The 54,414-nt window shown below is 70.8% G+C and carries 59 protein-coding genes (1 of these 59 cut by a window edge); 14 read left to right on the top strand and 45 right to left on the bottom strand.

The features are described from left to right. Positions 1–359, top strand: partial view of a TSUP family transporter gene (locus ACIRA5_RS17880; protein WP_403691934.1) — the 3' portion only. It extends 349 nt beyond the left edge of the window; 359 of the gene's 708 nt are visible here — the last part of the coding sequence; its start codon lies off the left edge, out of view; the stop codon is at positions 357–359. Positions 360–852: 493 nt separating this feature from the next. On the opposite strand, the gene ACIRA5_RS17875 is transcribed toward ACIRA5_RS17880, so the two are convergent. After that, positions 853–1,368, bottom strand: coding sequence for a MarR family winged helix-turn-helix transcriptional regulator (locus ACIRA5_RS17875; protein ID WP_403691698.1), 516 nt, complete (start codon positions 1,366–1,368; stop codon positions 853–855). Between the two features lie 89 nt (positions 1,369–1,457). Here ACIRA5_RS17875 and ACIRA5_RS17870 point away from each other — a divergent pair, with 89 nt between their 5' ends. Together ACIRA5_RS17870 and ACIRA5_RS17865 are read left to right on the top strand one after the other, a co-directional pair. Next, entirely contained in the window at positions 1,458–1,925 is a 468-nt protein-coding gene (locus ACIRA5_RS17870) for a cupin domain-containing protein (RefSeq protein WP_403691696.1), read from the top strand. A gap of 41 nt (positions 1,926–1,966) precedes the next feature. Then, a complete protein-coding gene (locus tag ACIRA5_RS17865; protein WP_403691694.1) occupies positions 1,967–2,863 on the top strand; it encodes an alpha/beta hydrolase in 897 nt (298 codons plus the stop codon). A gap of 12 nt (positions 2,864–2,875) precedes the next feature. Here ACIRA5_RS17865 and ACIRA5_RS17860 read toward each other — a convergent pair whose 3' ends face one another. The 3 genes from ACIRA5_RS17860 to ACIRA5_RS17850 are packed head-to-tail and all read right to left on the bottom strand — an operon-like array spanning position 2,876 to position 4,526. Continuing rightward, positions 2,876–3,535, bottom strand: a complete 660-nt coding sequence (locus ACIRA5_RS17860) for a DUF5063 domain-containing protein (RefSeq protein WP_403691693.1) — start codon at positions 3,533–3,535, stop codon at positions 2,876–2,878. Continuing rightward, on the bottom strand, positions 3,528–4,127 hold the full coding sequence (recR, locus tag ACIRA5_RS17855) for a recombination mediator RecR (RefSeq protein ID WP_055613476.1): 600 nt from the start codon (positions 4,125–4,127) through the stop codon (positions 3,528–3,530). The genes ACIRA5_RS17860 and recR overlap by 8 nt, the downstream gene beginning before the upstream one ends. 57 nt (positions 4,128–4,184) lie before the next feature. After that, the gene (locus ACIRA5_RS17850; RefSeq protein ID WP_343324714.1) at positions 4,185–4,526 is read right to left on the bottom strand and encodes a YbaB/EbfC family nucleoid-associated protein; all 342 of its coding nucleotides are present in this window, start codon (positions 4,524–4,526) and stop codon (positions 4,185–4,187) included. A 316-nt stretch (positions 4,527–4,842) separates the two neighbouring features. Here ACIRA5_RS17850 and ACIRA5_RS17845 point away from each other — a divergent pair, with 316 nt between their 5' ends. Then, a complete protein-coding gene (locus ACIRA5_RS17845) occupies positions 4,843–5,583 on the top strand; it encodes an SLATT domain-containing protein (RefSeq protein ID WP_403691691.1) in 741 nt (246 codons plus the stop codon). A 288-nt stretch (positions 5,584–5,871) separates the two neighbouring features. Here the strand turns inward: ACIRA5_RS17845 and ACIRA5_RS17840 are convergent, their stop codons facing one another. The 4 genes from ACIRA5_RS17840 to ACIRA5_RS17825 form a co-directional block, all read right to left on the bottom strand. Beyond that, positions 5,872–7,401, bottom strand: coding sequence for a substrate-binding domain-containing protein (locus ACIRA5_RS17840; RefSeq protein ID WP_403691690.1), 1,530 nt, complete (start codon positions 7,399–7,401; stop codon positions 5,872–5,874). Between the two features lie 110 nt (positions 7,402–7,511). Further along, positions 7,512–9,449: a protein kinase gene (locus ACIRA5_RS17835; protein WP_403691689.1), complete on the bottom strand. Its 1,938-nt coding sequence runs from the start codon at positions 9,447–9,449 to the stop codon at positions 7,512–7,514. 84 nt (positions 9,450–9,533) lie between these two features. Further along, positions 9,534–10,022: a MarR family winged helix-turn-helix transcriptional regulator gene (locus ACIRA5_RS17830; RefSeq protein WP_403691687.1), complete on the bottom strand. Its 489-nt coding sequence runs from the start codon at positions 10,020–10,022 to the stop codon at positions 9,534–9,536. After that, positions 10,019–10,666, bottom strand: a complete 648-nt coding sequence (locus tag ACIRA5_RS17825; protein ID WP_403691685.1) for a type 1 glutamine amidotransferase family protein — start codon at positions 10,664–10,666, stop codon at positions 10,019–10,021. The genes ACIRA5_RS17830 and ACIRA5_RS17825 overlap by 4 nt, the downstream gene beginning before the upstream one ends. 200 nt (positions 10,667–10,866) lie before the next feature. Here ACIRA5_RS17825 and ACIRA5_RS17820 point away from each other — a divergent pair, with 200 nt between their 5' ends. From ACIRA5_RS17820 to ACIRA5_RS17810, 3 genes are all read left to right on the top strand, one after another. Continuing rightward, positions 10,867–12,222, top strand: coding sequence for an aspartate aminotransferase family protein (locus ACIRA5_RS17820; RefSeq protein WP_403691684.1), 1,356 nt, complete (start codon positions 10,867–10,869; stop codon positions 12,220–12,222). A 223-nt stretch (positions 12,223–12,445) separates the two neighbouring features. Continuing rightward, entirely contained in the window at positions 12,446–13,141 is a 696-nt protein-coding gene (locus ACIRA5_RS17815) for a GntR family transcriptional regulator (protein ID WP_403691682.1), read from the top strand. Between the two features lie 158 nt (positions 13,142–13,299). Further along, positions 13,300–13,950 carry a hypothetical protein gene (locus ACIRA5_RS17810; protein WP_054231368.1) on the top strand — a complete coding sequence of 217 codons (651 nt, stop codon included), beginning with the start codon at positions 13,300–13,302 and terminating at the stop codon, positions 13,948–13,950. A gap of 143 nt (positions 13,951–14,093) precedes the next feature. Here ACIRA5_RS17810 and ACIRA5_RS17805 read toward each other — a convergent pair whose 3' ends face one another. The 4 genes from ACIRA5_RS17805 to ACIRA5_RS17790 form a co-directional block, all read right to left on the bottom strand. Further along, entirely contained in the window at positions 14,094–15,926 is a 1,833-nt protein-coding gene (locus ACIRA5_RS17805; protein ID WP_403691681.1) for a bifunctional metallophosphatase/5'-nucleotidase, read from the bottom strand. A 288-nt stretch (positions 15,927–16,214) separates the two neighbouring features. Continuing rightward, a complete protein-coding gene (locus ACIRA5_RS17800; RefSeq protein WP_403691679.1) occupies positions 16,215–16,430 on the bottom strand; it encodes a cold-shock protein in 216 nt (71 codons plus the stop codon). Positions 16,431–16,448: 18 nt separating this feature from the next. Beyond that, entirely contained in the window at positions 16,449–16,901 is a 453-nt protein-coding gene (locus ACIRA5_RS17795) for a hypothetical protein (RefSeq protein ID WP_403691677.1), read from the bottom strand. A gap of 249 nt (positions 16,902–17,150) precedes the next feature. Next, positions 17,151–18,434 carry an adenylosuccinate synthase gene (locus ACIRA5_RS17790; RefSeq protein WP_054231366.1) on the bottom strand — a complete coding sequence of 428 codons (1,284 nt, stop codon included), beginning with the start codon at positions 18,432–18,434 and terminating at the stop codon, positions 17,151–17,153. 191 nt (positions 18,435–18,625) lie between these two features. Here ACIRA5_RS17790 and ACIRA5_RS17785 point away from each other — a divergent pair, with 191 nt between their 5' ends. Then, positions 18,626–19,558, top strand: a complete 933-nt coding sequence (locus ACIRA5_RS17785; protein ID WP_403691675.1) for a diacylglycerol kinase — start codon at positions 18,626–18,628, stop codon at positions 19,556–19,558. Between the two features lie 141 nt (positions 19,559–19,699). Here ACIRA5_RS17785 and ACIRA5_RS17780 read toward each other — a convergent pair whose 3' ends face one another. After that, positions 19,700–20,215, bottom strand: coding sequence for a MarR family transcriptional regulator (locus ACIRA5_RS17780; RefSeq protein WP_352051420.1), 516 nt, complete (start codon positions 20,213–20,215; stop codon positions 19,700–19,702). A 74-nt stretch (positions 20,216–20,289) separates the two neighbouring features. On the opposite strand from ACIRA5_RS17780, the gene ACIRA5_RS17775 reads away from it, so the two are divergent. The 3 genes from ACIRA5_RS17775 (at position 20,290) to ACIRA5_RS17765 (ending at position 23,255) form a co-directional block, all read left to right on the top strand. After that, a complete protein-coding gene (locus tag ACIRA5_RS17775; RefSeq protein ID WP_403691673.1) occupies positions 20,290–21,243 on the top strand; it encodes an ATP-binding cassette domain-containing protein in 954 nt (317 codons plus the stop codon). Next, positions 21,240–22,856 carry an ABC transporter permease gene (locus ACIRA5_RS17770; protein ID WP_403691671.1) on the top strand — a complete coding sequence of 539 codons (1,617 nt, stop codon included), beginning with the start codon at positions 21,240–21,242 and terminating at the stop codon, positions 22,854–22,856. The genes ACIRA5_RS17775 and ACIRA5_RS17770 overlap by 4 nt, the downstream gene beginning before the upstream one ends. Before the next feature lie 159 nt (positions 22,857–23,015). Continuing rightward, positions 23,016–23,255 carry a hypothetical protein gene (locus tag ACIRA5_RS17765; RefSeq protein ID WP_403691669.1) on the top strand — a complete coding sequence of 80 codons (240 nt, stop codon included), beginning with the start codon at positions 23,016–23,018 and terminating at the stop codon, positions 23,253–23,255. On the opposite strand, the gene ACIRA5_RS17760 is transcribed toward ACIRA5_RS17765, so the two are convergent. From ACIRA5_RS17760 to ACIRA5_RS17725, 8 genes are all read right to left on the bottom strand, one after another. After that, on the bottom strand, positions 23,239–24,504 hold the full coding sequence (locus tag ACIRA5_RS17760) for a cytochrome P450 (RefSeq protein ID WP_403691667.1): 1,266 nt from the start codon (positions 24,502–24,504) through the stop codon (positions 23,239–23,241). The two genes, ACIRA5_RS17765 and ACIRA5_RS17760, sit on opposite strands and share 17 nt — an antisense overlap. A 127-nt stretch (positions 24,505–24,631) precedes the next feature. After that, positions 24,632–25,306 (bottom strand): response regulator transcription factor, encoded by a 675-nt coding sequence (locus tag ACIRA5_RS17755; protein WP_099942568.1) that lies wholly within the window; start codon positions 25,304–25,306, stop codon positions 24,632–24,634. Further along, positions 25,303–26,652 (bottom strand): sensor histidine kinase, encoded by a 1,350-nt coding sequence (locus tag ACIRA5_RS17750; protein WP_403691665.1) that lies wholly within the window; start codon positions 26,650–26,652, stop codon positions 25,303–25,305. Before ACIRA5_RS17750 ends, ACIRA5_RS17755 begins: the two co-directional genes overlap by 4 nt. Before the next feature lie 94 nt (positions 26,653–26,746). Then, positions 26,747–27,421: a response regulator transcription factor gene (locus ACIRA5_RS17745; RefSeq protein WP_054231356.1), complete on the bottom strand. Its 675-nt coding sequence runs from the start codon at positions 27,419–27,421 to the stop codon at positions 26,747–26,749. After that, entirely contained in the window at positions 27,418–28,830 is a 1,413-nt protein-coding gene (locus ACIRA5_RS17740; RefSeq protein ID WP_403691663.1) for a sensor histidine kinase, read from the bottom strand. The genes ACIRA5_RS17745 and ACIRA5_RS17740 overlap by 4 nt, the downstream gene beginning before the upstream one ends. 9 nt (positions 28,831–28,839) lie before the next feature. Further along, positions 28,840–30,018 (bottom strand): acyltransferase, encoded by a 1,179-nt coding sequence (locus tag ACIRA5_RS17735; RefSeq protein ID WP_403691933.1) that lies wholly within the window; start codon positions 30,016–30,018, stop codon positions 28,840–28,842. Positions 30,019–30,190: 172 nt separating this feature from the next. After that, on the bottom strand, positions 30,191–31,177 hold the full coding sequence (locus ACIRA5_RS17730; protein ID WP_403691931.1) for an alpha/beta hydrolase: 987 nt from the start codon (positions 31,175–31,177) through the stop codon (positions 30,191–30,193). 395 nt (positions 31,178–31,572) lie between these two features. Next, positions 31,573–32,451 carry an alpha/beta hydrolase gene (locus ACIRA5_RS17725; protein ID WP_403691662.1) on the bottom strand — a complete coding sequence of 293 codons (879 nt, stop codon included), beginning with the start codon at positions 32,449–32,451 and terminating at the stop codon, positions 31,573–31,575. 184 nt (positions 32,452–32,635) lie between these two features. Here ACIRA5_RS17725 and ACIRA5_RS17720 point away from each other — a divergent pair, with 184 nt between their 5' ends. Next, a complete protein-coding gene (locus ACIRA5_RS17720) occupies positions 32,636–33,292 on the top strand; it encodes a TetR/AcrR family transcriptional regulator (protein ID WP_403691660.1) in 657 nt (218 codons plus the stop codon). 157 nt (positions 33,293–33,449) lie between these two features. Here ACIRA5_RS17720 and kynU read toward each other — a convergent pair whose 3' ends face one another. From kynU to ACIRA5_RS17600, 24 genes are all read right to left on the bottom strand, one after another. Then, positions 33,450–34,700, bottom strand: a complete 1,251-nt coding sequence (gene kynU, locus ACIRA5_RS17715; protein WP_403691658.1) for a kynureninase — start codon at positions 34,698–34,700, stop codon at positions 33,450–33,452. Next, positions 34,693–35,541 carry a tryptophan 2,3-dioxygenase family protein gene (locus ACIRA5_RS17710; RefSeq protein ID WP_403691657.1) on the bottom strand — a complete coding sequence of 283 codons (849 nt, stop codon included), beginning with the start codon at positions 35,539–35,541 and terminating at the stop codon, positions 34,693–34,695. The genes kynU and ACIRA5_RS17710 overlap by 8 nt, the downstream gene beginning before the upstream one ends. A gap of 170 nt (positions 35,542–35,711) precedes the next feature. Then, positions 35,712–36,125, bottom strand: a complete 414-nt coding sequence (locus tag ACIRA5_RS17705) for a DUF3151 domain-containing protein (RefSeq protein ID WP_352051432.1) — start codon at positions 36,123–36,125, stop codon at positions 35,712–35,714. Between the two features lie 101 nt (positions 36,126–36,226). Beyond that, positions 36,227–37,744, bottom strand: a complete 1,518-nt coding sequence (locus tag ACIRA5_RS17700; RefSeq protein WP_403691655.1) for an MFS transporter — start codon at positions 37,742–37,744, stop codon at positions 36,227–36,229. A 104-nt stretch (positions 37,745–37,848) separates the two neighbouring features. Next, positions 37,849–38,871, bottom strand: coding sequence for a class II fructose-bisphosphate aldolase (gene fbaA, locus ACIRA5_RS17695; protein ID WP_403691654.1), 1,023 nt, complete (start codon positions 38,869–38,871; stop codon positions 37,849–37,851). Positions 38,872–39,055: 184 nt separating this feature from the next. Further along, complete coding sequence (pyrE, locus tag ACIRA5_RS17690; RefSeq protein WP_403691652.1) at positions 39,056–39,604, bottom strand: orotate phosphoribosyltransferase; 549 nt, start codon at positions 39,602–39,604, stop codon at positions 39,056–39,058. A 10-nt stretch (positions 39,605–39,614) separates the two neighbouring features. Then, a complete protein-coding gene (locus tag ACIRA5_RS17685; RefSeq protein WP_403691651.1) occupies positions 39,615–40,403 on the bottom strand; it encodes an aldose 1-epimerase in 789 nt (262 codons plus the stop codon). Positions 40,404–40,508: 105 nt separating this feature from the next. Continuing rightward, entirely contained in the window at positions 40,509–41,333 is an 825-nt protein-coding gene (locus ACIRA5_RS17680; RefSeq protein WP_403691649.1) for an SRPBCC family protein, read from the bottom strand. A gap of 68 nt (positions 41,334–41,401) precedes the next feature. Next, the gene (locus ACIRA5_RS17675) at positions 41,402–43,045 is read right to left on the bottom strand and encodes a polyamine aminopropyltransferase (protein ID WP_403691647.1); all 1,644 of its coding nucleotides are present in this window, start codon (positions 43,043–43,045) and stop codon (positions 41,402–41,404) included. A gap of 157 nt (positions 43,046–43,202) precedes the next feature. After that, positions 43,203–43,724 (bottom strand): DUF2617 family protein, encoded by a 522-nt coding sequence (locus ACIRA5_RS17670; protein ID WP_403691646.1) that lies wholly within the window; start codon positions 43,722–43,724, stop codon positions 43,203–43,205. Positions 43,725–44,593: 869 nt separating this feature from the next. Continuing rightward, positions 44,594–45,856: a tyrosine-type recombinase/integrase gene (locus ACIRA5_RS17665; RefSeq protein ID WP_403691644.1), complete on the bottom strand. Its 1,263-nt coding sequence runs from the start codon at positions 45,854–45,856 to the stop codon at positions 44,594–44,596. Continuing rightward, positions 45,856–46,053: a helix-turn-helix transcriptional regulator gene (locus ACIRA5_RS17660; RefSeq protein WP_403691643.1), complete on the bottom strand. Its 198-nt coding sequence runs from the start codon at positions 46,051–46,053 to the stop codon at positions 45,856–45,858. Before ACIRA5_RS17660 ends, ACIRA5_RS17665 begins: the two co-directional genes overlap by 1 nt. Then, positions 46,050–47,471 (bottom strand): replication initiator protein RepSA, encoded by a 1,422-nt coding sequence (gene repSA, locus ACIRA5_RS17655; protein WP_403691642.1) that lies wholly within the window; start codon positions 47,469–47,471, stop codon positions 46,050–46,052. Before repSA ends, ACIRA5_RS17660 begins: the two co-directional genes overlap by 4 nt. Then, positions 47,468–48,166 carry a DNA methylase gene (locus tag ACIRA5_RS17650; RefSeq protein ID WP_403691930.1) on the bottom strand — a complete coding sequence of 233 codons (699 nt, stop codon included), beginning with the start codon at positions 48,164–48,166 and terminating at the stop codon, positions 47,468–47,470. The genes repSA and ACIRA5_RS17650 overlap by 4 nt, the downstream gene beginning before the upstream one ends. Further along, positions 48,166–48,336: a hypothetical protein gene (locus ACIRA5_RS17645; protein WP_403691641.1), complete on the bottom strand. Its 171-nt coding sequence runs from the start codon at positions 48,334–48,336 to the stop codon at positions 48,166–48,168. The genes ACIRA5_RS17650 and ACIRA5_RS17645 overlap by 1 nt, the downstream gene beginning before the upstream one ends. Positions 48,337–48,341: 5 nt before the next feature. Beyond that, complete coding sequence (locus tag ACIRA5_RS17640) at positions 48,342–48,524, bottom strand: hypothetical protein (RefSeq protein ID WP_403691639.1); 183 nt, start codon at positions 48,522–48,524, stop codon at positions 48,342–48,344. Positions 48,525–48,616: 92 nt separating this feature from the next. Then, positions 48,617–48,907 (bottom strand): SpdD protein, encoded by a 291-nt coding sequence (locus ACIRA5_RS17635; protein ID WP_403691638.1) that lies wholly within the window; start codon positions 48,905–48,907, stop codon positions 48,617–48,619. 23 nt (positions 48,908–48,930) lie between these two features. Next, complete coding sequence (locus ACIRA5_RS17630) at positions 48,931–49,086, bottom strand: hypothetical protein (protein ID WP_403691636.1); 156 nt, start codon at positions 49,084–49,086, stop codon at positions 48,931–48,933. 12 nt (positions 49,087–49,098) lie between these two features. Continuing rightward, on the bottom strand, positions 49,099–49,287 hold the full coding sequence (locus ACIRA5_RS17625; protein WP_403691634.1) for a mobile element transfer protein: 189 nt from the start codon (positions 49,285–49,287) through the stop codon (positions 49,099–49,101). Positions 49,288–49,302: 15 nt separating this feature from the next. Beyond that, entirely contained in the window at positions 49,303–49,968 is a 666-nt protein-coding gene (locus ACIRA5_RS17620) for a DUF2637 domain-containing protein (RefSeq protein WP_403691632.1), read from the bottom strand. A gap of 65 nt (positions 49,969–50,033) precedes the next feature. Next, positions 50,034–50,210, bottom strand: coding sequence for a hypothetical protein (locus ACIRA5_RS17615; RefSeq protein WP_403691631.1), 177 nt, complete (start codon positions 50,208–50,210; stop codon positions 50,034–50,036). Between the two features lie 3 nt (positions 50,211–50,213). Continuing rightward, the gene (locus tag ACIRA5_RS17610; protein ID WP_403691629.1) at positions 50,214–50,417 is read right to left on the bottom strand and encodes a hypothetical protein; all 204 of its coding nucleotides are present in this window, start codon (positions 50,415–50,417) and stop codon (positions 50,214–50,216) included. Between the two features lie 81 nt (positions 50,418–50,498). Beyond that, positions 50,499–51,842, bottom strand: coding sequence for an FtsK/SpoIIIE domain-containing protein (locus ACIRA5_RS17605; RefSeq protein ID WP_403691628.1), 1,344 nt, complete (start codon positions 51,840–51,842; stop codon positions 50,499–50,501). Between the two features lie 2 nt (positions 51,843–51,844). Continuing rightward, a complete protein-coding gene (locus ACIRA5_RS17600; RefSeq protein WP_403691626.1) occupies positions 51,845–52,174 on the bottom strand; it encodes a hypothetical protein in 330 nt (109 codons plus the stop codon). Between the two features lie 189 nt (positions 52,175–52,363). Here ACIRA5_RS17600 and ACIRA5_RS17595 point away from each other — a divergent pair, with 189 nt between their 5' ends. Then, the gene (locus tag ACIRA5_RS17595; RefSeq protein WP_403691624.1) at positions 52,364–53,122 is read left to right on the top strand and encodes a GntR family transcriptional regulator; all 759 of its coding nucleotides are present in this window, start codon (positions 52,364–52,366) and stop codon (positions 53,120–53,122) included. A 115-nt stretch (positions 53,123–53,237) separates the two neighbouring features. Further along, a complete protein-coding gene (locus tag ACIRA5_RS17590) occupies positions 53,238–53,768 on the top strand; it encodes an RICIN domain-containing protein (protein WP_403691623.1) in 531 nt (176 codons plus the stop codon). Positions 53,769–54,414 lie beyond the last annotated feature (646 nt).

Here is a 54,414-nt window from a genome sequence, read left to right as displayed (position 1 = left end):
GCACGCGGGGCGCGGTGGCCGCGGGGGCGGCGGGCGGGTTCATGAACTCCGCGGCGGGGGTGGGGGGTCCGCCGGTCTCTCTGTACGCGCTCAACGCGGGGTGGACGGTACGGGAGTTCGTGCCGAACGCGCTGTTCTACGGGGTGGTGGTGAACGCCTTCTCGGTGGCCTCGAACGGCGTTCCGCATCTTGGGTCGGCGCGGTGGGGGGTCGTGGTGACGGGGATGGTGGTGGGGGCCTCGGTCGGGAGGGTGCTTGCCGAACGGGTGCCGGAGCAGCGGGCGCGGATGCTGGTGCTGTTGCTGGCGTTGATCGGTGGGCTCACCACGTTGGGGAAGGGGGTGTGGGGGCTGGGGTGACCTGTGGTGGGTGCGCTCGGTGCCCGTCGTGGGTGCACCTGGTGCCCGTCGTGGGTGCGCCTGGTGTCGGTGGTGGGTGCGCCTGGTGCCGGTGGGTGGGGCGGGGCCGTGGCGGTACGTCGAGCCCGTCGCCGCTGGATCAGACGTGGGCCGGGCATGGGAGCCGCTGCTCGATCCGGACGTAAGCGACGGGCTTGCGACGTACCGCCACGGCCCCTCGCGTCGCAGGGCGGCCTCGCGTCGCAGGGCGGCCTCGCGTCGCAGGGCGGCCTGGCGTTGCAGGGCGGACTCGGGTTGCAGGGCGGCCTCGCGTCGCGTGGCGGACTCGGGTCGCAGGGCGGACTTGGGTCGCAGGGCGGACTCGGGTCGCAGGGCGGCCTCGCGTCGCGTGGCGGACTCGCGTCGCGTGGCGGACTCGCGTCGCGTGGCGGACTCGGGTCGCGTGGCGGACTCGGGTCGCGTGGCGGACTCGGGTGGTCGGTGGCTGTGGGGGTCAGTGTGTTGGGGGCTTGCGGCGGGGGGCTGCCGAGCGGGGTGGGGTCGTGCGCATGTGGGTGCGGACCCGGCCCAGTACGTCGCTGAGTGTGGTGATGTCGGAGCGGTTCAGGGGTGTGACGAGGAGCCTGTGTACGACCGCCACGTGGCCCGGCATCACTCGGCCCAGGAGCTCCTGGCCCTGCGGGGTGGCGGTGACGTTGACGCTGCGTTCGTCGTCCGCCGAGGGTGCCCTGGTGACCAGTCCCGCCTTGGCCAACTGGGCCACCTGGTAGGTCAGCCCGCTGCGGCTGTGGACCAGGCGGTCGGCGATGTCGGTCATCCGCAGCTGCCCCTCGGGGGCCTGCCCGAGCACGGCGAGGATCTGGAACTGGGTGTAGCTGAGGCCGCCCTCGTCGCGCAGCTGCTGGTCGACGGCGTGCTGGAGCAGGCTGCTGACCTCCATCAGGGCGAAGTAGGCGGCCAGTTGCTCGGGATCCAGTCGCTCGGGATCGGGGGGCGGGGTGTGCGGCATGACCAAGAGTTTACTTGCTGCGAATTCGAAGCAGCCGTAAGGTCGCCATGTGCTTCGAATTCGTAGCATGAGCGAAGAGGAGACTGGTCATGAGCATGGCTTATCTCGCGCAGGCCGATCAGCAGCAGAAGCTCGAGTGGCTCGACGGCGGTGTCTTCGCCGTGTTGCTGGACAGCGCGGCCACCGACGGGCAGCTGGCCGTCGGGCGGTTCAGCGTCAACAAGGGCGAGGCGCCGCCGTACCACATGCACACCCGTGAGGACGAGGTCTTCATGCTGATCAAGGGGACCGCGCTGGTCTGGTCCGACGATCAGGAGATGGAGCTGTCCGAGGGCGGCATCGTCTATCTGCCCAAGAACGTCCCGCACGGCTACCGGATCACCTCCGACACCGCCGACCTGCTGATGATCTGCACCCCGGGCGGCATCGAGGGCATGTTCCGGCACGCCGGACGCGATCTGGCCATGCCTCGGCCCGAGGGCTTCCAGATCGATCCGGAGCTGCTCGCCGAGGCCACCGACACGTACGGACAGATCGTTCTGGGACCGCCCCGCTGACCGACGCCCGCCCCGCCCCGCTCACCGATGAGAGGTCCCTCATGACTCAGCAGCAACGCCAGGCTCTTGATGAGCTCCTGCGGCACGCCCCGTTCGACATCGGCGGTGAACTCGGCGAACAGCGCGCCCTCTTCCACGAGATGATCGCGTCCGTGCCGCTGCCCGAAGACGTCACGGCCACCCCGGGGCGGCTCGGTGGCATACCGGTCGTCACCGTGAAGACTCCGGGTGATGATTCTTCGGCCGTGGTGCTCTACTTCCACGGCGGCGCCTACGCACTCGGCTCGGCCGGCGACTCCGTGGGCCTGGCCGCCGACGTGGCCCGGCGGGTCGGGGTCCGTGCCGTGTCGGTGGACTACCGGCTGGCCCCGGAGCATCCGTTCCCCGCGGCCGTCGACGACGCCGTGGCCGCCTATCGCGCCCTGCTCGCGGACGGGACACCCAGCTCCGAGGTCGCGTTCGTCGGTGAGTCCGCGGGCGGCGGGCTGGTGATGGCCACGCTCGTCGCGCTCAAGGACGCGGGGCTGCCGCAGCCGTCGTCGGCCGTGGTCTTCTCCCCCTGGGCCGATCTGACCCTGTCCGGGGACAGCCTGACCGGCAAGGCCGACGTCGATCCCGCGCTGACCGCCAAGGGACTGCAGATCCGCGCCCGCGACTATCTGGGCGAGACCGACCCCGCCACGCCCCTGGCCAGCCCGGTCTTCGCCGACCTGACGGGGCTCGCGCCCCTGCTCATCCAGGTCGGTTCGCACGAGATCCTGCTGGACGACGCCGTACGACTGGCCGCCCGCGCCGCCGAGCACGACGTGGCGGTCGAGCTGCAGGTCTGGCCCCAGGTCCCGCACGTCTTCCAGGGGTTCGCCGCGCTGCTCGACGACGCCGACGCCGCGCTGACCTCCGCCGCCGCCTTCACCCGGGCGCACTGGCCCGCCGTTTGACCCCGGCCGGGGCTACTTGGACGACCTGATGCCGAGCGGTCCGCCGATCTCCTCGGCCATGACCCGGCCCGCCTCCTCCGCGAGGACCTCCTCGCCGAGGTCCTGGTCGGTGTCGAGGCCGTTGAGGTCGTCCAGGGGCTGGTTCAGGCGGACGTGGGCCACCAGGGACTGGAGGGCGCGCAGAGCCGCCGAGGTGGTGGACCCCCAGTTGGAGAAGTAGGAGAACTGCCACCACCACAGGGCCTCGGTGGTGCGGCCCGCGCGGTAGTGGGCCATGCCGTGGCGCAGATCGGTGATGACGTCCGCGAGGTCGTCCGAGATGCGGCAGGCCACCGGGGCCCTGCGCGGTTCGTACGGGTCGAACACCTCGGAGTAGACGTCGATCGGGTCCAGCATGACCGCGAGGCGCTCACGCAGGTCGTCGACGTCCGGCTCCGGACCGAGGTCCGGCTCGTAGCGCTCGTCGGGGACGATGTCCTCGTGCGCGCCGAGACGGCCGCCGGCCAGCAGCAGCTGGGACACCTCCAGGAGGAGGAAGGGCACGGCGGAGTCCGGCTCGTCGCCCTTCGCCACTTCGGTGACGGCGACGATGAAGCTCTCGACCTGGTCCGCGATCTGGACCACGAAGTCGTCGGGGTCCTGGCTGGTCGCGTGCAGCGTGGCGTCAGACATCTAGGAGTCGTCTCCCCTCGAAGGCGCGGCCGAGTGTGACCTCGTCCGCGTATTCCAGGTCGCCACCCACCGGGAGGCCGCTGGCCAGGCGGGTGACCCTGAGGCCCATGGGCTTGATCATGCGGGCGAGGTACGTGGCCGTCGCCTCGCCCTCCAGGTTCGGGTCCGTGGCGAGGATGAGCTCCGTGACCGTGCCGTCGGCGAGACGGGCGAGGAGTTCCCTTATCCGGAGGTCGTCGGGGCCGACACCCTCGATCGGGCTGATCGCGCCGCCCAGCACGTGGTACTTGCCCCGGAACTCGCGCGTGCGCTCGATCGCGACGACGTCCTTGGGCTCCTCGACCACACAGATGACGGTCAGATCCCGACGCGGGTCGCGGCAGATGTTGCACAGTTCCTCCTGCGCCACATTGCCGCAGGTCGCGCAGAAGCGGACCTTCGCCTTGACCTCCATGAGGCACTGCGCGAGCCGGCGGACGTCCGTCGGCTCGGCCTGCAGGATGTGGAAGGCGATCCGCTGCGCGCTCTTGGGACCGACGCCGGGCAGCCGCCCCAACTCGTCGATGAGGTCCTGGACCACGCCTTCGTACACGGACTGCCGCCCTTCCTGGAATCTTTCAGTACGTACGGTAGTTGGCCGCCGCCGGTCTTAGAAAGGCAGGCCGGGGATGCCACTGCCGCCGAGGCCCTGGGCGAGCGGGCCGAGCTTCTGCTGCTGGAGCGCCTGGGCGTTCTCGTTGGCCGCCTGGACCGCCGCGACGACGAGGTCGGCGAGGGTCTCGGTGTCCTCGGGGTCCACGGCCTTCGGGTCGATGACCAGGGCGCGCAGCTCACCCGAGCCCGTCACCGTCGCCGTCACCAGACCGCCACCCGCCTGGCCTTCGACCTCGGTGCGCGCGAGTTCCTCCTGCGCGTCGGCGAGGTCCTGCTGCATCTTCTGGGCCTGCTGGAGCAGCTGCTGCATATTGGGCTGGCCACCACCGGGAATCACGATCAGCTCCTGGTTCGTACGGCTGTCTGGACGGGGTTTTCCCGTTCAGCATGAGCCTACGTGGTTGGCGGGGCCGTCGCCCAAGCACTCTTTCGAGTGAGGCGATCTCGAAGCCTATACCTGAGCAAGACCCTCTTCCGGGCGGAAAAGAGGCGAAACCCGGGCCATCGCCACCCATTGGGCGGTAGGAAGGGAGCGGCGCTTCGGCACCACGCGTCACTTGACATCACACAACGTCACCAGACACAACGTCACCAGCGCCATCCAACATCACCAGCTTCGTCCTTCGTCGTCCTTCGCCAGTAGGGAGTGCCGGGTGAGCCAGCCGGAGATGCAGCCCGAGGGGCCGCCCCAGGACGGACGGGACGACGGGGCAGCGAGGACCCGGCCGGGTGATCTGACCGGCCGCGCGTTTCCGCTCGGGGACTGGGGGGAGCCCGCCGAGCGGCTCCATGAGCTGTACCGGTGGGTGGAGCGGGGGGCGCTCGACACGGCGTCCTGGTATCTCGCGGACCGGGTGTGGAAGCGGCGGGGGGCGCGGGTGCTGCGGGGTGGGGCGGCGGCGGGGGCGGTGGCCGGGGCCGCGCTTCCCCTGCTGGATCTCACCGGAGTGGTCGGCGGGGTCGCCCCCTGGGGGTATCTCGCGCTGCTGCTCGGGGTCGCGTGCGTGGCCGGGGACCGGTTCTTCGGGGTGACCTCCGGATGGATAAGGGACGTGGCGACCGCGCAGGCCGTGCAGCGGCGGTTGCAGGTGTTGCAGTTCGACTGGGCGTCGGAGAGTGTGCGGGAGGTTTTGGGGCCGACGGACGGGACCGCCAGCGAGGCGGCGGATCGGTGCCTGGGGGTGTTGCGCCGGTTTTCGGAGGACATGACGGAGTTGGTGCGGGTGGAGACGACGGACTGGATGGTGGAGTTCCGGACCGGGCCCGCGCCGCTGGGGATCCAGTCGTCGTTGGCCGGGGTTCCCCGGGCGGAGGGTGCGTCGGCTGGGCGGCTGCCGTTGCCTCCGGGGACCCGGCCGAACATGCCTCGCCAGCGCCCGCCGGAGCCGCGCTAGCGTTCCCTCGGTCCCTCGCCCCCGCCGCCCCTACCCGTCCCATCCCAGGGGCTCCGCCCCTTCAACCCCGCCGGGCCCCCGCGGGGCTCCGCCCCTGCACCCCGCCAGGGGCTCCGCCCCCTGGACCCCCGCATCGGCCTGAACGGCCTCGTCCTCAAACGCCGGACGGGCTGAAAGATGCGCGTCGGCGCCCTCAAGGGGCGCGGGGAACTGCGCGCCCAGCCCCCACCGGCCGCCAGCCGAACGAATTCGGGCGGGCGGGGGGTGTAGGTCTGTAGGTCGAAGGAGTCAGTTGGTGCCGCAGATTTTCAGGCCCACCGGGGTGCCGCACGGTAGGTGGCCGTGGGTGCGGATGACGTCCTGGCCGTTGCCGCGGCTGATGTAGGTGAGGAAGCTGGAGGCGAGGGAGTCGGCGGGCGGCTGGCCGTAGGTGTAGGCGTACTCGATCTCCCGGTACGGGTAGGAGGACGTGCCGTGTTCCAGGTCCTCCACGGACGCGGTGTGTCCGTCGAGGGTGAGCTGGTGCAGGCCCCTGTATCCGGTGGCGAGGTTCAGTTCGCTGTAGCCGATCGCCCCGGGCAACCCGGCCACGGTGCTCAGCACCTGCCCGGTGGAGTCGAGCTCGCACCGCACCACAGGCGCCGTCGCGTCGTCCTTGTGGACGCAGTCCAGGGAGGAGTTGGCGATTTCGCCCCGGCCCAGGACCCGGCGCTGAAAGACCTGGCGGGTTCCGGAGTTGGCGTCCCGGCTGACGAGGAGCACGGGGCGGTCGGGACCGCCGAGCTGCTTCCAGTTCTTGATCTCGCCGAGGTAGAGGCGGCGTACGTCGGCGAGGGACAGGTTCCGCACGGGCAGGTCGTCGTTCACGACCAGGACGAAGACCGAGACCGCGACCCGGCTCTCGCGCAGTTGCGGGAACCCGCTCGGCTTCGGCCCGTCCGAGAGGGCGATGACGGGCGGCGCGCCCTTCGAGGACTTGCCGGCTTCGCCGAGTTCGCGCACCCCCGCCGTGCTCCCGTGCGCGTCGACCACGATGTCGGCGCCCTCGCAGTCCTGCTCGTACTTCTTCGCCAGCTCGCTCATCACGGGCGCGAAGGCGGTCGAGCCGGTGACGGTGAGCGTGCCCTTCTCGCAGCCCATCGGCGACGGTGAGTCGTCCCGCAGCACGACGATCAGCGCGAGCGTGACGACACACACCGTCAGCAGCACGGTGATCAGCCGGGCCGCACGGCTGAAGAGGGGCGGCTGGTCGTCCGGTGTCGTACTGCGGTTGGGGCTGACCTCGCCGTCCCGCAGCCCGCCGATCAGCCGTATCTCGCGCCCCACGTCCCCGCCCGACAGCAGCACGAGGAGCTTGAAGTGCTCGCCCCGGTTGAGCGGGACGCGCGGGATGCGCAGGACGCCGTCCTCGTAACTGAGCCCCGCGGCGGGGGTGAAGTGGTCCATGAGGTGTTCGGTGCCGGGCGGCTGGGTGACCGACACACCGCGGATCGTGCGGTCGGTGAACACCGCCGTCAGACCGTGACGTTCACGGCTCGTGTAGTCGTCACCGGCGATGCTCTGCGAACCGTCGTTCTCGATCCGCAGCAGCACGAGGGTGGCGTCCGTCATGCCCGGCGTCTCGTCGAACAGCCCGAGCCGTACGTTGGCGCGCCCCGAACGCACGTCGTCGCCTATCGGGTTGTCCATCTGCACCCGGTAGCCGATCCGCTTGCGCCGCGGCACCCGGCGTTCGTACCAGACCATCACCGCGGAGACGACGACACCGATCACGGCGGTCCCCACGGCCACAATGTTCTCTGCGCTCAGCCACTCCATCGCGAGCCACTCCCCCGACCCCAAGGTGCGGTCACCGTACGGCTCGAGGCGGGAACACACGGCGTACGCCGGGTGAAGTTCAGCGGCCGTTCAACCGAACTGACGCTTCGTCAGCCGCTCTTCGTGTAAGTCAGCGACTCGCCCGAGCCCGTGTTCACCCGGCGCAGCCGGCCGTCGGACAGAAGGGTGATCTCGGAGGCGGCGCCCGGGGAGCAGGAGGAGATCGGTGCGCCACCGGTGACTTCGGAGGGGCCGATCACCAGGGGGCCGCCGGCGCCGGGGGCGGCGGTCAGTTCGGCCTGGAAGACGCAGTGGTAGGTGCTGCTGCCGGACGGACCGTCCGCGACGAGCGAGAGGACCTTGTCGCCCACCGCGCCCTGCTGGATGGTCAGTCGGCGGGTGTTGTGGCCCGTCGCGTTGACGATGGAGGCGTCCCAGGTGCCGAGGAACCCCTCCGGGATCGTGCCGCCCTGGGATGCCTGGGGCGAGGGGGAATCGGAAGGGAAGGAGGGAGTGGAGGAGGGCGGGGGCGAGTCGGAGGAGGTCGGGCTCGTGGACGCGGCCGAGGACGCCTTCGCGTCGTCGGTGCTCTTGGCCGTGCCGCCCTGCATCAGCGCGTAGACGGAACCGCCCGCGCCGAGCGCGACGACCAGCGCCACGACGATCAGGGCGGCGGTGGAGCGGCCGCTTCTGCGCGGCGGCTCGGGCTCGGGGACGCCCGCGGGGCCGTACGGCGTGGTGGGCATGCCCGGTCCGTACGACGGCGTGGGGCCGTACGAGCCGGGCGCGCCCCAGCTGCCCTGCGGATGGCCGTACGCGGGCGGGCCCGTGGGGCTGGGGTGCTGCTGGGGATGGCCGTACGCCGGGTGCGCGGCGGGCGGCGCGGCCGGTGGGGGCGTCTGGTCGGCGCCCGCGATCAGCTTCGGGAGGTGGTCCGTCGAGGCCGGTCCTCCCGGCGGGGGCGGGGTGGCGGCGTGCTCCGGGGCGACCTCGGGAGCGGGGGTGGCGGTGGGTGCGGCCGAGGGCTTGGACAGGTCCAGGGCCGCCGGGGCGGATCCCGGGGCCGGTTCCTGAGCCGGGGCGGTGGCCTGACGCGTGGGCGGCGCCGGAGCCGGTGCGGGGCGCTCGTCCGGGTTCTCCGTGTCCAGCAACCGCACGGCGTGCCGCCCGAGTTGGGCCACCAGCGCGCTGGGCAGCCACGGGTCGCGGGAGCGTCCTTCCACGACGGTGTCCTCCGCGCCGATGCGCTCCAGGATCTCGTCGAGGCCGGGGCGGGCGGCGGGGTCCTTGCGCAGACAGTGCCGTACGAGGTCGGCGAGACCCTCCGGTACGCCGTCCAGGTCGGGATCCTCCTGCGCGATGCGGAACATCGTCGCGTGCACCCCGCTGTTCGCCGACCCGAAGGGCAGGGCGCCGGTGGCGGCGTACGAGAGGACCGAGCCCAGGCAGAAGACGTCGCACGCGGGCGTGAGGCGGTCGCCGCGGACCTGCTCGGGCGCCATGAACCCGGGCGAGCCGACGAGGGCGCCGGTGCGGGTGAGGCCGCCGTCGGTGACGGTCTCCAGGGCGCGCGCGATCCCGAAGTCGATGACGCGCGGGCCGTCGATGGTCACGAGGACGTTGGAGGGCTTGAGGTCGCGGTGGATGAGTCCGGCGGCGTGGATGTCCTTGAGGGCGTGGGCGAGTCCGGCCGCGAGGATGCGGACGGAACGTTCCGGTAGCGCTCCGTGGTCGTGGCCCACGACCGTCTGGAGGGAGGGTCCGGCGACATATCCGGTCGCGACCCACGGAACGGCGGCCTCGGTGTCCGCGTCGAGAACCGGGGCGGTCCAGAGGCCGCCGACCCGGCGCGCGGCCTGCACCTCCTGGCGGAAGCGGGCCCGGAACTCCTCCTGCGCGGCGAGTTCCTCGCGCACCAGCTTCACGGCGACGGTACGGCCCCGGTCGGAGCGGGCCAGATAGACGCGTCCCATGCCGCCGGCACCGAGCCGCGCGAGCAGTCGGTAGGCCCCGATCCGCTGCGGCTCCCCCGCCCCCAGCTTCTCCATCGTCGTGCCGCCCTCCCCCGCGCCTGTGCAACCGCCCGAGGCCGAGGATAGTGCGGCCCTACCGGGAGGTGGGTGGGGCGGTGTCTACGGTTCAGTAACAGCACCTGGCGTTTTCGTGACGTCCGTCGCGGCCCGGTCGATCTCGTCGAGAACCGCCGACAGCCGCTCCAGGATCCGTACGGTCTCGGCGAAGCCGTCCTCCCCGAGCGCCCGCGCCAGCCGGTCGGCAAGGCTCGCGTGGCCGGGGCCGATCGCGGCGACGGCGGTGCGGCCGGCGGCGGTCGGGGACAGCAGTTTGGCGCGGCGGTGGGCGGGGTTGGGCAGGTACTCGGCGAGGCCCTTGCCGACCAGCAGATCGGCGACGCGCTGCACGCTCTGCCGGGTGATGCCCATGACGCGGGCGATCCCGGCGACGGGAAGCGGCTCGGGGAGCACCGCGCCCAGCACCTGCCACCAGGCGGCGGTCAGCCCCGCGGGGCGGGCCAGTTCGTCCGCCACGGAGAGGAACTGGCCGTTGAGCCGGAAGACACCGAGGGCGGCGCGGCTGAGGAGGTTCTGCCGTTCCCGGCTCATCGGGCGGCCTCCTCGGCGGCCCCCGAGGCCTTCTCCAGTACGGCGTACGCGGACGCGTCGGAGTCGTGGAACAGGCGGTACCAGGCGTCCAGGACCTCCCCCTCGTACACCCCGAGAAGCCGCAGGACCTCCCGGGCGAAGGCGACGGGCTCGGTCGGTCCGGCGGTGACGAGGTTGCCGTCGGTGACGGCGTCGGTGTCGACGTACCGCCCGCCGCCCCGGTAGCCGGTGGCGGCGAGGTAGAAGGACGCGGCACTGGTGTGGTCCCGGTCGTCGAGGAGCCCCTCGCGGGCGAGCCCGGCCGTCGCCCCGCAGATCGCGGCCACCGGCACGCCCGCGTCGAGGAAGGCACGGGCCTTGCGGGCGAAGGGGGCGAGGCCGTCGCACGTGTCCCAGAAGTCGGCGCCGGTGAGGATCAGCAGGGAACTGTCCTCGGGGCGGAGTTCGTCGAGCGCGAGGTCGGGCTGGATCCGGAGACCGCCGATCGTCGTCACGGGCTCCCGGGTGGGGCCGACGGTCCGGATCTCGCGGCCGGCGCGGGCGAGATACGCGGTGGTGTGACCGGTCTCCCAGTCGGCGTAGGTGTCGTAGACGGCGAGGTGGACGGGACTGCCGTGGTCGTTCATCGCGCTCGTCGCGTTCATCGCTCTCTCCTCGCACGGGTCATGAGGGCGGCTGTGCGGTGGTGGCGGTCATGCACCATGTCAGCATGCTGTCATTTCGACAGTATGCTGTCAATGACCTGTTGTCGGCGGCCAAGCCCGACAGACTGTCGTGGAAAGCCCCCGGTCACAGACAGGACGCCGATGTCGCGCCCCCTCCGGGGACATTTACGCTTCGGCGCATGACCCCTCAGCCCAACCCCCAGGTCGGCGCCGCCGTGAAGGCCGCGGACCGCGCGCACGTGTTCCACTCCTGGTCCGCTCAGGAGCTCATCGACCCGCTCGCCGTCGCCGGCGCGGAGGGGTCGTACTTCTGGGACTACGAAGGCAAGCGGTATCTGGACTTCACCAGCGGGCTCGTCTTCACCAACATCGGCTACCAGCACCCGAAGGTCGTCGCCGCGATCCAGGAACAGGCCGCGACCCTGTCCACGTTCGCGCCCGCCTTCGCCGTGGAGGCCCGTTCGGAGGCGGCCCGGCTGATCGCCGAGCGGACCCCGGGCGACCTGGACAAGATCTTCTTCACCAACGGTGGCGCGGAGGCCGTCGAGAACGCCACGCGGATGGCCCGGCTGCACACCGGCCGTCCGAAGGTGCTCTCCGCGTACCGCTCGTACCACGGGGCCACCTCCACCGCGATCAACCTCACCGGTGACCCGCGGCGTTGGCCGAACGACAGCGGCACGGCGGGCGTCGTCCGCTTCTGGGCGCCGTTCCTCTACCGCTCCCCCTTCCACTCCGACAGTGAGCAGCAGGAGTGCGAGCGGGCGCTTCAGCACCTGGAGGACACGATCGCCTTCGAGGGGCCGGGGACCGTCGCGGCCATCATCCTCGAGACGATTCCGGGGACCGCGGGAATCATGACGCCGCCTCCGGGCTATCTCGCCGGGGTGCGGGCGCTCTGCGACCAGTACGGGATCGTCTTCATCCTGGACGAGGTCATGGCGGGGTTCGGGCGTACCGGGAAGTGGTTCGCGGCGGACCACTACGACGTGACGCCGGACCTCATGACCTTCGCGAAGGGCGTGAACTCGGGCTACGTTCCGCTCGGCGGTGTCGCGATCTCCTCCGCGATCGCGGAGACCTTCGCCCGGCGGCCCTACCCCGGGGGGCTCACGTACTCCGGGCATCCGCTGGCCTGTGCCGCCGCCGTCGCCACCATCAACGTGATGGAGGATGAGGGCATCGTCGAGCAGGCCGCGCGGATCGGGGAGACGGTGCTCGAGCCCGGGCTGCGGGAGCTGGCCGCGCGGCATCCCAGTGTGGGTGAGGTGCGCGGTACGGGGGTGTTCTGGGCGCTGGAGCTGGTCAAGGACCGCGAGACCCGGGAGCCGCTGGTGCCGTACAACGCCGCCGGTGAGGCCAATGGGCCGATGGCCGCGTTCGGGGCCGCGGCGAAGGCGCGGGGGCTGTGGCCGTTCATCAACATGAACCGGACTCACGTGGTGCCGCCGTGCAATGTCTCCGAGGGAGAAGCGAAGGAGGGGCTCGCGGCGTTGGACGAGGCGTTGTCGGTGGCGGACGAACACACCGTGTGACGCGCGGGGCGGCGTGCGGGCCGGCTGCGGGTGAGCGGGGGGCCGGGCGCGCGGTTCCCCGCGCCCCTGAGAGCGGGGCTGCGCCCCGCATGTGCCGGGTGGCGGGGGCGGGGCCGGGACCCGCCTCCTGCAGCCCCTGAGCGGCTCGCGTCCGCGTAAGGTGACCGTGCTTGCAGACAAGCGCACGCACGTGCACCCGTATGCGACGAGGGAGCGAGAGACCATGCCCGGCACCGGCGGCAACGGCGCCGTAACCCGTAGCACCCTGCGGCAGCAGATCGCGGACGCGCTCCGCGACGAGGTGTTGGCAGGCCGGCTCCGGCCCGGGCAGGCGTTCACGGTGAAGGAGATCGCCGAGCAGTACGGCGTCTCCGCGACCCCCGTCCGCGAGGCCCTCGTCGATCTGTCGGCCCAGGGCCTCCTGGAGGCGGACCAGCACCGCGGCTTCCGCGTGCACGAGTACTCACTGGACGACTACCGCGGCATGATCGAGGCCCGGAGCCTCGTCACCGACGGGATGTTCAAGAGTCTCCTCGTCTCAGGCATGGCGCAGGCCGACGATCCGCGCGCCCTCGTCGCCCTCACCGGGGTCCGCCGCCGCGGCGAGGAGGCCCAGCGCGCCGCGACCGCCGGCGACCTGAACATCCTCATCGGCTACGACCTGCGCTTCTGGCGCGAACTGAGCGCCCTGTTCGGCAACGCCTACCTCGCCGACTTCCTGCACCGGCTGCGCGTCCAGTCCTGGGTGTGCACGGTGCAGCACCTGCGCCGGGTGGAGGATCTGAAGGGCCACCTGTGGGCGGGCCACACGGAGCTCGTGGACGCGCTGGCCCGCCGCGACCCGGGCGCGGCGCACGCGATCGTCGCCGCGTACAACGAGCACTCCCTCGCCCTCATCGAGCGACTGGCCGACGGATGAGCGCGACGTGAGGTCGTGGCGGGAGGCGTGTGCGCCGGTGCGACAGGTGGGCGCTCGGGGTGTGGGTACGGGATCCGCACGAGGGGGACTGAGGACGGGTCCCACCCATTACGCTTCCCTGACCACCGTGCTTCCCAAGGAGCTAGAGGAGCCGTCTGTTGGCATGTGACCTGTGGCTGGTCCCGCTCGTCGACGTGTTGTGCCACACCCCCGACAATCCCTTCGCCGAGGAGCTTGCGCTCTACGACAAAGCGCTGGGCGAGGCCGGACTTCCGCCGGTCCCGGTGTACGCGTACATGCCGGGGCTTTCCGGCGACGTGGCCCCGGTCGCCGGTTTCGACTACGACGCGCTGCACTTCCTGCGCCGGGCGTATCTGCTCCAGATGTGCGGCCTCGCGGTGACCCCGGTGGACGAACTGGGCGGCGACTACGAGCAGTTGCTGGAGATGTTCGAGACGAACGCCCAGCAGTCGCACCTCGTGTGGCACTACGACCACGCGGGCGCGTACGTCCCGGTCGACTTCCCGCACCCGCTCGCCAATGACGAACTCCTCGCCGGGGGCGGCCCCCTGGGCTCCTCCCAGACGCTGCTGCGCGAGCTGGAGTTCGTGGCCCCGTCGATCGGAATCGACCCGGCGAACCCGCCGGCCGCCCCGCAGCCGCCCATGGCTCCCACGGAGCTGGAGGAACCGGCCGCACCCGCCCCGTACGACGCGAGTCCGTTCGCGCGCGAGCGGCATGTGTGGCTCGGCCTGCACGCGGCGGCGACCCGCAGCCTCGCCCAAGGGTCGATGATCATCTTCAGCTGAGGCACCCGGGACCCGAAGGAAGGCCCAGGCCCCACCGGAGTCGGTGGGACCTGGGCCGCCTTCATGTGCCGGTCGCCGGGCGACGAGCGGCGAGCGGGGACCGCCAGGTACCGGTTACCAGGCGGTGGGGCTCTCATGGACCGTCAGCTGGCTGTGAACACCGGCGTCCCGTCCTGTGTCAGCTTCCAGTTGGTGACCGCGAAGTCGGCCGGGTCGAGGGTGCCCTTGGACGTGACGTAGTCGATCATCAGCTGGCGGATCTCGTTGGTGGAGCTGTACGCGATGTCGGCGGCCGCGATGTGCGGGTAGCCGCTGCCGCCGTTGGCGCGGTAGTTGTTGACGGCGACGACGAAGACCTGGTCGTCGGCGACCGCCACGCCCTTGTAGGTGAGGTTCTTGATGCGGGAGCCCTCGGCCTGCGCGATGTCGATGTCGTACTCGACCCCGGCGGCGGTGTCGTACATGTAGTCCCAGAAGCTGTTGGCGTTGGTGAGGGTGGCAGTGTCCACCTTCGTGCCGGACGGAACCTTGTAGTAGTACTTCGCCGCGTACTCGAGGTAGTCCTTGAGCTGGGCGCCCGTGAGCTTCTTGCCGTACAGGGTGTTGTCGTAGATGTAGAGCCCGGCCACGTCGCGGATGGTGACATTGCCCGCCGGGATGTCGGCGGTGCGGCTGAAGGGCGCCGCGACGGAGATCAGGGGGAGGGCGGCGTCGGCGGTGGACAGGCCGGAGGCCACCGTCGCCATCTGGACCTGATGGATGAAGTCCATCACCGGGACGTCCTTCCAGCAGGCCTCGGCCGCGGAGAGATCCGCGGTGCAGGTGCCCACCGGAGTGTTGACGTACTTCACGACCAGGTCGTGGTCCGCCTTGAGGAGCCTGGTGATCTCCGGGTCCTCCTCGACGGTGTTGCTGTTGAGGGTCTGCGCCGTGGTGCTCGTCACCTTCCACTGGCCGTGGTGGAGTTCGAGCTCGAAGTCGAAGACGGTCAGGCGCATGCCCCAGCAGTACGGCTCGGAGAGGACGACGTCCTTGCCGGTCTCCTCGTTCTTCACCGTGTACGACGAGACCTCGACGTGCGTGTGACCGACGAGGATCGCGTCGATGCCGGGTACCTGCTGGGCGACGAGGTTCGAGGCGTTCTCGACGTACGGCAGCTCACTGCCGTACGACGAACTGCCGTCCAGGCCCGAGTGATCGGTGAGGAACACGACGTCGCAGCCGAGGGCGCGCATCCGCGGGACGTACTTCTTCGCCTGCTCGACGAGCCCGGTGAACGCCATCTTCCCGGAGACGTTGTCCTTGTCCCACAGGGCGATGCCCGGGTTGGTGAGGCCGAGGATGCCGACCTTGATGTCCGGGGCGCCGGGGACACAGATGCGCTTCACGGTGTACGGCTGGAAGGCCGGGCGCAGGGTCTTGGCGTCCAGCGCGTTGGCGCCGAGCAGCGGGAAGTGACACTGCTTCTCGAACTTGCGCAGGGTCTCGATGCCGTAGTTGAACTCGTGGTTGCCGAGGGCGGCGGCGTCGTAGCGCATGTGGTTCATGGCGACGGCCATGGGGTGCACGGGGGCGCGCTTGCCCTTGGCGGCGACGATGGGGTCCACGCGGGCGTAGTAGTACGCCAGCGAGGTGCCCTGGATGATGTCGCCGGCGTCGACGAGCAGGACGTGCTTCTCGCCCTTGGCGGCGCGCTGCTGCTTGATGAGGGTGGCGACGCGGGCGACGCCCACGGAGTTGCCCTTGCTGTCCTTGTACGCCGCGTCCGTGTAGTAGTCCCAGTCGAAGACGTGACTGTGCAGGTCGGTGGTGCCCAGGATGGAGAACGACCAGGTACGGGGCGCCTGTTCGGGCTTGTGGTCCGCGGTCTGGGCCTGGGCCGGGGTCGCGGCGACAGCCCCCGCGACCGTGACGGCCGCCCCGGTGACGGCCGACTTCTTCACGAACTCCCGGCGGTTCATGGGATTGACGGGCATACGTGTCTCCTGGGACTGGCTGGGACTTGGCTGACGGGAGCAACTGCGCGAGTCGTGCGGGGACTTCGGGCACTGCGGATGCGCTGGGTGCATGACGTGCGCTGCGCGCACTCAGTGCACTACACGCGTAGATCGTCGTCGGGTCCCGGTCGGTCGGGAACCAGGAACAGACCATGTCCAGGTCAATTAACGGTCAGCTCGCCCTGCCTGACGGTCACTCCGCGCCATGACGGCGCCCCCGGTTCGGCCGAAGCCGCGCCGGGGGCGCTCTCGTCGGGGGACCGCGTACTAATCGACGGCGACAATCCGGGTGGCCCGGTATTGATAACCGTCCTGCTCGCCCTCTTCCCACTCCATGGTGACTTTCCGACCCGGAGTGAGAGAGCGGAATCCTGCCATCTCGATCACGGAGAAGTGCGCCCAGCAACCGCCGGGCGTCTCATCGGAATCGAGGACTCCCCAGCCCTCTTCGTCGTCCCATTCACGAACCGTCGCCAGCGTCATGCGGAGATCCTACTTCCGCTATACGAGGGTGACGATGAACGGGAAGTCGAGGTCGACCGTCCGCGTTCCGCGCGCAATGGGGAAGGTCTCGTGAATCTTCAGATCCCATGTGCAGGACGTCATGTGGCTGCCCAGCGCCGCGGAGGCATGGACGAAGTACCGCGGAGAGACGCCGGGGTGGCTGTCGTGAGCGACCCTGCGGCCGTTGCAGGTGAGGTCGGCGGTCTCGTTCATGAGACCGGTGGCGGGTGCCGCGGTGGCGGCGCTGAGCTGCCACCCCCACTGGAGCTTGCCGTTGCTGTATTTTATTTGAGCGCTGAAATTCCCCCGGGGGTCATTGCCGTTGTAGGACGGGTGCTGCGGAGTGAAGACGTGCTCCCCCGCGGCGGACGACGGCGCGGAGCCGAGCCCCACGGCGAGTGCCGATGTAGCGGCCAGAATCGCCGCCCGCTTCACAAAGCGCGAAAACATGGTGAACCTCTTTCAGGTCAGTGGGTTCGCCTGCGAAGCTAATCGGTCAAGAACGGCACTCACAACGCACCTCGGGCAAAGAACACGCCAACTGACACAGTGTGATGAGACACGGGTCGGCGACACATTCCCCGGTGAACGCGAAGGCCGCCGCCCCCGGTTGGGGACGACGGCCTCTCACTGCATCCGAACGATCCGAACGATCCGAACGGTCTGAACGGTCTGAACGGTCTGAACGATCCGGACGGATCAGATGAACGAGTTGATCTCGATCGTCTCGTCGCGGCCCGGGCCGACGCCGATCGCGGAGATCTGGGCGCCGGACATGTCCTCCAGCGCCTTGACGTACGCCTGGGCGTTCTTCGGGAGGTCGGAGAAGGACTTCGCCTTGGTGATGTCCTCGGACCAGCCCGGGAGGTTCTCGTAGATCGGCTTCGCGTGGTGGAAGTCGGTCTGGGAGTACGGGAGTTCCTCGACGCGCTTGCCGTCGATCTCGTACGCCACGCAGACCGGGATCTCCTCCCAGCCGGTCAGCACGTCGAGCTTGGTGAGGAAGAAGTCGGTCAGACCGTTCACCCGGGTCGCGTAGCGGGCGATGACCGCGTCGAACCAGCCGCAGCGGCGGTCGCGGCCGGTGGTGACACCGCGCTCGCCACCGATGCGGCGCAGCGCCTCGCCGTCCTCGTCGAGGAGCTCGGTCGGGAACGGGCCCGAGCCGACACGGGTCGTGTACGCCTTGAGGATGCCGATGACCCGGCTGATCTTCGTCGGGCCGACGCCCGAACCGGTGCAGGCACCGCCGGCCGTCGGGTTCGACGACGTCACGAAGGGGTACGTGCCGTGGTCGATGTCGAGGAGCGTGCCCTGGCCGCCCTCGAAGAGCACGACCTTGTCCTGCTCCAGCGCCTGGTTCAGGATCAGGACCGTGTCCGCGACGTACGGCTTGAGCCGGTCCGCGTAGCCCAGCAGCTCCTCGACGACCTGCCCGGCCTCGATGGCACGGCGGTTGTAGAGCTTGGTCAGCAGCTGGTTCTTGACCTCGAGGGCCGCCTCGACCTTCTGGGTCAGGATCGACTCGTCGTAGAGGTCCTGGATACGGATGCCGACGCGGTTGATCTTGTCCGCGTAGGTGGGCCCGATGCCACGCCCGGTCGTACCAATCTTCCGCTTCCCGAGGAAGCGTTCCGTCACCTTGTCGACGGTGACGTTGTACGGCGTGATGATGTGAGCGTTTCCGCTGATCAGAAGCTTGGAGGTGTCGACGCCGCGCTCGTTCAGTCCGTTCAGCTCGGAGAACAGGACCGACGGGTCGACGACGACTCCGTTTCCGATCACCGGAGTGCACTCCGGTGTGAGGATTCCGGAAGGGAGGAGGTGGAGGGCGTACTTCTGATCGCCCACGACTACCGTGTGGCCGGCGTTGTTGCCGCCCTGGTAGCGCACCACATAGTCCACGGATCCACCGAGCAGGTCGGTGGCCTTTCCCTTGCCTTCGTCACCCCACTGAGCACCGAGCAGCACAAGTGCGGGCACAGGCGTACACCCCTTCCGGGCGGGGCATGTCCAAGGTCGGGGACGTACGCGGCTGGTTTTCGATACGGCTGCGTACGCCGGCGACCTCCTTTGGCCGCGACCGTCGGACCGGATGCCCCGGAATAGACGAAGCCCCTGGCGCAATAGCGCAAGGGGCTCTTGCACAAAGATGCTACCCGAGGAAGCGAGGCATGACCGAGGTGGCGGCTTCCGACCAGCTCTTGGTGGTCATCGACCCGGTCGCCCGTCGGACGGACGGCGAGTCTGTACGGATCGCAAAAGACGTGCTCAGCGCGGGTGCGGCGACGAAAGTATGCCTGCCGGAAGGGCCCGAGGAATTTGCCCGGGCGCTGGCCCGGAGAGGTTCCCGGCGACCGGTCGTGGTGGGCGACGACCGTGCCCTCTTGCGCGCTGTGTCCCTTTTGCACCGACAGCGGGAGCTGGCCGGATGTGGGGTGTCGTTGGTGCCGGTGGGGGGTGTACTGGCGCTGGCCCGGGCGCTCGGGGTGCCCGTCGGGGCCGTCGCGGCGGCCCGGGCCGTGCTCGAAGGGGTCGAGCGGCGGCTCGATCTGCTGGTCGACGAGAGTGACGGGGTGGTGTTGGGGACGTTGCGGATTCCGCCGGTGGGGGCGGGTGGGGGGATGAGGGATGCCGAGGAGGTCGACATGGGGGATGTCGGCGGTGTCGGCGGTTTCGGGGAATCTGGGGGTTCCGGGGCTTTCGGGGGTTTCGGGGGTGGCGCTTCCGGGCTTGGAGGGCATGCGTGGCTGCGGACCTGTCAGTCTCTGGTCCGTACGCTCGCGGCGCGGCCCACGCGTGTGGCGTCCGTGCCGGGGCCAGGGCCTTCGCGGCTGCGGGTCGAGGTCGACGGGGTCACCCTGGTCGATCTGGATCAGCCAGTCGAGGCGGTGTCCGTGACGCCCGGCGTTGCCGGAGGTGCGGAGGTGGAGGTTCGGCCGGTTTCCGTGGGGGCGGAGACTTCGCCGTTGCGGTTGGTGGGGCGGCGGGTGACGGTGTCCGGGGCGGACTTCCGGTACCGGGCGGATTCTTTGGTGTCCGGGCCTGTGCGGACACGGACGTGGACGGTTCGGGAAGGGGGGTGGGGGCTTACGCTGCCGAGCTGAGCCCCCAGGGGCTCCGCCCTTCGCCCCCCTGCTCGGGCGGACGGTCCTGGAGGAGACCAGGGAGCGGTAGGAACCGTGGAGCGGTAGCCGCTACGGGCGCGGTCGGAGCGCCGCTCGACCCCATTCCTTCGGCGAGGGCTCTCAGCCCTCGCCGAAGTGCTGCTCCCGGTGGACCCGCCAGCGGTCCATCATCGACTCCAGCTCGCCCTCCATGAACTCGAAGAAGGCAAGGGTCTCCGCGAGCCGACCGCCCGCCGGGGTGTCCGCGCCCAGGCTGGCGACGCCTTCGCGCAGCGCGTCCTCCCAGCGCTTGATGATCGCCTCACGATTGGTGAGCGCCTCGTACCACTGGTCGCTGTGCACGCGGTACCGCTCCCGGCGCGAACCGGGTTCCCGCTCGCGCGACACCATGTGCACCTGCGCCAGATAGCGCACCGCACCGGAAACCGCCGCGGGACTGATCCGCAGTTGCTCGCCCAGCTCGACCGAGGTCAGAGCGCCGGTGTCCGAGGCGAGCAGCGCCCCGAAGACCCGGGACGGCATCCGGGGCATCCCGGCCTCCACGAGTTGCGCCGCGAAGTGCTCGACGAACCGCGAGACCGCCTCCGCGTCCCGACCCACCGCGCCTACCGCTCCCACCGCCTCCGGCTCCGCCATCCCTCGATTGTATCCGAGCGTTTATACAATTCGTTAACTTCACAAATTTCTGAAAGAAGCGTACGTTCTGAAGCATGACGAAGGGCAGGGCCAAGGGAATGACGAAGGCCACGACGAAGGCGATCACCGTCTCCGGGCTGCACAAGTCGTTCGGCGGGACACACGCGCTGGACGGTCTCGACCTGGACGTCGAGGCCGGCGAGGTGCACGGCTTCCTCGGTCCGAACGGCTCCGGGAAGTCCACCACGATCCGGGTCCTGCTGGGCCTGCTGCGCGCCGACGCGGGCGCGGCGCAGCTGCTCGGCCGGGACCCCTGGGCGGACGCGGTGGAGCTGCACCGCCGGGTCGCCTACGTTCCCGGTGACGTCACCCTGTGGCGCAACCTCTCCGGCGGTGAGGTCATCGACCTGTACGGGCGGCTGCGCGGGGGGCTCGACCCGGCGCGCCGGGCGGAACTGATCGAACGCTTCGAACTCGACCCCACCAAGAAGGGACGCACCTACTCCAAGGGCAACCGTCAGAAGGTCGCCCTCGTCGCCGCCTTCGCCTCGGACGTCGACCTGCTGATCCTCGACGAGCCCACGTCGGGCCTCGACCCGCTGATGGAGGAGGTCTTCCAGCGGTGCGTCGAGGAGGAACGCGACCGTGGCCGGACCGTCCTGCTCTCCTCGCACATCCTCAGCGAGGTGGAGGAGCTGTGCGACCGCGTCAGCATCATCCGCAAGGGCCGCACCGTCGAGAGCGGCACCCTCGCCGACCTGCGCCATCTGACCCGTACCAGCGTCACCGCCGAACTCGCGGGACCGCCCAACGGGCTGGCGCACCTGCCCGGCGTGCACGACCTGGACATCCAGGGCCACCGGGTCAGGCTCCAGGTCGAGACGGACAAGCTCGACGCCGTACTGCGCTCGCTCACCGGCTCGGGCGTACGGTCGCTGACCTCGACGCCGCCGACCCTGGAGGAACTGTTCCTGCGGCACTACCAGGACGACGTCCGGGTGAACGGCGAAGGGACGATGGCGCGATGACCACCGCGACCGCTGCCGTACGGGGTGCGGTACGGGCCCGGAGTTCCCGCCAACTCGCCGGGACCGGCACGCTGTTGAGGTTCTCCCTGCGCCGCGACCGGCTGATGATGCCGCTGTGGGTCGGCGTGATCGGCCTGCTGGTGCTGTCCATGCCGAACTCCCTGAAGTCCGTCTACGGCACCGCCGCCGAACGCGCCGAGCTCGCCCGCCAGATGCTCACCAACAGCTCCCTGCGCGCCACGTACGGGCCGGTGTTCGACGACTCGCTCGGCGGACTCACCGCCTGGCGCATCGGCGGCTATGCCGGTCTGTTCGCCGGGATCATGAGCCTGCTCGTCGTTGTACGGCACACCCGCGAGGAGGAGGAGAGCGGGCGCCAGGAACTCCTCTCGTCGGCGATGGTGGGGCGCCGGGCCCCGCTGACGGCGGCACTGCTGGCCGCCCTCGTCGCCAACGGCGTGCTCGCGCTGCTCATCGCGGGCGGGCTGGCCGGGCAGGGCGGTGCCGGGGCGCTGGCCCTCGGGCTCGGCGTCGGGGGCGTCGGCATGGTCTTCGCCACCATGGCCGCGATCGTCGCCCAGCTCACCGAGAGCGCGCGGCTCGCCAAGGGGCTGACGGGCGGGCTGCTGGGCGCGGCGTTCGTGCTGCGGGCGGCGGGCGACTCGTCGACGAGCGACGGTTCCTCCGTGCTGACCTGGGTGTCGCCGCTGGGGTGGCTGGAGAACGAACGCCCCTTCGCTCACGAGCGGTGGTGGGTGCCGGCGCTGTTCGTCGCGGCCGTGGTGATCCAGGGCGCGGTCGCCTACGAACTCGCCGGGCGGCGCGACGTCGGGATGAGCTTCCTGCCGACCCGGCCGGGGCCCGCGCAGGGGCGGCTCGGGTCGGCCGGGGCGCTGGCCTGGCGGCTGCAGCGGGGTGCCGTGCTCGGGTGGAGCCTCGGGTTCCTCGCCGCGGGAGCCGCGTTCGGCGGGATCACGAAGGGGGCCGCCGATCTCGTCGGGAGCAACGACAAGACCCGGCAGATCATCGAACGGATGGGCGGGCAGTCCGGGATCACGGACGCGTTCCTCGCGGCCATGGTCGGCATGCTCGGGATGGTGGCCGCGCTGTACATCGTCTCTTCGGTGCTGCGGCTGCACGGTGAGGAGACCTCGCAGCGGGCGGAACCGGTGCTGGCGAACGCGGTGGGGCGGCTGCGGTGGGCCTGCGGCCATCTGGTCGTCGCCTTCGGCGGCGCGGCGCTCATCATGGCGCTGGGCGGGCTCGGCCTCGGACTCGGCTACGGCCATGAGCTCCGGCCCGTGCTCGGCGCCTGCCTCGTCCAGGTCGCGGCGGTCTGGACGCTGGGCGGGCTTGCGGTCCTGCTCTACGGGGTCTCGCCCCAGCTGGCCCCCGGCGCCTGGGGCGCGGCCGGGGTAGCCCTCCTGCTGGGCTGGATCGGCCCCGCCCTGAACGTCCCCCAGGCCGCCATGGACCTCTCCCCCTTCGGCCACCTCCCCAAGCTGCCGGGCGGGGAGATGGCATGGACACCGGTACTGATCCTGACGGCGATCGCGCTGGCCCTGACCGCCACGGGTCTGGCGGCGTTGCGGCGAAGGGACATGAGCACCTGAGGCCGCCGGTACTGATCCTGACGGCGATCGCGCTGGCCCTGACCGCCACGGGTCTGGCGGCGTTGCGGCGAAGGGACATGAGCACCTGAGGCCGGGCGCACGCCTGCCTGGTGCGGGGGCCCGGGAACCCCGGGCCCCCGCACCACGTCCATGAGGGGCATGGGGCAGAGGATGCAGGCTGCGGGCGGCTGTCTGATCGCTGTCGTCGGCGCGGGCGCGGGGCTGGCGGTCTGGGCCGCCCACAGCCGCGGCCGGTTCCAGCGGTTCGAGCAGGGGCCCGACTGGAGCGTGCTCTACGCCGAGCTGCCCCTGATGGTCCTCGGCGGGACAGCCGCCGGGCTGGGACTCTGGGCCCTGGGATGGTGGGCCCTCGGCCGATGGGTCAGAGCACGACGCTGAGCCCCTCCAGCCCGCGGATCACGAAGTTCGGCTTGCGCTCCGGCTCCGCGGCGAGGGCGAGCGTCGGCGCCTTCTCCAGCAGAGCACCCAAGGACGCCGCCAGTTCGAGGCGGGCCAGCGGGGCGCCGATGCAGTAGTGGATGCCGGCGCTGAAGGAGATGTGGGGGTTGTCGGTGCGGGAGAGATCCAGACTCTCCGGGGACGCGAAGACCTCCGGGTCGTGGTTGGCGGAGCCGAAGAGCAGGGCGATCTCCGCGCCCCGGGGAACGGTCGTGCCGTCGATCTCGATGTCCTCCAGAACCCACCGTTCGAAGAGCTGGAGCGGGGTGTCATAACGCATCAGCTCCTCCACCGCCGTGGGGATCAGCGAACGGTCACCGCGCAGGGCCGCCAACTGGTCGGGGTTGCGGAACAGCGCCCACCACCCGTTCACCGTGGCGTTCACCGTCGCCTCGTGTCCCGCGTTGAGCAGCAGGACACAGGTGGAGATCATCTCCTGTTCGGTCAGGCGGTCGCCCTCGTCGTGCGCGGCGATGAGGCCCGAGATCAGGTCGCCGCCCGGCTCCTTGCGGCGCTCGGCGATCAGCTCCCGGAGGTACTCGGTGAACTCCACCGACGCCCGGACCGCCTTCTCCGCCGTCTCCTCGGAAGGGTTCAGCTCGTACATCCCGCAGATGTCCGCCGACCACGGCCTGAGCGGCGCCCGGTCCGACTCCGGGATGCCCAGCATCTCGGCGATCACGGCCACCGGGAGCGGCTCGGCGACATCGGTGAGCAGATCACCGCCACCGGCCGCCACCAGGCCGGCGACCAGCTCGTTCGCCAGCCGGTCCACATACGGCCTGAGCTGCTCGACCGTGCGCGGTGTGAACGCCTTGGAGACCAACCGTCGGATCCGCGTGTGGTCCGGCGGCTCCAGGTCCAGCATTCCGTGGTCGTTGAGAACGTGGAACGGCTCGTGCTCGGGCGGAGGTGCCGTCCGCCCGAAGTCCTCGTGCGTGTAACGGTGCTGGTAGGTCCGGCCCAGCCGCCGCTCCCGCAGCAGCGCCGACACGTCCGCGTGGTGCGGGACCAGCCACTGGTCGGTGGGCTCGTAGTAGTGCACCCGGCCGCGCTCCCGCAGCTCCGCGTACGCGGGGTACGGGTTCGCCACGAACTCCGGGCTCCAAGGATCGAAGGCCGACGGTGTCTGCGGAGACTGCGGAGACTGCGCGGACTGCGAGGGCTGCGGGGTGTGCGAGGCTGCCATGGGCGGACGCTAGCCCGACTCGGCCCCGCTGAACAGGGGTGTCCCGGCGGCCGAGCCGCCGGCGGGGACCCCCGTACCCCGCCCTCGGCCCGGCCGCCGCGCTCCCCCGGTCAGCCGGCCACCCGGGTCACCTGGGGGTGATCAGCCTCGCCTCGTACGCGAACACCGCCGCCTGTGTGCGGTCCCGCAGGCCCAGCTTCACCAGGATCCGGCTCACATGGGTCTTGATCGTGGACTCTGCGACGAACAGCCGCGAGGCGATCTCCGCGTTCGACAGACCCTGGGCGATCAGGACCAGCACTTCCGTCTCCCGCTCGGTCAGCTCGCCGTAGGCCGCCTGGGCCGTGGCCGAGAGCCTCGGAGCGTCCGAGAGCCTGGAGAACTCGGTGATCAGCCGCTTGGTCACGGACGGGGCGAGCAACGCCTCCCCGGCCGCCACCACCCGCACCCCGTCGGCGAGTTGACGCGCCGAGGCGTCCTTGAGCAGAAAGCCCGAGGCTCCCGCGCGCAGCGCCTGATACACGTACTCGTCGAGGTCGAAGGTGGTCAGCACCAGCACCTTCGCGGCGCTGTCCGCGGCGACGATCTCCCGGGTCGCCTCGATGCCGTTCATCTCCGGCATGCGGATGTCCATCAGCACGACGTCCGGCCCGAGCTCACGGACCCGCTCGACCGCGTCCCGGCCGTTGACCGCCTCGCCCACCACCTCGATGTCCGGCATCGCGCCGAGCAGCACCGAGAAGCCCTCGCGGACCATCACCTGGTCGTCGGCTATCAGGACGCGGATGGTGCCGTTCGTCATCCGGATTCCTCCGCCGCCCGCAGCGGCACCGGCAGGAAGACCGTCACCTCGTAGCCCCCGTCGTCCGTCTCGCCCGTCGTCATCTCGCCGTCCAGCATCGTGACCCGCTCGCGCATGCCGGTGATGCCGTGCCCCGCGCCGTGGGTGGACTTCACCAGGGTCGTGGTCTGCGCGGGACCGTTGACTATGCGCAGGCCGAGCCCGCCGAGAACGTAGCCGATCTCGACGCGGGCCGTCGCGCCCGGCGCGTGCCGCAGGGTGTTGCTCAGCGCCTCCTGGACTATGCGATACGCCGACAGCTCCACGCCCTGCGGGAGTTCGCGCACCGCGCCCGTGACCGTCTTCTCCACGCTCAGACCCGCCTCCCGCACATTGGCGAGGAGCCCGCCGAGGTCGGCGAGGGTGGGCTGCGGGGCGTCCGGAGCCTCGTAGTCCGCGGCCCGCACGACACCGAGGACACGGCGCAGCTCGGTGAGCGCCGCCACCGCGTTCTCCCGGATCGTGACGAAGGCCTGCTCCAGCTCGGGCGGTGGGTTCTCCACCCGGTAGGGCGCGGCCTCCGCCTGGATGGCGACCACCGACATGTGGTGGGCGACCACGTCGTGCAGCTCGCGGGCGATCGTGGTGCGCTCCTCCAGGAGGGTGCGCCTGGAGCGCTCCTGCGCCGTCTCCGACTGGTGGGCGGTGACCTCCTGCTCGGCCGCGCGGCGTACATGCAGGACGGTGACGACCAGGAGGGCGAGGGCGGAGAGGAACAGCAGCGGAGCCGCGTTGCTCCCCATGTGCCCGGCGCCGAAGAGGGACTCGGACATGAATCCGTACCACGCGGTCACCCCCCACATCCAGGCGGCGGTGCGCGGCCGCGTCCGCAGCGCCACGACCGTCAGCACCACCAGGTGGGTGATGAAGGCACCCGGCGGCCAAGGCCAGTCGCCCCACCTGCCGCTGAACACGGCCGCGAACGGTGTCGCCGCCATGGAGAACCAGAAGGCTCCGACCGGCCGGACGAGCGTCAGCAGGACCGGGAGCAGCGCGAGGAGGCTGGGCACCAGGCTCTCGATGCCGGGGCCGCCCTGGTGCGTGGTGCTCGCGACGGCCATCGCGAGCAGTCCGCACGCCGTGACCACGGCGTGCGGAGTCCAGGCCGCGTACTCCCTGACGCGCTCGGGGAGGCGTCGGGCGAGCGGACCGTCCACCCGCATCCGCGGCAGCGGGTGGTAGGCGAAGGCGTCGTGGAACAGGTCCTGCCGCAGCCCGCGCAGGGCGTCCGCGGCCAGCCGGAACTCCGGGCTGCGGGGCTTGGCCCCGCCCGGCGGCTTCATCTGCGTCTGGGTCGTCTCGGTCACGTTCAAAACGGTAGGCCGCCTGCGGGGTCGCGGTCGTCACCAGTGAGAAGGGTCCTGCGGGATCCGTCTCAGGTACTACGGGTATCCCCCGGGCTCAGTAGCCGGACGGGCGCACCAGGCCCGACTCGTAGGCGAAGACCGCGGCCTGGGTGCGGTCGCGCAGGCCCAGCTTCACCAGGATGCGGCCCACATGGGTCTTCACGGTCTGCTCGGCGACGACCAGGCGCTCGGCGATCTCCGCGTTCGACAGGCCCTGCGCGATGAGGGCCAGCACCTCCGTCTCCCGCTCGGTCAACTCGCCCACGCGCTGCTTGAGCGGGGCGCGGGGTGTGGAGTCCAGGCGGGAGAACTCGGCGATGAGACGGCGCGTGATCCCGGGGGCGAGCAGCGCGTCGCCCGCCGCCACCACCCGTACCGCCTCGGCCAGCTGGTCGGCGGACGCGTCCTTGAGCAGGAACCCTGAGGCGCCGGCCCGCAGCGCCTCGTACACGTACTCGTCGAGGTCGAAGGTGGTGAGCACCAGCACCTTGATGTGCGGGGTCTCGCCGGTGATGCGTCGGGTCGCGTCGATGCCGCCGAGCTCGGGCATGCGGATGTCCATCAGCACGACGTCCGGGGCGAGTTCGGCGACCTTGGCGATCGCGTCCAGCCCGTCGACCGCCTGGCCGACCACCTCGATGTCGGGCTGGGTGTTGAGCAGCACGGTGAAACCCTGGCGGACCATCTGCTGGTCATCGGCGATCAGTACGCGGATGGTGCTGCTCGTCATGGGCTCTCGTCTCCTGTGCGGCCTGAACGATCGACGTCGGTGGAAGGGGAAGGGGAAGGTGAAAGGTCGGTGGAAGGGGCGTTGCCCGTGACCGCGCCGTCGCGGGGCAGGAAGGCCGCCACCACGAATCCGCCGTGCGAGGTCTCGGAGGTCACGAGGGTGCCGCCCAGCATCGCGGCGCGCTCCCGCATGCCGAGCAGCCCGTGCCCCGCGCCCGGGGACGGCGGGGCGGGACGCTCGGGTCTGGAGTTGATCACCCGCACCTGAAGCCCGCGCGGGAAGTGCCACAGCTCGACGCGGACCGCCGAACCGGGCGCGTGCCGCAGGGCGTTGCTCAGCGCCTCCTGGATGATCCGGTACGCCGACAGCTCCACGCCGGGCGGCAGTGGGAGCTGCTCGCCGGTGATCTCCGTGGTGACCTGGAGACCGGCGGCGCGGGTGTTCTCGACGAGGGCGTCGAGGCGGTCGAGCGTGGGCTGCGGGGAGTTGGGGGCGGCACCGGTGCCCGCACCGAGGCCGTAGGGGTCCTCGGGGTTCTCGGAGCGCAGCACGCCGAGGACGCGGCGCAGTTCGGTGAGCGCCTCCAGGGCGTTGTGCCGGATGCCCTCGAGGTTCTCCTTCAGCTCGTCGGAGGGGTTCTCGACCAGGTGCGGGGCGACCTGGGCCTGGATGGAGATGACCGACATGTGGTGGGCGACCACGTCGTGCAGCTCGCGCGCGATCCGGCTGCGCTCCTCGAGGAGCGTGCGGCGGGCGCGCTCCTCCTCGGTCTGCGAGGCCTGTGCGACGAGTTGGGTGCGGGCCTCGCGGCGGCCGCGCAGGGCGATGCCCAGGAGGACCACCGCGGCGAAGACGACGACCGCCAGGAACCCCGTCGAGTGGTACAGCTGCCCGCCGACCAGGCCCTGCATGACGTACGTCAGCAGGGCGGTCACGGACAGCGCGCCGATGGCCACTCGTGCGGGCAGCCGCAGTGCCAGCAGGAAGAGCACCAAGGCCTGCGCGATCAGCGCGGGTGAACTCCACGGCCAGTCGGGGCGCGACGCCGGGATGTCCGCCATCATGTGCGACCTGGCCCCGGCGGCGGCCAGGAGCGTGGCGCCCAGCGACAGCCACCACGCCGGCACGGGCCGCCGCAGGGCGAGGGCGAGCGCCACGCCCTGTGCGGCCCCGGTCGCCTCACCCAGCGGGACCCCGAGTCGATAGGTTTCGTCGAGCTCGGCCACGCCCTCGAGTGCGAGCACGAACGCGATCAGGCACAGCACCACGTGCGGCAGCCAGCGCAGCCAACGGGGCCGGGACAGCGGGGGCAGTGGGGCCGCCGAGGGTGACGCGAGGTCGGTGAGGACCTCGCGCAGGAGGACGCGGATCGGCTGGCTGTCCGGGGGCCTCGGCTCGGCGCTGGTCACGTGATCACCCTAGGCACGGCGGACCGTTCGCGACCCCGCCGGACCACCACGACGGTGGACGCGGACGACCCGGGAGGGACGGCCGGACCGGCGGCGCGGGCCCTGCTCGTAGGAGCGAAAGGCGACCCAGCAGACGCCGAGCGCGAAGGCGAAGACCGGAAGCCAGGCGAGGCGGGCCACCACCCAGCCCCAACCGTCGGGAACCATGTGCAGACCGGGCAGCCTTCCCACCAGCAGGCCCACGGCGGTGACCGCCATCATGGACGTCTGGTGCCAGAGGAATATCGTCATCGCCGACAGATTGACCAGGGCCACCGCAGCCCACGCCAGGGGGCGCCGCAACCACCGGCGCAACGGCTCGCGCAGCAGAAGAGCGAGGCCGCACTGGGCCATGCCGAAGGTGACCGCGGCCAGCGTCGGCGGGTTCAGGTTCGAGACCGCCGCACCCGGGACGCCGACCATCGACGCCGGGTAGCCGGCCCACGTCACCAGCACCACGGTCGCCGCCGCGCCGCACAGGAGCAGCACCCAGCCCGCACGCCGGCGGTCCAACTCGCCGCGCGTCCAGGCCGCGCCCAGCGTGTACGGGACCATCCAGCCCGCCGCCACGTTCACCCAGCCGAGCCAGGGCGGGCCGCCCAGTCCGAAGCGCATCAGGTCCACGTGGAGAACGACGGCCAGCGGCCACAGCGGGTTGAGCCGGGTGAGCAGGGGCGTCGCGGCGGTCAGTCCCGCGAAGACCAGGAGGAACCACAGCGGGGACAGGGCGAGTTTGACGAGGGTGTGGACCGTGCCGACTCCCGTGCCCGACGCGAGGAGGCCGACGGCGGCCACCGTCCAGAGAGTCAGTACCGCGGCCACGGGTGTGAAGAGCCGCGTGAGGCGGGCGCGCAGCCACTGTCCGTACGTCGTGCCGCGCGCCCGCGCCGACGCGTAGCCCTTCGTCGCCACATGGCCGCCGACCAGGAAGAACACCGCGAGCGTCTGGAAGACCCAGGACATGGGGGCCAGCCACGGCATGTGCTGCAACGGGCTCGCCGTGTGCAGCGCGCCGCCGTCCGCGACCAGGGCCGTCACCAGCCAGTGGCCCAGGACCACGCCGAGGATCGCGAAGGCGCGCAGGGCGTCAACCGCGCGGTCCCGCTCCGCGGGGGTGGCGGCGTCGATACGGCGGGCGCCGTCTCCGATGGCGTGGGTGGCGGTGCGCAGGGCGGCGGCCGTGTGCGTGGGGGTGGAGGGGGGTGTGGGGGTAGAGGAGGGTGTGGGGGTGGAGGGGGGTGTGCGTCGCTTCGGTGCGCTCTGTGAGGGCGCCTCTGGATGGGTCGTTCGGCGGGTGGCTGCCTCTTCATGAACCGTCGACTTACGCACGGGTTACCTCCGAGGTGTCTCCGAGGACGATCCGGGCGAGGTTGTCCAAGGACACGGAGCCCGGTTTGAAGTAGTCGCTGTGGCCGCCGGTGCCCGCCGCGAAGACGCGGGCGCCGAAGGCCGGGGACACCGGGTCGGCGCCGAAGCCGACGGTGGTGCCGAAGAGATCGGCGTGGACGTGCGGCACGCTCACGATCCAGTCGTCGGCGCCTCGGGCTGCCCAGATCCGGGCGGAGGTGCGCAGTGCCGACACGGAGTCCGCGCCGGTGCCCGGGCTGCCGATGAGGGCGATGTCGTCCACGTCCAGCCCGCGTGCCGCGCGGCCGCAGACGACCGTTCCGTACGAGTGGCACAGCAGGGAGACGTGCGCCTTCTCGCCGACGACGCCCCGCAGTTCGCGTATGAACCGCTTCAGCGGCGGGCCCGCGTCGTCGGCGCGGCCGGTCGTCAGGACCGTGGTGCTGACCGTGCCCGGTGTCTCGTAGCCGAGCCAGGCGATGACTGCCGTATGCGGACGTGAGGTGGATCCGAGGGCTCCGTGGGTTTCGTGGCGACCGTCGAGGCTGTTGAAGCTGTTGAGGCGATCTTGGAGGGCTGCCGCTCCTGCTCGGAAGCGGCCGTAGGTCTCCAAGGTCGTGTCGGAACCCGGGACCAGGACCGCGACGCGGTCGGCGTGGGCGAGGTCGCCGAGGACCTCGACGGCCAGTCCCTGGCCGCGGCCGTCGAAGGTGAGGAAGCGGCGGGAGGGGGCGGCCAGGGCATGGTCCGCGGCGGCGCGGGTGTGGTCGCCGTGGGCGGCGGCCATGCGGGACGCCTCCGCGGCGTTCGCCCGGTTCGCCGTGTATGCCTTGTCCAGCGTCGCTGTCGTCGGCGGGGCGAGGGCGGCGGGGGCCGGGGCGGGGATCCGGGGGCGGGCCGCTGCGGAGACGGGGACGACCACGGCGGCCGTGACCAGGGCGGCGAGCAGGGTGCGGCTCAGGCGCCGGAGGACTTGGGCACGGGGGGTGGGGGGCGGGGACTCTCCCGGTTGAGCCGAGTGGGTCGAGTGGGTCGAGTGCGCCGACGGGGTCGAAAGGGCCGACTCGAGTGGCCTGGGTGGCCTGGGTGGCTTGGACGGCTGAGGTGGGCCGGGCCGCTCAAGAGCCGGATCAGGTGGTGTTGTTCGGTTGGCTTTCGCCCTTCCCGCCGCGGTCGGCTTCCCCCGGAGCTCCATGGCGTCCTTCCCACCGGTCCGCCCGCTCATCGGGCGCCTCTGGATGGGAAGTTACGGATCATGACGTGTCGTTCGCGTCCCGCCAGGGAGCTCATCTTGGAGGTAGCTCTCAGGTACTACGGGTATGACCGGGGGACCCTGACCCTGAGCGACTCCGACTGCTACCAGGCCAGTTGGGCGATCTCCTCGGCCACCACCGCGCACGCGTCCGCCGCCGGGTCGATCAGCGGGAAGTGGCCCACTTCTTCCAGGAGCGTCAGGCCGACCACCTCGCCCGCCCTGGCCGCCGCCTCCGCGTACGACTCGGCGACCGCCTCCGGAACGATGACGTCGGTGCGACCCTGCACGAGGGTCGTGGCGATGCCGGTGGGGAGCAGGAACGCCGGGTCGGCGTACGGCAGCCGCTCCGCGAACCTGGCCTCGCCGCCGAGGAGTTGGCGGGAGGCGCCGGAGCAGACGTTCAGTTTCTCGGCGACCGTGAAGTCCGCGATCGGAGCGAGGGCCACGACACCACGCAGCGGGGCGGGTCGATCGGTGCGCCAAGGAGCGTCGGCGGGCAGGACGTGACGCGCGGCGGCCCACAGGGCGAGGTGGCCGCCGGCCGAGTGGCCGGTGATCACCGTGCGGCGGAGGTCCGCCCTCGGCAGGTGCTCGCGGGCGAGCGCCGGCAGCGCGTCGAGTGCGGCCGCGATGTCGTCGAAGGTGTCCGGCCAGCGGCCCGCGACCGGGCCCTCGCCGCCCTGCGCGGGGATCGCGGCGCCCCGGCGGTACTCCACGTTGGCCACGGCGAAGCCCCGGCGGGCCAGGAAGTCCGCGAACGGGGTGATGTGGCGGCGATCGTACGGGGCGCGCCAGGCGCCGCCGTGCAGGACGATCACCAGCGGGGCGGGAACCTCGGGGTCGGGCTCGCGCGGGGTGTAGAAGTCGATCACCTGGTCGGGATGGTCGCCGTACGTGGCGGTGACGTCGGGGTCGACCGGCGGGTGGGAGAAGGCCGAGGCCTCCTCGGCGGCGTCCCGTGCTGCGGCGTCGTCCGGCATGCTCCAACCTCTCAGCGGTGAAACGGATTTGGCGGACCAGGAGTGAATTCGGCCGTTGGCGGGGACGGTATCAGGCCCGTGACGTGCGTCTACACCCGGATGTCACGCTCGGTGAGGGGTAAACGGATCTGGTGTTTCGTTACGCTGGGTGGGTTACTTGAACGGCATTGCTAAGGAGTCCGTCATGTCCGCCGAGTCCGGCACCGTGGGTCGTGGCGAGTCCGGCACCGTAGGTCCTGGTGTACCCGGCACCGTACGTCCTGGCGGGCGTACCGCCCGGGTTCGTGCGGCCGTGTTGCGTGCCGCGGGGGACGTACTCGCCGAGGAGGGGTTCGCGCATCTCGATCTCGCCGATGTGGCGCGGCGGGCGGAGGTCGGGAAGACGACGGTGTACCGGCGGTGGGGGTCGGTGACGGGGCTCGTCGCCGATCTGCTGAGCGACATGGCGGAGCAGTCGTCGCCGCGTACGGAGACCGGGTCCGTACGCGGTGATCTGCGGGCCAACGCCGCGTTGGTGCGGCGGACGCTGGCCGATCCTCGGCAGGGGGCGTTGTTTCGGGCCGTGATCGCCGCGGCGACGTGCGATGTGCGTACGGCGGAGGCGTTGCGGCGGTTCTATGACGTGCGGGTGAGTGAGTGGGTGCCGTGTGTCGAGGAGGGGGTGGCTCGGGGGGAGTTGCCCGTGGGGACCGATGCGGCGATGGTCGTACGGGCGGTGTCGGCGCCGTTGTACTACTCGTTGCTGACTGTTGGGGTGGTGCCGGACGAGGGGGCTGCTGAGCGGGCGGCGGAGGGGGCGTTCGCTGCGGCGGTGGCGGGGGTGTACGTCGTCGGGGGGTGAACCGGCGTGGGGGTCGGCCGGGGGTTGATCGCCCCCGCCGCCCCTACCCGTCCCATCCCAGGGGCTCCGCCCCTTCAACCCCGAACCCACGCGGGGCTGCCGCCCCCGAACCCCCCGCGGGGCTCCGCCTCCGCACCGTGCGGGGAACCGCTCGTCGTCAGGTCACCGTTTCCCCCAGCACCCGTGCCGCCCGTTCCACGTCCCCGAAGCCCACGTACAGGGGGGTGAAGCCGAAGCGGAGGACGTCGGGGTGGCGGAAGTCGCCCACGACGCCCCCTTCGATCAGGCGCTTCATCACCTCGCCCGCGTCCGCGCAGCGCAGGGCGACCTGGCTGCCGCGTTCGGCGTGGTGGGATGGGGTCAGGGACTCGACGCGCCCCCGGGGGACGTACGCCTCGACGCATTCCAGGAAGAAGTCGGTCAGGGCGAGGGACTTGGCACGGACGGAGTCGATCGAGACGCCCTCCCACACCTCCAGCGCGGCCTCCAGGGCCAGCATGGAGAGGATGTCCGGAGTGCCGACGCGGCCCCGCAGGGCGCCGGGGGCCGGTTCGTAGGCGGGGCTCATGCCGAAGGGGTCGGCGTGGGAGTTCCAGCCGGGGAGCGGAGAGTCGAAACGGGGCTGGAGGTCGGCGCGGACGTAGAGGTACGCCGGTGAGCCCGGGCCTCCGTTCAGGTACTTGTATGTGCAGCCGACGGCCAGGTCGACCCCGTGGGTGTCGAGGTCCACCGGCAGTGCCCCGGCACTGTGGCACAGGTCCCAGACCGCCAGGGCGCCCGCGTCGTGGATCGCGGAGGTGAGGGCCGGGAGGTCGTGCAGACGGCCGGTGCGGTAGTCGACGTGGTTCAGGAGGACCGCCGCTGTGCGGGGGCCCAGTGCGGAGGGGACGTCCGCCGGATCCAGGGGGCGCAGTTCGCAGCCTGTCAGGCGGGCCGCGGACGCCGCGATGTAGCCGTCCGTCGGGAACGTCGTCGCGTCGACGATGATCTCGTCACGCCCGTCGGAGGTCAGGGCGGCCAGGCGGACCGCTCCCACCAGGGCCTTGAAGACGTTCACGCTCGTGGAGTCGCCCACCACGATCTGGCCGGGGGCCGCTCCGACCAGCGGCGCGATGCGGTCGCCGATCCGTTCCGGTGCCGTCCACCAGCCGCTCTCCTCCCAGGAGCGGATGCGCATTTCGCCCCACTGGCGGCGTACGACGTCGTCGACCCGGCCGGGGACCGACGCCGGGAGCGCGCCGAGCGAGTTCCCGTCGAGGTACACCACGTCGTCCAGGACGAACTGTGCGCGCGTTTTGGCGAGTTCGTCGGACGCGTCCAGCTCGGCGGCCCTGACACCCAGGTCGGACCGCTCGGAGATACCCAGTTCAGACCGCGGTTCAGACCGCAGTTCAGACCGCTCAGACATGAGACCTCGCCGTCCACAGCTCGGGGAACACGTTCTTCTGCGCCCGCTTCTCCAGCCACGCCACCCCGGCGGAGCCACCCGTGCCCGTCTTCGCGCCCATCGCGCGGCGCGTCGCGACGAGATGGTCGTTGCGCCATCGCCACACCAGTTCGGCGACGTCCGTCAACGCCTCACCGAGGCGGGCGAGTTCGTCGTGCTCGTCGCCCGCGTACAGGGCCGTCCACACCGCCTCCACCTCCGCCGAGGACTCGTAACGCCGGGACACGTCCCGGACGAGCACGGACTCGGGGACCGCGTGCCCGCGGCGCGCCAGCAGCCTCAGGACCTCGTCGTAGAGGCTCGGTTCGTGCAGTGCCTTCTCCAGTTCCGCATGCACGCGCGGCGCGCCCCGGTGCGGGACCAGCATGGACGCGGACTTCTCGCCGAGCAGGAACTCCATCCGGCGGTACATCGCGGACTGGAAGCCGGATCCCTCGCCGAGGGCCGAGCGGTACGAGTTGAACTGGGCGGGGGTGAGCTGGGCGAGGGGCCGCCAGGAGGCGTTCAGCGCCTCCAGCTCCCGTACGGACCGCTTCAGCGCGGCCACCGCGACCGGCACCCGGTCCTCGCGGAGCGCGTTCGCCGCGGTCTCCCACTCGTGGACGATGACCGTGAACCACAGCTCCATGACCTGGGTGGTGACCAGGAAGACCATCTCTCCGGGGTCGTCGGAGAGGGTGTGCTGGAGGTGGGTCAGAACGTCCGCCTGGACGTAGTCCTCGTACGGGGTCGTTCCTTGGAAGTCGAGATGCGGGGTCTCGGGCTCCTGAGCCTCGACGGGCTGAGCCTGCTGGGACGACATCGCTGTCTCCTGATGCGTACTCCGGGTAGCGGTCCGCCCCTGCCGTTTTCGACACGGGGGCCCCGGTCCCCACCGGGCATCCTCCACAATGGTCACCCGAAACCGCAAGGTCCGCCCGGTCACATCGACCGGGCGGACCCATATGACCTGCGAGTACATCCTGGGAGGACTCAGCCCAGCGTCTGCGCCGCCGTCGGCGAGGAGTCCTTCAGGAACTGGCTGCAGCGCTCGTACTCCTCCTGCTCGCCGATCGTCTGCGCGGCGCGGGCGAGGGCGTGCAGGGCGCGCAGGAAGCCGCGGTTGGGCTCGTGCTCCCAGGGCACCGGGCCGTGGCCCTTCCAGCCGCCCCGGCGCAGGGAGTCCAGGCCGCGGTGGTAGCCCGTACGGGCGTATGCGTACGACTCGACGACACTGCCTCGCTCGAACGCGTCGTCGGCCAGCTGGGCCCAGGCGAGCGAGGAGGTGGGGTACTTGGCGGCGACGTCCGCGGGCGCCGTGCCGTTCGCGAGGAGCTCGCGCGGCTGCGGGTCGTCGGGGAGGTGAGTCGGGGGCGGGCCCCCGAGGAGGTTCTCGTGAATCGTCATACGTTCCAGTCTGCGGCACCCTCCGGGGGTTGTGCCGTACGGGGTACCCGGTGCCCGAGCAGCCGCCCCGCAGCCACGGCGGGCGGCCCCGCCTCCCGGTCTCACTCGGGCTGGGGCGGGCGCGGGCGCGAAGGCTCCAGTGGCGGGGACGTCACACAGCCGTGCGTACGGCACTGGGGGTGCCGGCAGTCGGGGGCCGGGCGGCGCACGGTGGTGAAGGCCAGCACCGCCCCGACGACCAGCACCCCGGCGCACAGGGGCATCGCACGCCGGAAGGCGGCGTTGAAGGCGTCCGCCGAGCGGTACGCCTCCGGGCCCATCCCGGTCAGCAGGGGCAGCGCGGCCACCGCGATCAGTCCGGCCGCGCGGGCCGCCGCGTTGTTGATCCCGCTGGCCAGGCCCGCCCGCCCGGCGTCCACGGAGGCGAGGACGGTCGCGGTCAGGGGCGCGACCAGGGTCACCATGCCCGCGCCCATCACCACCAGCGCGGGAAGCACATCGCCGAGGTACGAGGCGTGCGGGCCCACCCGCAGCATGAGCAGCATGCCCGTCGCACACAGCAGCGGGCCGACGGTGAGCGGGATGCGCGGGCCGATGCGCTGGGCGAGCTCGCCGGAGCGGGCGGAGAAGAGCAGCATCAGGACGGTCGTGGGCAGCAGTGCCGTACCGGCGCCCAGGGCCGAATAGCCCGCCACGACCTGGAGCTGGAGCGCGGTCAGGAAGAAGAAGCCGCCGAAGGCCGCGTACACGCACAGCGTGACGAGGTTGACGGCCGTGAACTGCCGCGACGAGAAGATGTCCGGCGGCATCATCGGGTCGGGCCGGCGCCGCTCGACGTACACGAAGGCCACACCGGCCGCCACGCCCCCGACCGCCGACACCCAGACCAGTACGGAACCGCTCGTGGCCTCGATCAGGGCGTACGTCACCAGGGCGAGCGCCAGGGCGCCGAGGACGGCGCCCAGGACGTCGAAGCCCCGGCCGTGCGCACGGCCGTCGGACGACTCGGGGACGTGGCGCACGGCGATGGGGGCGCAGATCAGCGCCACCGGAACGTTGAGCAGGAAGACCCAGCGCCAGCCGGGACCGTCCACCAGCCAGCCGCCCAGGAACGGGCCGACCGCCGCGCCGACGCCACCGAAGCCCGACCACAGGCCGACGGCCCTGGCACGGTCGTCCGGGTGGAAGGACGCCTGGATGATCGCGAGCGAACCGGGGGTGAGCAGGGCTCCGCCGATGCCCTGCAGGGCGCGGGCCGCGATCAGTACGCCGCCGGTGGGCGCGAGGCCGCACAGCAGCGAGGCGGAGGCGAACCACACCACGCCGAGCACGAAGATCTTGCGCCGTCCGAAGCGGTCGCCGAGTGACCCGCCGAGCAGGATCAGGCCCGCGAGGGTCAGCATGTACGCGTTCACGGTCCACTGGAGTGCCGCGAGGCCCGTGCCCAGGTCACGGCCGATCGTGGGCAGCGCGACGTTGACGACCGTCGAGTCCAGCATGGCCATGCTGGAGCCGAGGACGGTGGTCAGCAGGATCCACTTGCCGGTGGGACTGGAGATCCGCACATCGGGACCCGGCCCCGCTCCCTCGCCCGATGTTTTCCGCAGAGGCACAGCCATACTTCGGAGCATACGGAAGGGCCCGGCACCGTGGGGGTGCCGAGCCCTTACTCGTACGGTCCTGACCGGGGCAACCCGGGTAGCGACCGGGGGAACCCGGGTGACTACTTGAGCTTGTTGCCCGCGGAGCGCAGCATCTCGCACGCCTCGGTGACCCGCCCCGCCATGCCCGCCTCGGCGAGCTTGCCCCAGGTGCGCGGGTCGTAGGTCTTCTTGGAGCCGACCTCGCCGTCGACCTTCAGGACACCGTCGTAGTTCTTGAACATGTGGTCCGCGACGGGGCGCGTGAAGGCGTACTGGGTGTCGGTGTCGAGGTTCATCTTCACGACGCCGTTCTCCAGCGCGGTGGCGATCTCCTCGGCCGTGGAGCCGGAGCCGCCGTGGAAGACGAAGTCGAACGGGGACGGCTTGCCGTACTTGGCGGCGACGCCGTCGTTCAGCTCCTTCAGGAGGTCGGGGCGCAGGACGACGTTGCCCGGCTTGTAGACGCCGTGCACGTTGCCGAAGGACGCGGCCAGCAGGTAGCGGCCCTTCTCGCCCAGGCCGAGCGCCTCGGCAGTGCGCAGCGCGTCGTCGACGGTGGTGTAGAGGGAGTCGTTGATCTCGTGGCTGACGCCGTCCTCCTCACCGCCGGTCGGGGTGATCTCGACCTCGAGGATGATCTTCGCGGCGGCGGCCTTGGCGAGCAGCTCCTGGGCGATGGCCAGGTTGTCGGCGAGGGTCTCGGCGGAGCCGTCCCACATGTGCGACTGGAACAGCGGGTTCTTGCCCTTGGCGACGCGCTCGGCGGAGATGTCGAGCAGCGGACGTACGTACGTGTCCAGCTTGTCCTTGGGGCAGTGGTCCGTGTGCAGCGCGACGGTGATGTCGTACTTGGCGGCGACGATGTGCGCGAACTCGGCGAGCGCGACGGCGCCGGTCACCATGTCCTTCTTGTGCTGGCCGCCGAGGAACTCCGCACCACCGGTGGACATCTGGATGATGCCGTCGCTCTCCGCCTCCGCGAAGCCGCGCAGAGCAGCGTGCAGGGTCTGGGAGGAGGTCACGTTGATGGCCGGGTAGGCGAACTTGCCTGCCTTCGCCCGGTCGAGCATCTCGTTGTAGACCTCGGGGGTTGCGATGGGCATCTGTCCGCTCCTTGTATGTGCGGGTCTGCGTACCGCTGCTGCGGCACGACGGGACTGGTGCTTACGGCCCTGACCTAGGGGGGCGACGTCATCGTCGGCCCCATCTTTCCAGACTTGGCCGGATGCTCCAGACACCCTGTCCGGGATACGGGACCCCGAGTTCCGCGGGGTCCCGTGCCGGGCCCTAGTCCAGGCCGAGATCCGTCTTGGAGTAGGCGAAGAGGTACGGCACTCCGGCCTGCTCGGCGACCGCCTCGGCGGCACCGGTGTCCCGGTCCACGATCGTGGCCACGGCGACGACCTCGGCACCGGCTTCGCGCAGCGCCTCCACCGCGGTCAGCACCGAGCCACCGGTGGTGGAGGTGTCCTCGACCGCCAGGACACGGCGTCCCTTGACCTCGGCACCCTCGATGCGACGCTGGAGGCCGTGGGCCTTGCCGACCTTGCGCACGACGAAGGCGTCCAGCGTCTTCCCGCGCGCGGCGGAGGCGTGCAGCATCGAGGTCGCGACCGGGTCCGCTCCGAGGGTCAGGCCGCCGACGGCCTCGTAGTCGAGTTCGTCGGTCAGGTCGAGCATGACCTGACCGACCAGCGGCGCGGCCACACCGTCGAGCGTGATCCGGCGAAGGTCGATGTAGTAGTCGGCTTCCTTGCCCGACGAAAGGGTCACCTTGCCGTGCACCACGGCCTTGTCCTTGATCTGCTGCAGCAGCGCGCCGCGTACGTCACTCATGTCCGCCAGCTTAGAGGCGCCGCCAGCTCCAGGTCATGGTCGCCTCGAGCGGGTCGATGGGGGTGACCAGGCGCGGGTGGGTGTTCAGCCCGTTGGGCGGGCCGGTCTGCGGCTCGACGCAGACGGCGGCCTCCTGCTCGTCGTACACCACCACCCACTCCTGCCTGCTGGCGACCTTCAGCTCCAACTGCCCCGGCCAGGTGAGCGTGACGTCGACGCCGCCGGGCATGCCGAAGCAGTCGTCCCAGGGGCTGGGCTTCGGCTCGATGCGGTGGCCGGTCGGCAGGTGGTCCTCGCCGCGTTCCTCCTGCCAGGCCGGGGTGAAGTCGACCTGGACGTCTTCTTGGCCGAGGTTCCTGTTGAACCACGGGTGCCAGCCGACCTGCGCGGGGAACGAGTCCTCGTACGTCTCCACGGACATGGTGACCGTGAAGGCGTCCTCGGTCAGGGTGAAGAGCTGGGTGACGCGGCCGGGGTGGGGCCAGGGGGCCACGAGGTCGTACGTGATCACAGCCTCGGACTTGCCGGTGCGGGCGGTGCGCCAGGCGCTGTCCCGGGCGGTGCCGTGGATGGCGTGCGGTGGGGCGTTGAGCGGCATCTGCTGGATGGTGGCGCCGTCCAGGAAGCGGCCGTCGCGGATTCTTCCGCACCACGGGACCATCGGGAAGCAGCCGAACTTCTGGCCCTGCCGCAGTAGTTCGGCGTCGCCGATTCGTAGACTGCCGATCCGTCCGCCGTTGCCGGGTGTGACGGTCACTTCCGCGTCGCCCGCGGTCAGCGTGATGTCTTCGTTACTCACGCAGTTGACCCTACTGGGCCGGATTCTCTGTTCGCCCCCGCCGCCCCTGTCCGTCCCCTCCCGACCCCCGGGCTCCGCCCCCGGGTCGCCCCCAGGAGTGGAGCTTCAGCGGCGTTTGCGCAGGGCTCGGGTGACGGCAATGGCCGAGGCCAGGGCGACGGCCGCGGCGGGGGCCGCCCAGCGGAGCGTGGCGCGGGCGTCGGCGGTCTCCGGCGCCGGGACGGGGGCGTAGCGGCCACGCGGCGGGGCGTGGTCCACCTCCTCCGCGCTGCGGCCGATCATCGTCCGCCGCGCATGCGCCGCCTCGGCCACGGCATCCTCCCTGTTCACACGGCTCGGGGCGGGCGGGGCCGGTTCCTCTTCCTCGAAGAGGTGGGCGGAGGGCTCGGCCTCCGGGGCGGGCTCGACCTCCGCTTCCGGCTCGGCCTCGGCCTGCGGCTCCGGCTCAGCCTCCGGCTCCCGTCCCTGCTCCCGTTCCGGCTCGGGTTCCGCCGCGGCCTGTGGCGTCTCCGTCACCTCCGCCAAGTTTTCGACGAACCGGTTCAGCAGGCGGCCCGTGGTCGCGGCGACCGCGTCGGGGGGAAGATCCGCCACGCGGCCGTCCGCGGTGGTGGTCCCGGTGATGGTGACGGTCGTGCCGCCGTCGGAGGGGGCGAGGGTGAGGGTGAGGGTGAGTTTCACGGTGCCGCGGCCGCGCGCCTCGGTGGCGTCGCCCTCGACGGCGTACGAACCGTCGTCCCTTGCGGTGACCCGGACGGCCCCCCGGTAGGTGATGGTGTGGCCGCCGACGCGGACTTTCAGGCGCCCGGAGACGGGCGGCGTCCCGGCGTCCTGCTGGAGTCCGGGGACCGCCCGGGCCACCCGTACGGGATCGGCCAGCGCCTCCCTCAGCCGTTCGGCCTGAACCGGAACGAACACCTCATGCTCCATGTCGGCCGAGCCTACCCAGGACGGCCCGCGCCGCACCCTCGTATCCGGGGATTCGTCCGTCCGCCGTCTCAGTCGGCGTAGCGCGGATGGACCAGTGTGGAGGGCGCCAGGCCGGGTACGCGGGTACGCCACGCGGCGTAAGCGTCGGCGGTGAGGGACGGCTGTGTGAGCGTACGCAGGCGTGGGTCGTGCGGGTCGAGGCGCAGGGGCGTGCCCGTGACGGAGGCCAGGATGAAGCCCCAGTCGCGGGGTGCGCTCGACGCGCCCGCCGTGCGGTCGGGGCCGGCCGCGAAACCGGAGTCCCGGCCGCCGACGCGGTAGGGGGCGGTGCGCAGGCCGGCCGCCCGGAGTGTGGACTCGACCGTCCAGAAGACGCGGGGGCGGGAGGATACGGGGCCGGCGTGGACGGCCAGGCGGCCACCGGGGGCGAGGACGCGGCGCGCCAGGCCGTAGAACTCCTGCGAGTACAGCTTGGTGCTCGCCGTGATCCCGGGGTCGGGCAGATCCGAGATGACCACGTCGTACGTCGACACGGCCCCGCGCAGCCAGCCGAAGGCATCGGCGGTGAACACGTGCACGCGCCGGTCGCCGAACGCGTGCGCGTTGAGCGCCGACAGGGCGGGGTCGGTGCGCGCCAGCCTCACCACCCCCGGGTCGAGTTCGACCACGTCGACGCGGCGCACGCCCGGGTCGCGCAGTACCTCGCGGGTGGCGAGTCCGTCGCCGCCGCCGAGGACGAGCACGCGCGCGTGGGGGCCGTTCATCGCGGGGTGGACCAGCGCCTCGTGGTAGCGGTGCTCGTCGCGGCCGCTGACCCGCAGGCGTCCGTCGAGGAAGAGGTCGAGCGGGCGGCCGTGCGTGCCGCCGGTGAGCACGACCTCCTGGACGCCGGTCTGCAGGGCGACCCGTACGTCCTTGCCGTAGACGGCGCGCCGGGCCGCGCGTTCGAAGTCGTCGACATGGGCGGCGGCCGCGGCGAGCAGCGCGAGGACCAGGACGTTGGCGATGAACAGGAACCAGCGTCCGCGCCGGCTCAAGTCCCCGCGGAACAGGCCCAGTACGAGGGCTCCGCCGGCCAGCGCGTTCACGGTCCCGGTGAGCAGCGCGCCCTCCAGTTGCCCGAGGAGGGGGAGCAGGAGGAAGGGGAAGGCGAGGCCGCCGACGAGGGCGCCGACGTAGTCCGCCGCGAAGAGGTCCGCTACCGCACCGCCCGGGTCCTGGCGGCGGATGCGCTGTATCAGCTCCATGAGGAGGGGGACTTCGGCGCCGATGAGGAGGCCGATGGCGAGGGAGAAGGCCGCCAGGAGATAGCGCGAGCCGCTCGTCCACACTCCGCCCCAGTCGCCGGTCCACGCGAAGACCGCGTACAGGGCCATCGCGCTGCAGCCGCCGACCAGGGCGAGTGCCGCCTCGACGGCGCCGAAGCCGGCCGCGGCGCGGGGGCGCAGGCGTTTCGCGGCAAGCGAGCCGATGCCCATGGCGAAGACCATCACGGAGAGGACCACGGAGGCCTGGGTGACCGAGTCGCCGATCAGATACGAGGCGAGGGCGACGAGTTCGAGTTCGTACACGAGTCCACAGGCCGCGCAGACGAACACGCCCGCGAGGACCAGGAACCGTCCGATGCCCGGGCGGACGGGCAGCCGCGCCTGGCCCTGGACGCGCCAGGGCGGCGGCGCGCCGGGGGGAGCAGGCGCGTGCGGTTCGATCACGCGTGGAACGCTACGTCACGCCACCACGACGCTTCGTCACCCACACGTGTGGAAGTGTCGTCCCGGTGTGTGGCGTCCGGCGCCGATGACGAGTTCGTCGGCAGCCGAAACGGCAGGCAAAACCGCAGGCGAGACGGCGGCCGAAGCATCGCCCCCCTCACAGCACCCCCGCCGTCACCCGTACCCCCACCCTCGTGCGTGTCGCCACCAGTTGGCCGTCCTGCGGGTAGGCGTGCCACGTGCGCCAGTGGACCTGCCCCTCGTGGCGCTGGGCGAGCAGCGCGGTGAAGGCGTGCGGGCTGCCGGGGAAGACGCCGGCGAGTCCGTTGGGGTGGTCGGAGACGAGGGCCAGTAACTCCTGCGCCCGCCCCGCGAAGGACCCGCGGGAGAGTGTCTCGACGCGCGCCGCGAACTCGTACTCCCAGTCGTCGACCCGCTTGGCCACCCCGAGGGGAAGCGGCGTGCTGCTGCCGGCGATGCACGCGACGGTTTCCGAACAGCTGCCCCGCTCCTCCTCCAAGAGGACCTGGTGGGACGCGCCCAGGAGCCGCAACTGCAGTCTCGCCCCGTCGAGTTCGAGGTCGAGGGTGGCGAGCGCGGGGAGCGGCTCGCGCCCCAGCGCCCAAGCCAGGTCGGCCGCGCGCGTGTCGGTGTACGAGGTGTTCAGGGTCGTGAGCATGGGTCGGCTCCGCTAGCACGCAAAAAGGGAGGTGGGGATCCGGCGCACCCGGTCGGTACCTCAGTACCGGGGGATCGGCCCGGTCAGCCCGGTCTGCCCTGTGAGGAAGGGACGATCCGAGGGCTGCTTTGGTGGTTTAGAGGGAATCATGAACTGTGGCGCCGTCACAGCATTTTTACCCAACTTCGTAGGGTTTCCATCCCCCCGAGGGCTCCACAGTTCAACTGTTCAACCACAGCGTGCGCCCGGCGCGCGCCGTAGGGGCGCGGGACGGTGACATCCGCGGCTCCGCCGCGCGGGCGCGACCAGCCCCACCGGCCCGCGGCAGAGGCCCCTCCCCTCGCCCCGCGCCCCACACCCCCGGCGAGGCTCAGCTGCCTCCGCCGCACCCCCCGCCGCACGACGACCCGCCTCCGCAGGACGAGCCGCCCCCGCACGACGAGTGCCCGCCGCACGAGTGACCCCCGTGGTGCCCGCCGGACGAACCGCTGCCGCAGGACGACGCGGCTCCCCCGGCCCCGCCGGCCCACCAACTGCCGGAGCTGTCCGAGGACCCGCCCCGCGAGCGGCGGCCCCGCGCCGAACCCGACGAGCTCTTCGAGAGCCCGACCTTCTTCCGGCCGCGGGCGGCGGCACGCAACGACACGACGAACAGGATGAAGACGACCGCCAGGATGAAGCCGATGAACATGGCGTCACCCTCCTTTCGTTCCCCCGAAGCGACCCCCCGTGGGCGCCTCGCTTCTTGCGTGCCTGGGGGATGCCCTCGCGTCTCACCGGCCAAAGCAGAGTTGAGGAACTTCAGAGGGTTCTTTCGGAGCAACGGCCCCTGACCTGCATAGAAGAGCAGATCAGGGGCCGTCCGAGACTCACTGGGCCGTCTGTGGGCCGTGATCTTCCTGAGAGGCACGCTGAAACACGGTGTCGATGACACGCCGGGCACGCTCGCGGCTGTCGGGCATCAGATGGGCGTACACCCGCAGCGTCAGCGCCGGATCGGCATGCCCCATGTACTCACTGACGGCCTTGATGTTCTCGCCCGCGTCCAAGAGCGCGGAGGCGTAGAAGTGCCTCAGGGCGTGCATGCCGTGCTCGCGCGCCGACTCGTACTTGCCGTTCTCATCCGCTTCCGGAATGAGGCCCGCGACCGCGAGAGCGGGCTTCCACTCCTTGCCGTTGAAGTTGCTGCGCCACACCAAGCCCCCTTGCTCAGCCGTGAAGATCAGTCGGGCGGTCACCTTCGGCCCCTCCGGCACGTCCCACGGCAACGTGATCTCTACGGGCTTGAAGGCGTCCATGTGGGCCCGGAGGGCGTCCGCCACAGCGTCAGGCAGCGGCACGTCCCGCTTCTTACCGCCCTTGGGGAGGGCGAACACCGGGTGCCCTTCCACGTGCTTGATCTGCCGGACCACATGGAGCGTGCGCCCGTCAGCGTCGATGGCGTCCTCAGCCAGCCCGAACACCTCGCCCTGGCGCAGACCGCATCCGGCGCCAACATCGACCATCGCTTGGTACCGATCCAGAAGGGCCGCTCGAACGGCGAACACCTGAGCGGGACCCCACGGAACTACGGGATGCGCGTCAGCCTTGGGCCGCCGGACGCTCCGTGCACCACACGGGTTGCGCGACAACAGCGTGTCGTCAACAGCGGCAGACAGGACCGACTGAACATCCGCGAAGATATTCCGGATGTAGGAAGAGCCCACGCCGGGCTTTGCTTCCAGCACGGCGAGAAGCTCCCTGATGTGCTCCGGCCGGAAGGTCCCGATCGGCCGAGAGCCAAGCACCGGGTAGACGTGCAGCCGCAGGCGCCGGCCGAGTTCCCTCCTAGCGATCGGGCTGGATGTCTTGCTGTCCAACCACTTCTCGGCGTACTCCCGGAACGTGATCCGAACGGACTTGGGGCCGGTGTACTGACCGCGCGTCATGTCCGTCTCGATGGCGCTGAGCCACTTCTCGGCAACTCGCTTCTTGCCGTCGGGGAAGCTCTTGGACTTCTCGGAGCCGTCGGGGCCGACGTACCGAGCCCGGTAACGCATACCCGTGCTGTAGCGGTCGGACTTGACCTTGACCGGCTTGCCGTTCGGGCCAATCTCAGTCTTGTACCAGCGGTCTTGGATGTGCCCGGCCATCAGGCGGCCCCTTCCATCAGGGACTCAACCCAGGCCCGTACGTCCTCAGGGTCGAAGCGGAGGTATCGACCAACCCGGAAGCCTCGCGGTCCGATGCCCTTCCGTCGCCACTGGTAGACGGTCTCAACACTGGGCAGGCGCAGCAGCGTCACGACGTCTTCCGGGGTCAGGTACTGCTCAGGAAGAGCCGTCTTCATGCGCGCACCTCCCAGTCGTCCAGGTCGGCCAGGGCTTCGCGTGCTGTCTCGCGGTTGAGTTGGATGTCCCGGCGGATGTTGGCGGCGAGCCAGGATTCGCCGGGGGTGTGGCCGTGGCCGGCGTAGCTCCAGTGGGAGAGCACGAGGGTGGTGGCCTCCGGGTTGTCGTCGGGGTCGGGCAGGCCGAGGGCGGCGCGTTGCTGGGCGGCGCGGTAGTCGGCGCGGACCCGGCGCAGCGCGCCGAGGGTGGTGGAGTAGCGGCGGGACTTGGTCGAGAAGTGGCCGCGGAAGCCGAGCATGTGAGCCCAGTCCCGCAGCTTCCGGTCCGGGTAGAGCGCGTGGAGGTCGAGGCAGGCCTCCATCAACCGGCGGGGGTGGTCGGGCACGTCGAGCAGCACGAGGGCTTCTTTGTTGCCGATCCGGCGGTCCACGGCACCGGTGGTCTCGGCTGCCTTGGTGGCGTACTTGGCGACGTAGGAGGCGACGGCCTGTTCGGTGAGTTCTTCGCCGTCGCCGAAGGCTTTGATCCGCTGGACGTCGAGCTGTGTGCCCCATCGCAGCGTGCGCGCCGGCTGTGTACGAGCCGGTTGGTCAGGGTCCGGCCGGTACTGGGCCGGGGGTACGTCGACCGCGACGCGGGCAGCGGCGGCACGGATCGCTTCGGTGAGCAGGTCGAGGGTGGCCCAGTGTGGGGGCGGGGTGTCGGGTCCTTCGGGTCCGTCGAAGCGGATCACGGTGTGGAAGTGGACGGCCCCGCGTTTCTGGTATTCGGCAACCTTGCCGAAGGAGACGCGGGACTGTTCGCGGGCGTCTTTCTGGGTGAGGCCGGCACGCTTTGCGATCTCGCGGCGCAGGTAGATCGTGAAGTAGCGCCACAGGTCGGAGGCGTGGTTGTTCCACAGCACGGCGCCCGCGTAGTCGTAGGTCGTCGGGTCGAGCGGGGTGCCGAGTTCGGGCGCGTCCTCGGGGTGCCGTTGGCCGCAGCGGCAGGGCCGGTTGCCGGGGCGGTTGTGGACGGGCCCGAACGAGGGGGCGGTGAGGGTGGCGAAGACGCGGGGGTGATCGCGCACGGTGTGCGGGGTGCCCTTGTCCGGGTCTCCGGTCAGTCCGGCACGGATGAGGTGGTAGGTGTCGCCGGCGTAGGTCCAGGCGCAGGCCGGGCAGCGGGAGGCACGGCGGTTGCCGCAGGCCACCCGGAGCATGCCGCCCGGCTCGTGCTCGGTGCTGTAGGAGTGGAGAACGGTCTTGGTGGTCGGGTCGATCGTCTTCGTCGCGCCGGACAGTCGGATCGGGTCGGAGCAGCCCCCGGTACGGCGGATCTGGTCCTGCCAGCGGTCGAAGTCGGCCGAGCCGGCCACCCTCAGCACATCACCGAGGGTGGCCGGGTCGAGACCCGCCAGGGTGGCGGTGTCGGTCACACGATCACCTCTTGCCGGGCGGTCAGGAAGGCGGTGCCGATCCATTTCGTGTAGGCAGGCGGGATGGCTTCGGTGAGTTTTTCGTGGACGTCGGTCCAGGTGATGCCCATGGCCTGCTGCATCTCGATCACGTCGCCCTTGCCGCCGCCCTTGCCGTAAGCGGCGATGTACGGGCCGTCGCGGTAGACGCCGTGGCGCCAGCCGCGCACGTAGCCCCGGTGCCGCGGATGGGCCGGTTGCACGGTGGACCAGCGGCCGAGTTCGAAGTTCCGATGGCGCAGCACGCCGAGGCTGAACATCTCGCCGCACAGGGAGAGGTCCTTTCGGATCTCCGCGCGGCCGTTGGGCTGCTCGATCACGTAGGGCAGGCCGGTCCTGTCGAGGAGTTCGCGGGTCGGGGCCACGAGGTCTTCGTGCGTGCCGCCCCAGCCGCGCGCGTGGTTCGTGCCCACGGTCAAGGTGTTCTTGGCCTGGCACGGGGGCGAGGCGTGCACCAGGGCGTACCGCTCGATGTTCCCCGTGACGATCAGGTGGACGAGGTATTCGAGCGCGTCGCCCCGGTGGTACGGGAAGGGGTATCGCGGCCGATCGGCGATGTCGCAGCCGTCGACCTGAAACCCGGCATCCTCGTAGCCCTTGCCGGCGGCACCGGCGCGGGAGAACAGGTCCAGCACGCGTGATCGCGGCGTTGTGATCACTGGTTGTCCTCCTTCGGAGGGTGGCGGTCGATCCAGTCCTCGGCACAGACCTTGTGGACGGGCTTGCCCCGGTCGGAGCGCAGCGGGGTGGGTTTGGTGCAGATCACGCACGGCTTGTCGCCGGTGGGGTCGAAGTGCTCGGGGGAGCGCCAGTCGAGGAGAGCCACTGCCGTCACCTCCCGGCGCGGGCGAGGACGGCGACCGGGGCCGTGCGGCCGGTGCCCTTGCAGGCCGGGCAGGTGACGCGGAGGGTGGCGCGGGAATCGTCGCCGTTGCGGGTACCGGTGGTGATCGCGGCGGTGGCGAAGCCGTTGCAGTCACGGCAGACGGGCGTGTTCTGGGCGCGCTGAGGCATGATGAGGCTTCCCTTTCGGGTCCGTTGGATCAGGAAGAGGTCAGGCGCCCGGAGCGGCGGAAGTTTGGCGACCTAGGCCGCTCCGGGGGCCGCTAGCGCTGTTTGTTGACGTCGCTCAGGAGCGAGCGGAGGACGACCGCGCACAGGGCCACCGACATGGCCGTGATGGCGACCGCGAGGAGCATCGAGACCAGGACCGCGCCGACGACGAGGACCACCGCGGTACCGCCACCGACGAGGGCGACGACGGTGCCGGGGGTCAACTGGACGGTGGGCCGTGCCGGGGCCTGCGGCACCGGAACCGAAGCCGGGACGGTGGTGGCCGGTGCGGGGGCCACCGGGGGCGGGGCGGTGTCGGGGGTCGGGTATTTCGGGGTGAACATGGTCTGTTTCCTTCCGGGTCGGGTTACTTGACGGCCGCGCCGACGACGGGTCCGAGGACGCTGTGGGCGATGAGGTAGCCACCGAGCAGGAGCACGGCGACCAGCCACCAGGGCGGGCGGACGAGCTTGACGCCGAGGTATCCGACGACGACCAGGGCGAGCCAGAGCGGAACGTTCATGGCGGTAATCCCCTACGGCTGGCAGCGGTGGGTGCGGGCGGCGAGTTCGGCGGCCGAGCGGTCGTTGTAGTCGGTGGAGAAGCCGCAGCCGGGGGCGGTGCAGGCCGCCGTGTGCCGGTTGCGTCCGCGTCCGTCGAAGTAGGTGCCGACCTCGACCGGGCCGATGCGGATCAGGTTGCGGAAGCGCCGGTAGACGGGCATGTCTGTCCCTTCTGGTCAGGTGAGTTGGAGTTCGGCAGCGATCGCGGCCGTCATCGGGCCGGGCAGTCCGAGCCGGGCGGAGAGAGCATCCGCGCCCATCGGGGTTCCGGTCGTGGCGCGGTGCGATTCGGCGATCTTTCGGGCGTGGTCCAGGAGTGCGACCGGCACCGTCACCGCAGGCACGGCGGGTTCGGGCAGCGCGGCCGGAAGCTCCGGAGCGGTGGGCGGTGCCGGAGTGTCGGCGCGGTGCATGTCGACCTCGGTCACGGCCGGTTGTTCATCCACAGGCTGTGTACGGGGTTCGACGGTGGCCGGGGCGTCGGTGGGTGCGTGGACCAGGAGCGTGCCGCCGAGGAAGGCGAGCGCGGGCCAGCCGGCGACGAGGATGCACAGCCAGGCCGGGACGTTGTGCAGGTCGAGGAGTCCGGCGGTGGCGATGTTCGCGCCGAGCGAGGCGAACAGGGCGATCACGAACCAGGTCCACGCCGACCGGTCCCGGCGTGCGGTCCGCAGCCGGCGCCATGCGGCCACGAGCAGCAGATCGACGCTGATGGGGTAGGCCCATGCCTTCCATCCGGTCTGTCCGGCGGCATCGGCAAGGTCGTGCAGGTGGGCGAAGGACAGCGCACCGGCGATCACGGCCTGTACGAGTACGGCGTCCGGTCGGATCGAACGGGACATGTCCTCACCTCCTTCGCGGGTCGGGCCAGGGGCGGGCGGTGTCCGGCCGCCCGGCCACGGCGGGTTCAGTCGGTGGTGGCTTCGCCGGTGCCGAAGCAGGCCAGGCAGATACCGGCCTGTTTGCCGACGGTGCGGCGCTTGCGGCCCACGTGGACCGTGGTGGCGACCTCCCCGGTGCCTTCGCACGGACCGCACTTCGGCGGAGCCGGGGCGGGGCGCGGGGGCGCTTTCTTCGTGGCCACGGGTCACCAGCCGCCGGGGTACTCGGGGCCGGCGTTGGGGTCGTAGCCGGGCGGGAACAGGCCCGGCGGGGGCTCGGGAAGGGACGCGGCCAGGGACGGGCCGACCAGGCCGATGAAGGTGTCGTCAGCGCCGGACTGGTCGGCGTACAGGGCGAGGGAGCCGAGCAGCAGCACCGTGCGGTGGAAGTCCTCGCAGTGCTCGCACATCGGGTGGTCCTCCTGTTTCAGGCATGGCTCGGGTAGGGACCCGGCGCGAAACGGTCGCGCCAACCGGGATGGGACGGTGTGCTACTCGGTGACCGGCACCGGCTTGACCAGCGGCGGCACGACCTCAGGCGCGGGGCCGACCGGAACGTGCGGACGGAACGGGTCGAGGACGAGCAGGTGCGGGACCAGGTGGGCGAACTCCCGGCACACCGCCATGGCTTCCGCCTGAGTCGTCATCGGCGTACGGATGCGGGACCAGCCACCGGAGGAGTCCGCGGCGACCGCCAGACCCGCCTTGTCCGGCGGGATCGTCGTGACCATCGGGACCGCATCCGGGGCGACATCCCCGAGGCCCATCTCTGCGGTCTGCTTGTCGTTGACGCGGTGCACCACACGCCCGGTGAGCTGAGCACGGAGCATCGTGGCGCCCTTGCCGAGCTCGGAGCCGAAGCGCTGCCCGCAGATCTCCAGGTAGATCCCGGCGGCACGGGCCATCTGCGCCAGCCGGATCAGCGCCGTCACCAGCCGTTCGCGGCGCTCCTCATCCTTCTTCGAGGAGATCAGGAAGAGTTCCGCGATCTCGTCGACGAGAAGCACGATCGGCACCGGCCGCACCTTCTCCGGAAGCTCCCACAGATCCGAGACGCCATACAGGCTCAGCAGGTCGAACCGGGACTCCATCTCCGCCACCAGGACATCGAGCAGTGCGGCGGCACGGTCCGGATCCGTGGCCAGGGCCGACAGACGCGGCGCGTACGCGGACTGTTCCACACCGCGCTTGCAGTCGATCCCCGCCAGCGCCACCGGCAGTTGAGCCAGCCCCTTGACCAGGTTGCGCTGATACATGGACTTACCCGACCCGTTGGCGCCCAGCGTGAGAGCCATCGGGACCTTGCGGTAGTCGCGGACGAACGCGGTTCCGTCCTCCCGCAGCGCCACCGGCACGATCATGTCGTGAGGCTGTGCCTTACGCGGCATCCGCACCCGGCGCAGCACGTCGTACCCGGTCATCCGCAATTCCACGAACCCGGGCTTCGTCTCGATCACGGTGACCGAGTGCACGCCCCAGGCGTGACGGAGCCGTTCCGAGGAGGCGACCACGTCCGCCGGCTCCAGGCCCGCGGGGAGCCGCAGCGTGACCCGCAGACCGGTGGACGTGCCACGGACCCGGCGGATCCTCGGCGGCACCGGCTGCACCTCGCGCCGGGCGACGTTGCGGACCATGAACGCCCGCAGACCCGACGGCTGCACCGTCAGCCCGCACACATCCATCGTCGAGCGGTAGGACAGGATGAAGCGCCCCCAGGCCGCCGGCAGTCCGACCAGCGACCAGTACACGCGCGGCGCGCGGAACTTCGCGTAGCCCAGACCACCGGCACCCGCGAGAGCCCCCGTGGCCTCCAGCCACATTGCCAGGTCGGCCATGATCAGGCCGCCGGGGTGATGGCGACCGCGCGGAACGAGATCCCGTGCCGCTTCTGGCCGTTGAACTCGTTCTCCCAGTCACGCGCCTTCAGACCGATGACCTTGACCGGCAGGCCCGGCGCCAGACCCTCCGGGTAACCCGTCTCCGGGATGGTGACCTGGTAGAGGTTCCCCTCCCCCTCGTCCGAGACCAGCAGGCCCACGGTCGACAGGGCCGCACCCGTCTCCCGGTCCATCGCCCGCTCACCGGTCTTGGCGTTGGCGAGCTTCGGCGTCGGCGCGGTCGCGACGAACACCACGGCGGTCGAAGTGTCGATCTTGAACGACGGCATGAGCACATCCCTCAGTTCTCGGAAGCCACCCCTTGGTGGCCTCTCTAGACATCTCCAGTAGGCACACGTCTCTAGAGACGTCAAGAGAATCTGTATAGAGATGTTGAGGGTGCGAGATTGGGGCTACACGACAGAGCGGGGGCCGCAGCTATGGCCTAGGCTGTCTAGAGAAGAGAGGAGGGCTCCGGAATGACCACCACCGACGACGACCGTCGGCCGAAGTACCAGCGGATCGCGGACTCTCTACGCGGCGCGATCCAGTCGGGCGAGTACGGTCCGGGTGATCGGCTTCCGGGAGAGAACGACCTGATGGCCGCGCATGGCGTGGCCCGCATGACAGCCCGTCAGGCCTTGAGTGTGCTCAAGGACGAAGGCATTGCCGAGTCCCGCAAGGGCGCCGGCGTGTTCGTTCGATCATTCCGCCCGTTGAGGCGTCGGGGTATCCAGCGGCTCGCACGGGAGCAGTGGGGCAGCGGCCGGTCCATCTGGTCCGCCGACATCGATAACCGCACACTCGTGGTGGATCAAGTGACGGTGACGGAGGAAGCCGCACCGGAACCGATCGGGCAGGTGTTGGACCTGGGGGAAGAGGACACCGTCTGCGTGCGACGTCGGCGGTTCGTCCTGGACGGGAAGCCCGTTCTGCTCGCGACGAGCTATCTCCCCACCTCGGTGGTCGCAGGGTCGGCGATCACTCAGGAGGACACGGGGCCTGGTGGAACGTACGCGCGGCTTGCCGAACTTGGGTACAAGCCAGTGCACTTCCGTGAAGAGATCCGCTCGCGCATGCCCACGAAGCACGAGGCGACGCAGTTGAGTATCTCCGCGGGTACACCGGTCCTACTCATCTGCCGGACCGCCTTCGCGGACGAGGGACGCCCCGTCGAGATCAACGAAATGACGCTCGATGCCGCCTCCTACATCCTGGAGTACGACTTCGACGCGTGACGAGTCAGCGTCGGCACCCGGCAGTAAGGTGACCGATCGTCACTACGTCTGGCACAGTCTGCCTATTTCAAGCTTTACCAGCCGGATTGGCGCCATGCGCTGCTAGCGTCCGCGCATGGTGAGCATTCGGATCGGCTTCCCCGGGATCTCCGTCGGGGTGGAAAACATCACTCTCCCAGCGTGGCGGAAGAAAAGGACCGATCCGGCTGGGCCGTTCCTGATCATCGCGCGTGACTGCGGATTAGCCCTCGACACGGCGTGGCGCAACCAGCAGGGAGAAGAGCCTCACTTGTGGGCACCGCATGCAGAGAGGCAGCAACTGTGGCTTCTTCGCCCAAGTGGGGTACCAGGGGAAGTTCTCATCGTTTCAGCAGATAACGGACTCGCGCTCGACTCCACACGTGACTCTCAGAAACCAGACCTGTTGATGTGTGAGCCCCACGCGGAAGCTCACCAGCGCTGGCGGCTGAAAAAGTCGCCTGACGGGGCCGCGTTCGAAGTAGAGGCAGTACACAGCCGACGGCTACTGACGGCTGCCGGAGACTTTAAGCCGACGTGGAAGCCATGGTTTGACGACCGTAGATTCGTACGGGCTCAGCAATGGCTCTTTGCCCTTCCACACGGCGGCGGCTCGACTACGGGATGAGCGGACGACGCCGCTCCCATAACCTCGGGCTCTTCCCCGCTGACGCCAACGCCAGCCACGGGCTTACCCGCTAGACCACCTCGGAGACACGCTGCCGAGCCAGGCCCTTTGGCTAAGCTGTTACAGGTTTCTCTACCTCATCCAGCCACGGGCTTACCCGCTAGACCACCTCGGAGACACGCTGCCGAGCCAGGCCCTTTGGCTAAGCTGTTACAGGTTTCTCTACCTCATCAAGCCCCCGCCCGTTGGGCGGGGGAGGGGGAGATCCCGCCCATCCACAGCCCGCGGGGTCCGGCAGGCCTCAGCCGTGGCGCACTTGGAATGACAAGACACCACCGCACCACCGCGAGGCTCCACAGCTCCCCCACGCATCACCGGCCCCAGGAGCGATCCCTCGGCCCCGGCAGCCGGCCTACGGCTCCATGAGGCAGGGGCGGGGGCTCTCGGCCTTCGGCCATCCGATGCGCTGGCCCCACGGCTTTCCGGCCGTCGCTACGAGGATCACATCCCACCGGCCCGCACTGCGGGCCGGCGCGGGCGCCGGGGGGGGGGGGGGGGGGGGCCCCCCCCGCCCGCGGCCGGCGCCCCCCCCCCCCCCCCCACAAAAAAAAACCAAAAAAAAAACCAAAACAAAAAAACAAAGAAA

Source organism: Streptomyces sp. NPDC096311 (genome assembly GCF_044763085.1).
In the GTDB taxonomy this organism is placed as follows: Bacteria; Actinomycetota; Actinomycetes; order Streptomycetales; family Streptomycetaceae; genus Streptomyces.
This window is presented reverse-complemented; position numbering and strand designations above follow the sequence as displayed.

What these genes read in the sequence shown, in the direction of transcription:
- ACIRA5_RS17765 (WP_403691669.1), top strand. Translation starts at nt 23,016, where the DNA reads ATGGGGCAGAGGATGCAGGCTGCGGGCGGCTGTCTGATCGCTGTCGTC.
- ACIRA5_RS17660 (WP_403691643.1), bottom strand. Translation starts at nt 46,053, where the DNA reads ATGAAGACGGCTCTTCCTGAGCAGTACCTGACCCCGGAAGACGTCGTG.
- ACIRA5_RS17800 (WP_403691679.1), bottom strand. Translation starts at nt 16,430, where the DNA reads ATGACGCTGGCGACGGTTCGTGAATGGGACGACGAAGAGGGCTGGGGA.
- ACIRA5_RS17705 (WP_352051432.1), bottom strand. Translation starts at nt 36,125, where the DNA reads ATGACGATTCACGAGAACCTCCTCGGGGGCCCGCCCCCGACTCACCTC.
- ACIRA5_RS17830 (WP_403691687.1), bottom strand. Translation starts at nt 10,022, where the DNA reads ATGAGCCGGGAACGGCAGAACCTCCTCAGCCGCGCCGCCCTCGGTGTC.
- ACIRA5_RS17725 (WP_403691662.1), bottom strand. Translation starts at nt 32,451, where the DNA reads ATGCCGGACGACGCCGCAGCACGGGACGCCGCCGAGGAGGCCTCGGCC.
- ACIRA5_RS17775 (WP_403691673.1), top strand. Translation starts at nt 20,290, where the DNA reads ATGACGAAGGGCAGGGCCAAGGGAATGACGAAGGCCACGACGAAGGCG.
- ACIRA5_RS17620 (WP_403691632.1), bottom strand. Translation starts at nt 49,968, where the DNA reads ATGTCCCGTTCGATCCGACCGGACGCCGTACTCGTACAGGCCGTGATC.
- ACIRA5_RS17815 (WP_403691682.1), top strand. Translation starts at nt 12,446, where the DNA reads ATGCCCGGCACCGGCGGCAACGGCGCCGTAACCCGTAGCACCCTGCGG.
- ACIRA5_RS17665 (WP_403691644.1), bottom strand. Translation starts at nt 45,856, where the DNA reads ATGGCCGGGCACATCCAAGACCGCTGGTACAAGACTGAGATTGGCCCG.
- ACIRA5_RS17760 (WP_403691667.1), bottom strand. Translation starts at nt 24,504, where the DNA reads ATGGCAGCCTCGCACACCCCGCAGCCCTCGCAGTCCGCGCAGTCTCCG.
- ACIRA5_RS17780 (WP_352051420.1), bottom strand. Translation starts at nt 20,215, where the DNA reads ATGGCGGAGCCGGAGGCGGTGGGAGCGGTAGGCGCGGTGGGTCGGGAC.
- ACIRA5_RS17820 (WP_403691684.1), top strand. Translation starts at nt 10,867, where the DNA reads ATGACCCCTCAGCCCAACCCCCAGGTCGGCGCCGCCGTGAAGGCCGCG.
- ACIRA5_RS17875 (WP_403691698.1), bottom strand. Translation starts at nt 1,368, where the DNA reads ATGCCGCACACCCCGCCCCCCGATCCCGAGCGACTGGATCCCGAGCAA.
- ACIRA5_RS17825 (WP_403691685.1), bottom strand. Translation starts at nt 10,666, where the DNA reads ATGAACGCGACGAGCGCGATGAACGACCACGGCAGTCCCGTCCACCTC.
- kynU (WP_403691658.1), bottom strand. Translation starts at nt 34,700, where the DNA reads ATGTCTGAGCGGTCTGAACTGCGGTCTGAACCGCGGTCTGAACTGGGT.
- ACIRA5_RS17600 (WP_403691626.1), bottom strand. Translation starts at nt 52,174, where the DNA reads ATGCCGTCGTTCAAGATCGACACTTCGACCGCCGTGGTGTTCGTCGCG.
- ACIRA5_RS17680 (WP_403691649.1), bottom strand. Translation starts at nt 41,333, where the DNA reads ATGGAGCATGAGGTGTTCGTTCCGGTTCAGGCCGAACGGCTGAGGGAG.
- ACIRA5_RS17795 (WP_403691677.1), bottom strand. Translation starts at nt 16,901, where the DNA reads ATGTTTTCGCGCTTTGTGAAGCGGGCGGCGATTCTGGCCGCTACATCG.
- ACIRA5_RS17770 (WP_403691671.1), top strand. Translation starts at nt 21,240, where the DNA reads ATGACCACCGCGACCGCTGCCGTACGGGGTGCGGTACGGGCCCGGAGT.
- ACIRA5_RS17710 (WP_403691657.1), bottom strand. Translation starts at nt 35,541, where the DNA reads ATGTCGTCCCAGCAGGCTCAGCCCGTCGAGGCTCAGGAGCCCGAGACC.
- ACIRA5_RS17720 (WP_403691660.1), top strand. Translation starts at nt 32,636, where the DNA reads ATGTCCGCCGAGTCCGGCACCGTGGGTCGTGGCGAGTCCGGCACCGTA.
- ACIRA5_RS17805 (WP_403691681.1), bottom strand. Translation starts at nt 15,926, where the DNA reads ATGCCCGTCAATCCCATGAACCGCCGGGAGTTCGTGAAGAAGTCGGCC.
- ACIRA5_RS17630 (WP_403691636.1), bottom strand. Translation starts at nt 49,086, where the DNA reads ATGAACGTTCCGCTCTGGCTCGCCCTGGTCGTCGTCGGATACCTCGGC.
- ACIRA5_RS17670 (WP_403691646.1), bottom strand. Translation starts at nt 43,724, where the DNA reads ATGCTCACGACCCTGAACACCTCGTACACCGACACGCGCGCGGCCGAC.
- ACIRA5_RS17635 (WP_403691638.1), bottom strand. Translation starts at nt 48,907, where the DNA reads ATGTTCACCCCGAAATACCCGACCCCCGACACCGCCCCGCCCCCGGTG.
- ACIRA5_RS17785 (WP_403691675.1), top strand. Translation starts at nt 18,626, where the DNA reads ATGACCGAGGTGGCGGCTTCCGACCAGCTCTTGGTGGTCATCGACCCG.
- ACIRA5_RS17625 (WP_403691634.1), bottom strand. Translation starts at nt 49,287, where the DNA reads ATGCCCGTCTACCGGCGCTTCCGCAACCTGATCCGCATCGGCCCGGTC.
- ACIRA5_RS17700 (WP_403691655.1), bottom strand. Translation starts at nt 37,744, where the DNA reads ATGGCTGTGCCTCTGCGGAAAACATCGGGCGAGGGAGCGGGGCCGGGT.
- fbaA (WP_403691654.1), bottom strand. Translation starts at nt 38,871, where the DNA reads ATGCCCATCGCAACCCCCGAGGTCTACAACGAGATGCTCGACCGGGCG.
- ACIRA5_RS17865 (WP_403691694.1), top strand. Translation starts at nt 1,967, where the DNA reads ATGACTCAGCAGCAACGCCAGGCTCTTGATGAGCTCCTGCGGCACGCC.
- ACIRA5_RS17590 (WP_403691623.1), top strand. Translation starts at nt 53,238, where the DNA reads ATGGTGAGCATTCGGATCGGCTTCCCCGGGATCTCCGTCGGGGTGGAA.
- ACIRA5_RS17755 (WP_099942568.1), bottom strand. Translation starts at nt 25,306, where the DNA reads ATGACGAACGGCACCATCCGCGTCCTGATAGCCGACGACCAGGTGATG.
- ACIRA5_RS17605 (WP_403691628.1), bottom strand. Translation starts at nt 51,842, where the DNA reads ATGGCCGACCTGGCAATGTGGCTGGAGGCCACGGGGGCTCTCGCGGGT.
- ACIRA5_RS17610 (WP_403691629.1), bottom strand. Translation starts at nt 50,417, where the DNA reads ATGTGCGAGCACTGCGAGGACTTCCACCGCACGGTGCTGCTGCTCGGC.
- ACIRA5_RS17870 (WP_403691696.1), top strand. Translation starts at nt 1,458, where the DNA reads ATGAGCATGGCTTATCTCGCGCAGGCCGATCAGCAGCAGAAGCTCGAG.
- ACIRA5_RS17745 (WP_054231356.1), bottom strand. Translation starts at nt 27,421, where the DNA reads ATGACGAGCAGCACCATCCGCGTACTGATCGCCGATGACCAGCAGATG.
- ACIRA5_RS17860 (WP_403691693.1), bottom strand. Translation starts at nt 3,535, where the DNA reads ATGTCTGACGCCACGCTGCACGCGACCAGCCAGGACCCCGACGACTTC.
- ACIRA5_RS17640 (WP_403691639.1), bottom strand. Translation starts at nt 48,524, where the DNA reads ATGCCTCAGCGCGCCCAGAACACGCCCGTCTGCCGTGACTGCAACGGC.
- pyrE (WP_403691652.1), bottom strand. Translation starts at nt 39,604, where the DNA reads ATGAGTGACGTACGCGGCGCGCTGCTGCAGCAGATCAAGGACAAGGCC.
- ACIRA5_RS17595 (WP_403691624.1), top strand. Translation starts at nt 52,364, where the DNA reads ATGACCACCACCGACGACGACCGTCGGCCGAAGTACCAGCGGATCGCG.
- ACIRA5_RS17835 (WP_403691689.1), bottom strand. Translation starts at nt 9,449, where the DNA reads ATGGAGAAGCTGGGGGCGGGGGAGCCGCAGCGGATCGGGGCCTACCGA.
- ACIRA5_RS17840 (WP_403691690.1), bottom strand. Translation starts at nt 7,401, where the DNA reads ATGGAGTGGCTGAGCGCAGAGAACATTGTGGCCGTGGGGACCGCCGTG.